The 57,671-nt window shown below is 32.3% G+C and carries 55 protein-coding genes and 2 tRNA genes (1 of these 57 only partly in view); 32 read left to right on the top strand and 25 right to left on the bottom strand.

From position 1 onward, the window contains the following. Positions 1-81 precede the first annotated feature (81 nt). From ACNG5D_RS11765 to ACNG5D_RS11755, 3 genes are read left to right on the top strand one after another with little or no spacing between them, the layout of a single operon-like run. The gene (locus ACNG5D_RS11765) at positions 82-2,436 is read left to right on the top strand and encodes a TonB-dependent receptor (protein WP_418183715.1); all 2,355 of its coding nucleotides are present in this window, start codon (positions 82-84) and stop codon (positions 2,434-2,436) included. 15 nt (positions 2,437-2,451) lie between these two features. Next, positions 2,452-3,462, top strand: coding sequence for a sensor histidine kinase (locus tag ACNG5D_RS11760; RefSeq protein WP_418183714.1), 1,011 nt, complete (start codon positions 2,452-2,454; stop codon positions 3,460-3,462). A 3-nt stretch (positions 3,463-3,465) separates the two neighbouring features. Further along, positions 3,466-4,230 carry a LytR/AlgR family response regulator transcription factor gene (locus ACNG5D_RS11755; protein WP_418183713.1) on the top strand — a complete coding sequence of 255 codons (765 nt, stop codon included), beginning with the start codon at positions 3,466-3,468 and terminating at the stop codon, positions 4,228-4,230. A gap of 119 nt (positions 4,231-4,349) precedes the next feature. On the opposite strand, the gene lepA is transcribed toward ACNG5D_RS11755, so the two are convergent. Continuing rightward, positions 4,350-6,146 (bottom strand): translation elongation factor 4, encoded by a 1,797-nt coding sequence (lepA, locus tag ACNG5D_RS11750; RefSeq protein WP_418183712.1) that lies wholly within the window; start codon positions 6,144-6,146, stop codon positions 4,350-4,352. A 264-nt stretch (positions 6,147-6,410) separates the two neighbouring features. Between lepA and dusB the strand changes: the two genes are divergently transcribed. Further along, the gene (gene dusB / locus ACNG5D_RS11745; RefSeq protein ID WP_418183711.1) at positions 6,411-7,406 is read left to right on the top strand and encodes a tRNA dihydrouridine synthase DusB; all 996 of its coding nucleotides are present in this window, start codon (positions 6,411-6,413) and stop codon (positions 7,404-7,406) included. An 82-nt stretch (positions 7,407-7,488) separates the two neighbouring features. Here dusB and ACNG5D_RS11740 read toward each other — a convergent pair whose 3' ends face one another. Genes ACNG5D_RS11740 through rbfA form a run of 3 tightly spaced genes read right to left on the bottom strand, consistent with a single transcriptional unit; the run spans position 7,489 to position 10,156 of the window. Beyond that, complete coding sequence (locus ACNG5D_RS11740; protein WP_418183710.1) at positions 7,489-8,538, bottom strand: endonuclease/exonuclease/phosphatase family protein; 1,050 nt, start codon at positions 8,536-8,538, stop codon at positions 7,489-7,491. Next, positions 8,538-9,743, bottom strand: coding sequence for an FtsX-like permease family protein (locus tag ACNG5D_RS11735; protein ID WP_418183709.1), 1,206 nt, complete (start codon positions 9,741-9,743; stop codon positions 8,538-8,540). Before ACNG5D_RS11735 ends, ACNG5D_RS11740 begins: the two co-directional genes overlap by 1 nt. An 8-nt stretch (positions 9,744-9,751) precedes the next feature. Next, complete coding sequence (rbfA, locus tag ACNG5D_RS11730; RefSeq protein ID WP_418183708.1) at positions 9,752-10,156, bottom strand: 30S ribosome-binding factor RbfA; 405 nt, start codon at positions 10,154-10,156, stop codon at positions 9,752-9,754. A gap of 154 nt (positions 10,157-10,310) precedes the next feature. On the opposite strand from rbfA, the gene mce reads away from it, so the two are divergent. Then, complete coding sequence (gene mce, locus ACNG5D_RS11725) at positions 10,311-10,715, top strand: methylmalonyl-CoA epimerase (protein WP_418183788.1); 405 nt, start codon at positions 10,311-10,313, stop codon at positions 10,713-10,715. Between the two features lie 49 nt (positions 10,716-10,764). Next, a tRNA-Ile gene (locus ACNG5D_RS11720) sits at positions 10,765-10,838 on the top strand. Between the two features lie 69 nt (positions 10,839-10,907). Here the strand turns inward: ACNG5D_RS11720 and ACNG5D_RS11715 are convergent. Genes ACNG5D_RS11715 through ACNG5D_RS11705 form a run of 3 tightly spaced genes read right to left on the bottom strand, consistent with a single transcriptional unit; the run spans position 10,908 to position 13,281 of the window. After that, positions 10,908-11,591 carry a phosphonatase-like hydrolase gene (locus ACNG5D_RS11715; RefSeq protein WP_418183707.1) on the bottom strand — a complete coding sequence of 228 codons (684 nt, stop codon included), beginning with the start codon at positions 11,589-11,591 and terminating at the stop codon, positions 10,908-10,910. A gap of 10 nt (positions 11,592-11,601) precedes the next feature. Beyond that, positions 11,602-12,690: a zinc-binding dehydrogenase gene (locus tag ACNG5D_RS11710; RefSeq protein ID WP_418183706.1), complete on the bottom strand. Its 1,089-nt coding sequence runs from the start codon at positions 12,688-12,690 to the stop codon at positions 11,602-11,604. A 9-nt stretch (positions 12,691-12,699) separates the two neighbouring features. Continuing rightward, positions 12,700-13,281 (bottom strand): helix-turn-helix domain-containing protein, encoded by a 582-nt coding sequence (locus ACNG5D_RS11705; RefSeq protein ID WP_418183705.1) that lies wholly within the window; start codon positions 13,279-13,281, stop codon positions 12,700-12,702. Positions 13,282-13,466: 185 nt separating this feature from the next. Between ACNG5D_RS11705 and ACNG5D_RS11700 the strand changes: the two genes are divergently transcribed. The 5 genes from ACNG5D_RS11700 (at position 13,467) to ACNG5D_RS11680 (ending at position 21,299) form a co-directional block, all read left to right on the top strand. Then, on the top strand, positions 13,467-14,759 hold the full coding sequence (locus tag ACNG5D_RS11700) for a DUF5690 family protein (protein ID WP_418183704.1): 1,293 nt from the start codon (positions 13,467-13,469) through the stop codon (positions 14,757-14,759). Beyond that, entirely contained in the window at positions 14,756-17,593 is a 2,838-nt protein-coding gene (locus ACNG5D_RS11695; RefSeq protein WP_418183703.1) for a TonB-dependent receptor, read from the top strand. Before ACNG5D_RS11700 ends, ACNG5D_RS11695 begins: the two co-directional genes overlap by 4 nt. 20 nt (positions 17,594-17,613) lie before the next feature. Continuing rightward, the gene (locus tag ACNG5D_RS11690) at positions 17,614-19,137 is read left to right on the top strand and encodes an alkaline phosphatase D family protein (RefSeq protein WP_418183702.1); all 1,524 of its coding nucleotides are present in this window, start codon (positions 17,614-17,616) and stop codon (positions 19,135-19,137) included. 12 nt (positions 19,138-19,149) lie between these two features. Continuing rightward, positions 19,150-20,796 carry a hypothetical protein gene (locus tag ACNG5D_RS11685; RefSeq protein ID WP_418183701.1) on the top strand — a complete coding sequence of 549 codons (1,647 nt, stop codon included), beginning with the start codon at positions 19,150-19,152 and terminating at the stop codon, positions 20,794-20,796. Between the two features lie 296 nt (positions 20,797-21,092). Beyond that, positions 21,093-21,299: a hypothetical protein gene (locus ACNG5D_RS11680; RefSeq protein WP_418183700.1), complete on the top strand. Its 207-nt coding sequence runs from the start codon at positions 21,093-21,095 to the stop codon at positions 21,297-21,299. Between the two features lies 1 nt (position 21,300). Here the strand turns inward: ACNG5D_RS11680 and ACNG5D_RS11675 are convergent, their stop codons facing one another. Beyond that, positions 21,301-21,891, bottom strand: coding sequence for a riboflavin synthase (locus ACNG5D_RS11675; RefSeq protein ID WP_418183699.1), 591 nt, complete (start codon positions 21,889-21,891; stop codon positions 21,301-21,303). Between the two features lie 77 nt (positions 21,892-21,968). Here ACNG5D_RS11675 and pdxA point away from each other — a divergent pair, with 77 nt between their 5' ends. From pdxA to ACNG5D_RS11635, 8 genes are all read left to right on the top strand, one after another. Continuing rightward, positions 21,969-23,021 (top strand): 4-hydroxythreonine-4-phosphate dehydrogenase PdxA, encoded by a 1,053-nt coding sequence (gene pdxA, locus ACNG5D_RS11670; protein ID WP_418183698.1) that lies wholly within the window; start codon positions 21,969-21,971, stop codon positions 23,019-23,021. Positions 23,022-23,146: 125 nt separating this feature from the next. Next, positions 23,147-23,686 carry a YceD family protein gene (locus tag ACNG5D_RS11665; RefSeq protein ID WP_418183697.1) on the top strand — a complete coding sequence of 180 codons (540 nt, stop codon included), beginning with the start codon at positions 23,147-23,149 and terminating at the stop codon, positions 23,684-23,686. Between the two features lie 9 nt (positions 23,687-23,695). Then, complete coding sequence (rpmF, locus tag ACNG5D_RS11660; protein WP_034042489.1) at positions 23,696-23,899, top strand: 50S ribosomal protein L32; 204 nt, start codon at positions 23,696-23,698, stop codon at positions 23,897-23,899. A 180-nt stretch (positions 23,900-24,079) separates the two neighbouring features. Then, the gene (locus ACNG5D_RS11655; protein WP_418183696.1) at positions 24,080-25,078 is read left to right on the top strand and encodes a beta-ketoacyl-ACP synthase III; all 999 of its coding nucleotides are present in this window, start codon (positions 24,080-24,082) and stop codon (positions 25,076-25,078) included. 26 nt (positions 25,079-25,104) lie between these two features. Next, positions 25,105-25,593, top strand: coding sequence for an acetyl-CoA carboxylase biotin carboxyl carrier protein (gene accB, locus ACNG5D_RS11650; RefSeq protein WP_418183695.1), 489 nt, complete (start codon positions 25,105-25,107; stop codon positions 25,591-25,593). A gap of 97 nt (positions 25,594-25,690) precedes the next feature. Then, positions 25,691-27,043: an acetyl-CoA carboxylase biotin carboxylase subunit gene (accC, locus tag ACNG5D_RS11645; RefSeq protein WP_418183694.1), complete on the top strand. Its 1,353-nt coding sequence runs from the start codon at positions 25,691-25,693 to the stop codon at positions 27,041-27,043. 179 nt (positions 27,044-27,222) lie between these two features. Next, positions 27,223-28,335, top strand: coding sequence for an NAD(P)/FAD-dependent oxidoreductase (locus ACNG5D_RS11640; RefSeq protein WP_418183693.1), 1,113 nt, complete (start codon positions 27,223-27,225; stop codon positions 28,333-28,335). Beyond that, on the top strand, positions 28,335-28,784 hold the full coding sequence (locus tag ACNG5D_RS11635; protein WP_418183692.1) for a 3-oxoacyl-ACP synthase: 450 nt from the start codon (positions 28,335-28,337) through the stop codon (positions 28,782-28,784). Before ACNG5D_RS11640 ends, ACNG5D_RS11635 begins: the two co-directional genes overlap by 1 nt. Here the strand turns inward: ACNG5D_RS11635 and ACNG5D_RS11630 are convergent. The 6 genes from ACNG5D_RS11630 to ACNG5D_RS11605 form a co-directional block, all read right to left on the bottom strand. Further along, positions 28,779-29,699, bottom strand: a complete 921-nt coding sequence (locus ACNG5D_RS11630) for an ABC transporter ATP-binding protein (protein WP_418183691.1) — start codon at positions 29,697-29,699, stop codon at positions 28,779-28,781. The genes ACNG5D_RS11635 and ACNG5D_RS11630 overlap by 6 nt on opposite strands. 69 nt (positions 29,700-29,768) lie before the next feature. Then, positions 29,769-31,934: a prolyl oligopeptidase family serine peptidase gene (locus tag ACNG5D_RS11625; protein WP_418183690.1), complete on the bottom strand. Its 2,166-nt coding sequence runs from the start codon at positions 31,932-31,934 to the stop codon at positions 29,769-29,771. Positions 31,935-32,018: 84 nt separating this feature from the next. After that, a complete protein-coding gene (locus ACNG5D_RS11620; RefSeq protein ID WP_418183689.1) occupies positions 32,019-33,008 on the bottom strand; it encodes an aspartate-semialdehyde dehydrogenase in 990 nt (329 codons plus the stop codon). Positions 33,009-33,143: 135 nt separating this feature from the next. Next, entirely contained in the window at positions 33,144-33,545 is a 402-nt protein-coding gene (gene mscL, locus ACNG5D_RS11615) for a large-conductance mechanosensitive channel protein MscL (RefSeq protein ID WP_418183688.1), read from the bottom strand. A 67-nt stretch (positions 33,546-33,612) separates the two neighbouring features. Further along, a complete protein-coding gene (gene alr, locus ACNG5D_RS11610) occupies positions 33,613-34,719 on the bottom strand; it encodes an alanine racemase (RefSeq protein WP_418183687.1) in 1,107 nt (368 codons plus the stop codon). Continuing rightward, the gene (locus ACNG5D_RS11605; protein WP_418183686.1) at positions 34,712-35,359 is read right to left on the bottom strand and encodes a thymidine kinase; all 648 of its coding nucleotides are present in this window, start codon (positions 35,357-35,359) and stop codon (positions 34,712-34,714) included. Before ACNG5D_RS11605 ends, alr begins: the two co-directional genes overlap by 8 nt. A 108-nt stretch (positions 35,360-35,467) precedes the next feature. On the opposite strand from ACNG5D_RS11605, the gene ACNG5D_RS11600 reads away from it, so the two are divergent. The 4 genes from ACNG5D_RS11600 to ACNG5D_RS11585 all read left to right on the top strand — a co-directional run bounded on the left by ACNG5D_RS11600 (position 35,468) and on the right by ACNG5D_RS11585 (position 37,998). Beyond that, positions 35,468-36,187, top strand: a complete 720-nt coding sequence (locus tag ACNG5D_RS11600) for a hypothetical protein (RefSeq protein WP_418183685.1) — start codon at positions 35,468-35,470, stop codon at positions 36,185-36,187. A gap of 157 nt (positions 36,188-36,344) precedes the next feature. Beyond that, positions 36,345-37,019 carry a 16S rRNA (cytidine(1402)-2'-O)-methyltransferase gene (rsmI, locus tag ACNG5D_RS11595; RefSeq protein ID WP_418183684.1) on the top strand — a complete coding sequence of 225 codons (675 nt, stop codon included), beginning with the start codon at positions 36,345-36,347 and terminating at the stop codon, positions 37,017-37,019. A 15-nt stretch (positions 37,020-37,034) separates the two neighbouring features. After that, positions 37,035-37,379, top strand: coding sequence for a HopJ type III effector protein (locus ACNG5D_RS11590; protein ID WP_418183683.1), 345 nt, complete (start codon positions 37,035-37,037; stop codon positions 37,377-37,379). 46 nt (positions 37,380-37,425) lie between these two features. Next, the gene (locus ACNG5D_RS11585; RefSeq protein WP_418183682.1) at positions 37,426-37,998 is read left to right on the top strand and encodes a uracil-DNA glycosylase family protein; all 573 of its coding nucleotides are present in this window, start codon (positions 37,426-37,428) and stop codon (positions 37,996-37,998) included. A gap of 82 nt (positions 37,999-38,080) precedes the next feature. Here ACNG5D_RS11585 and ACNG5D_RS11580 read toward each other — a convergent pair whose 3' ends face one another. Continuing rightward, positions 38,081-38,671, bottom strand: coding sequence for a carboxymuconolactone decarboxylase family protein (locus tag ACNG5D_RS11580; RefSeq protein WP_418183681.1), 591 nt, complete (start codon positions 38,669-38,671; stop codon positions 38,081-38,083). Positions 38,672-38,727: 56 nt separating this feature from the next. Here ACNG5D_RS11580 and ACNG5D_RS11575 point away from each other — a divergent pair, with 56 nt between their 5' ends. The 3 genes from ACNG5D_RS11575 to ACNG5D_RS11565 are packed head-to-tail and all read left to right on the top strand — an operon-like array spanning position 38,728 to position 42,188. Continuing rightward, positions 38,728-39,150, top strand: coding sequence for an OsmC family protein (locus tag ACNG5D_RS11575; protein ID WP_418183680.1), 423 nt, complete (start codon positions 38,728-38,730; stop codon positions 39,148-39,150). Positions 39,151-39,201: 51 nt separating this feature from the next. Beyond that, complete coding sequence (recJ, locus tag ACNG5D_RS11570) at positions 39,202-40,902, top strand: single-stranded-DNA-specific exonuclease RecJ (RefSeq protein ID WP_418183679.1); 1,701 nt, start codon at positions 39,202-39,204, stop codon at positions 40,900-40,902. 17 nt (positions 40,903-40,919) lie between these two features. After that, positions 40,920-42,188, top strand: a complete 1,269-nt coding sequence (locus ACNG5D_RS11565) for an MFS transporter (protein WP_418183678.1) — start codon at positions 40,920-40,922, stop codon at positions 42,186-42,188. On the opposite strand, the gene ACNG5D_RS11560 is transcribed toward ACNG5D_RS11565, so the two are convergent. After that, positions 42,185-42,937 carry a UDP-2,3-diacylglucosamine diphosphatase gene (locus ACNG5D_RS11560; RefSeq protein ID WP_418183677.1) on the bottom strand — a complete coding sequence of 251 codons (753 nt, stop codon included), beginning with the start codon at positions 42,935-42,937 and terminating at the stop codon, positions 42,185-42,187. The two genes, ACNG5D_RS11565 and ACNG5D_RS11560, sit on opposite strands and share 4 nt — an antisense overlap. Positions 42,938-43,063: 126 nt before the next feature. On the opposite strand from ACNG5D_RS11560, the gene ACNG5D_RS11555 reads away from it, so the two are divergent. The 4 genes from ACNG5D_RS11555 (at position 43,064) to ACNG5D_RS11540 (ending at position 45,557) form a co-directional block, all read left to right on the top strand. Beyond that, positions 43,064-43,663: a Crp/Fnr family transcriptional regulator gene (locus ACNG5D_RS11555; RefSeq protein ID WP_418183676.1), complete on the top strand. Its 600-nt coding sequence runs from the start codon at positions 43,064-43,066 to the stop codon at positions 43,661-43,663. Positions 43,664-43,735: 72 nt separating this feature from the next. Next, positions 43,736-44,365: an NAD(P)H-dependent oxidoreductase gene (locus tag ACNG5D_RS11550; RefSeq protein WP_418183675.1), complete on the top strand. Its 630-nt coding sequence runs from the start codon at positions 43,736-43,738 to the stop codon at positions 44,363-44,365. Between the two features lie 17 nt (positions 44,366-44,382). Next, positions 44,383-44,811 (top strand): DMT family transporter, encoded by a 429-nt coding sequence (locus ACNG5D_RS11545; RefSeq protein ID WP_418183674.1) that lies wholly within the window; start codon positions 44,383-44,385, stop codon positions 44,809-44,811. After that, positions 44,808-45,557, top strand: coding sequence for a GNAT family N-acetyltransferase (locus ACNG5D_RS11540; protein ID WP_418183673.1), 750 nt, complete (start codon positions 44,808-44,810; stop codon positions 45,555-45,557). The genes ACNG5D_RS11545 and ACNG5D_RS11540 overlap by 4 nt, the downstream gene beginning before the upstream one ends. Before the next feature lie 11 nt (positions 45,558-45,568). Here the strand turns inward: ACNG5D_RS11540 and ACNG5D_RS11535 are convergent, their stop codons facing one another. The 4 genes from ACNG5D_RS11535 to ACNG5D_RS11520 all read right to left on the bottom strand — a co-directional run bounded on the left by ACNG5D_RS11535 (position 45,569) and on the right by ACNG5D_RS11520 (position 48,159). Further along, positions 45,569-46,024 (bottom strand): 6-pyruvoyl trahydropterin synthase family protein, encoded by a 456-nt coding sequence (locus ACNG5D_RS11535; RefSeq protein ID WP_418183672.1) that lies wholly within the window; start codon positions 46,022-46,024, stop codon positions 45,569-45,571. A gap of 126 nt (positions 46,025-46,150) precedes the next feature. Continuing rightward, a complete protein-coding gene (locus ACNG5D_RS11530) occupies positions 46,151-46,300 on the bottom strand; it encodes a hypothetical protein (RefSeq protein ID WP_418183671.1) in 150 nt (49 codons plus the stop codon). A 36-nt stretch (positions 46,301-46,336) separates the two neighbouring features. After that, the gene (locus ACNG5D_RS11525; protein ID WP_418183670.1) at positions 46,337-47,665 is read right to left on the bottom strand and encodes an MATE family efflux transporter; all 1,329 of its coding nucleotides are present in this window, start codon (positions 47,663-47,665) and stop codon (positions 46,337-46,339) included. Further along, positions 47,659-48,159, bottom strand: a complete 501-nt coding sequence (locus ACNG5D_RS11520; RefSeq protein WP_418183669.1) for a GNAT family N-acetyltransferase — start codon at positions 48,157-48,159, stop codon at positions 47,659-47,661. The genes ACNG5D_RS11525 and ACNG5D_RS11520 overlap by 7 nt, the downstream gene beginning before the upstream one ends. Positions 48,160-48,219: 60 nt before the next feature. On the opposite strand from ACNG5D_RS11520, the gene ACNG5D_RS11515 reads away from it, so the two are divergent. Then, positions 48,220-49,014, top strand: a complete 795-nt coding sequence (locus tag ACNG5D_RS11515) for a universal stress protein (protein ID WP_418183668.1) — start codon at positions 48,220-48,222, stop codon at positions 49,012-49,014. Between the two features lie 6 nt (positions 49,015-49,020). After that, positions 49,021-49,094, top strand: a tRNA-Ala gene (locus ACNG5D_RS11510). Between the two features lie 48 nt (positions 49,095-49,142). Here the strand turns inward: ACNG5D_RS11510 and ACNG5D_RS11505 are convergent. The 5 genes in view from ACNG5D_RS11505 to nagB are tightly spaced (at most 27 nt apart) and all read right to left on the bottom strand, a layout consistent with a single transcriptional unit that may run on beyond the window. Then, complete coding sequence (locus ACNG5D_RS11505) at positions 49,143-52,430, bottom strand: VCBS repeat-containing protein (protein ID WP_418183667.1); 3,288 nt, start codon at positions 52,428-52,430, stop codon at positions 49,143-49,145. A 4-nt stretch (positions 52,431-52,434) separates the two neighbouring features. Beyond that, positions 52,435-53,283 (bottom strand): N-acetylglucosamine kinase, encoded by an 849-nt coding sequence (locus tag ACNG5D_RS11500; protein ID WP_418183666.1) that lies wholly within the window; start codon positions 53,281-53,283, stop codon positions 52,435-52,437. A 7-nt stretch (positions 53,284-53,290) separates the two neighbouring features. After that, positions 53,291-55,333, bottom strand: coding sequence for a beta-N-acetylhexosaminidase (locus ACNG5D_RS11495; RefSeq protein WP_418183665.1), 2,043 nt, complete (start codon positions 55,331-55,333; stop codon positions 53,291-53,293). Positions 55,334-55,360: 27 nt separating this feature from the next. Beyond that, positions 55,361-55,777, bottom strand: a complete 417-nt coding sequence (locus tag ACNG5D_RS11490) for a hypothetical protein (RefSeq protein WP_418183664.1) — start codon at positions 55,775-55,777, stop codon at positions 55,361-55,363. Positions 55,778-55,788: 11 nt separating this feature from the next. Further along, positions 55,789-57,671 carry the 3' portion of a glucosamine-6-phosphate deaminase gene (nagB, locus tag ACNG5D_RS11485; RefSeq protein ID WP_418183787.1) on the bottom strand. Its footprint extends 46 nt past the window's final position, so the window shows 1,883 of its 1,929 coding nt (coding positions 47-1,929); the start codon falls outside the window, past its right edge; it ends in the stop codon at positions 55,789-55,791.

Here is a 57,671-nt window from a genome sequence, read left to right as displayed (position 1 = left end):
TTAGCCTATTTGGGCAGAAAACGGTTTTAAAACCTTACTTCTAGAAATACATTTATACTATCAATTTAAAAACAGACAGTTATGAATGTGTTATTTAAAACTACTATAGTATTTCTTTTTAGCGTTATTACCATAAGCGCGCAAAATAAAATTTCAGGATTTATTACAGAAAATAATAGACCTTTAGAGTTTGCTAATGTTATTTTGTATAACAATGCGTCTAATGATATTGTAACGGGTGTAATATCAAACGCGCAAGGTTATTATACGTTTTCGGATATAGAAAACGGAAATTACTACATAACTGTTTCTATGTTAGGATTTAAACCTAAAAAATCTGAAATATTTAATCTTTTAGAAAATAAAAAATTAGATTTTATTCTGGTTGAAGAAAATCAGAATTTAGACGAGGTTATTATTAAAAGCAAACGTCCAGTAATTAGGCAAACTGCAGAAAAGCTTATTGTAGATTTAGAAAAATCTGAAATGATACACGCAAACCTTCAAGATGTTATGAAAGGTGTGCCCGGTATATTGGTTACTAATAATGGCATTAGTTACGCGGGGCAAAGTAATTTAAGAATTTTAATAAACGGAAAAACAACCGATTATATGGATATGGATACTTTACTTCGAGATATGCCAGCCGATAATATTGCAAAAGTAGAATTGGTTGAACAGCCAGGAGCAGAGTTTGATGCCGAAGGTTCTGGCCCTATTTTAAATATTATTTTAAAGAAAAATGTAAAATTAGGCACTCATGGTAATGCAACAAGTTGGTTTGGTGAAGATGAGGGTTTTGAGTATGGCACAAGCGCATCGATTGCCAGTTATAAAAACAAGCTAAATTGGCAGGCTAGCGCAGGATATTCTGCACCAACTTGGCGAGAAGATTTATTTATTAAAAGAACCGTAGGTAATACAACGTATAACCAGGCAACTATAGAGCCATATAACCCTAAAAGCATAAGGGCAAGTGTAAGTATAGATTATTATTTAAGCGACAACCATTCGGTAGGCATTGCTTTAAGAAAAAACACAACAAATTCTAATAGAGATTCTCGAAGCTCAAATAAAATAACTTCGCCAAATACTAACGATTTATTATTATCTAAAAATAGTTTTAATAGAGATCAAGAAGTATTTAATATAAATCCATATTACGAGTTTAAAACAAATACACATAAGTTTACTGCCGATTTTAATTTTGTAGATTATAAAAACAACAACATAAATACCATTTCGTCTTTACCAGAAAGCACAGTAGCTTATACCAACCAGCAATATATACAAGATGCTAAATACCAGATAAAAACATATAAAGTAGATTATACTAGAACATTTTCTGAAGCTTTTAAGCTTAGTTTAGGCTCCAAACATTCGCAAGTAAATACCAATAGCGACTTACAATCTTTTAATGAAAACGATAGTGGTGGTTTCGATTTTGATGAAAATACCAGCAATAGGTTTTTGGTAGACGAGTCTATTTTTGCACTCTATTCTAAAGTAAACATAACTCAAGGAAAATGGTCTTTTTCAGGAGGACTTAGGTTTGAAGATAGTAACACCCAAGGCACCTCAAGTAGTAATAACGAAACTAGGCAGCGTAAAATATCTAAATTATTCCCTAGCGCATCAATTAGCAGAAAAATAAACGAAAATTTAGGGGCAAGTATAGCATATAGTTACCGTATTCGTAGGCCTAACTATAACAGCTTAAACTCGTTTGTAACATATTACGACCCATTATCATCAGATGTAGGAAACGAAAATTTAAAACCTTCGTTTACAAACAGATATCAGTTTAATTTAACTTTCGATGGCCAACCGTTTTTTACCATAGGTTATAATGAAACTAAAAACGCCATGTTTCAATTTGTTTCGCAAGATGAAGCCACCGCGCAAATACAACGTACAACTATTAACTTAAATACCAGTAAAAACTGGAATTTTAGACTATTTGCACCATTAAGCTTTATAAAAAATGTTGAAGGTTATACCGGTTTTATTGTAAATCACAATAAATTTAAATCTAACCCAAACCAATTACATTTACAAAAATGGAGTCTTATGTGGTTTACTCAAGCCAATTACGAATTACCTTGGGAAATTAATGCAGAACTAAATGGAAACTATGGTACAGGAGCCTTAGAAGGTGGTATTGATGCCGAGTGGTTTGCAGGTTTAGGGTTTTCTTTCAGTAAAAAATTCTTAGACGAAAAACTAAAAGTAAACCTAGGGTTTAATAAAATGCTTAACAGAGGTTTTGTTGGGGTTATTAATTATAATAACCTGTATGCAGAGGTTGAAAGTAACCAATCCAGACAAAATATTCAATTAAGACTATCGTATAGTTTTGGCTCTAAATTTGGTAAGAAGAAAGCCAGAAAGAACGCCTCTCAAGACGAAGAGAATAGAATTGATGATAATAATTAATAAGTTTGTGTTATTATGAATACAAAACTCAATACATCAGATTTTTTAATTCTAGCAGTATACTTTGTGGTTTCCTTTGCCATACAAAGCAATCAATATTTTGAAAGAGGTGCTTTGTTAAGAGAATATTTAATAGATTTTCCTGTAGAAATTTTAACCGTTTGTACCATTATATTCATTTTTGTTTTTTGGCTAATTCCAAAATTTGTTAACGAAAAAAAGTATATACAATTTGTTATTTATGGCATATTAACACTTGTGGTTATTACAGGTATAGATTATACTATTGGTTTTTGGACAGGTAATAACAATTGGGAAAAATTTCCTAAAGGGCTAGATTTTGTATTAAGAATGATAAATCAAGGCTCGCAACAAGTAGCATTTCCTTTTGCACTTTTACTAACAAAAAAATTCTACGAAGGGCAAAATGCATTTTTAAAAATAGAAAAGCAACAAAAAGAAAACGAACTTAAATTATTACGCTCGCAAATAGACCCACATTTTTTATTTAATAACCTTAACACTTTAGACTCCTTAATAGATAGTAACACACAAAAAGCAAAAGAGTATATTAATAGGTTATCTTTAATTTACAGGTATTTAATTAAAACTAAAGATGCCGAGGTTATGGAACTGGTTGAAGAGTTACAGCTAGCCGAAAATTACATTTTTTTAATACAAACACGATTTGCAAACGATTACGATTTTAAGATAGATACCAAAACCACCTTAGACAATAAATTTATTCCCACAGGAGCGCTTCAAACCCTGTTAGAAAATGTTGTAAAGCATAACAAACCACTTAACAAAAATGCAATAAAAACAGTAATAACCATAGAAGAAAACATATTAAAGGTTACCAATACAAAATCTAACCTTCAAACTAAAAACGAATCGTTTGGTACAGGTTTAGAAAACTTAAAAACGCGCTACCAATTACTATCAGATAAAGATGTTGTAATTATAAACACCAGTCAAGAATTTAAAATCTCAATTCCAATTATTAAATTAATAGAAGAAAACTAAGCCATGAATATTTTAATTCTAGAAGACGAAATACCAGCATACCAAAAATTAGTATCGTTTTTAAACAATTATTTCGAAGACGAAGTACCACACCATTGGGCACGCTCAAATGCCGAAGGCAAAATATATCTAGAAAAGCACACATATAATTTTATCCTATCAGATATTCAATTACTAGACGGAATATCTTTCGATTTGTATAACGAGATTTCTATAAATGTACCTATTATTTTCTGTTCTGCACACGACGAGTATCTCTTTCAAGCCTTTAACACCAACGGTATAGCCTATATTTTAAAACCATACACTCAAGCCGATTTTAAAAAAGCCATGGAAAAATACCAATCTCTATTCCAAAAAGGCCATTATAACATGTTAAATAAAAACACCATAACAGAACTTAAATCGGCCTTACAAAACGAACACACCAATTACAAAAAGCGCTTTGTAATAAAAAAAGCCAAAGGCATTCAGCTTTTAAACGTATCTGAGATTAGTAAGATTGAAGCCTCAGGCGATTTTTGTATTGCCACAGATAACAAAGGCAAACGGCACACCATATCTCAAAACCTAGGCAGTATTAACCAACAATTACACCCCAATAAATTTTTTAAAATTAACCGCAGCGAAATAATCTGTATAGACGCCATACAACATATAGAAAGCCATTTTAAAAACCGTTTACTTATTACCATAACAGGATTAAAAGACAAAGCCATGACAAGCTCAACAACAACCTCCAGTTTTAGAAAATGGTTAGAACAATAGTTTTCTTTATGGCGTTACCACAAGGGTCGGGCTTTTTGTTGCAAGTCCTCGCACCTCCTACGTCGGGCTGTGGGCTTTCCACTTCAATCCCTAACGCAGTTATTTGCCAGAGTTATAGGTTAATCATTAAGCTTTAAAACCGCCATAAACGCTTGTTGAGGTATTTCTACATTACCCACTTGGCGCATACGTTTTTTACCCTTTTTTTGTTTTTCAAGCAGTTTACGTTTACGAGAAATATCACCACCATAACATTTGGCAGTAACATCTTTACGTAATGCTTTTACAGTTTCTCGAGAAATAATTTTAGCACCAATAGCCGCTTGAATAGGAATATCAAATTGTTGGCGAGGTATGAGTTCTTTTAGTTTTTCACACATTTTTCGCCCAATAGTTTGAGCATTTTCGGCATGTATTAAAGCCGAAAGCGCATCAACAGATTGCGCATTTAAAAGAATATCTAAACGCACTAATTTTGAAGGTTTCATACCAATAGGATGATAATCAAAAGAGGCATATCCTTTAGAAACGGTTTTTAAACGGTCATAAAAATCAAAAACAATTTCTGCCAAAGGCATTTCAAACGTTAATTCTACACGTTCTGTAGTCAAGTAAGTTTGATTAATAATAAGCCCACGTTTTTCAATACACAACGACATTACGTTACCTACAAAATCAGCTTTTGTAATAATGGTAGCTTTTATAAAAGGCTCCTCCACACGGTTTAAGGTAGATGGTTCAGGTAAATCCGACGGGTTGTTTACAATAATAACCTCATCAGGCTCCTTATTAGTAAATGCATGGTAAGATACGTTTGGTACGGTAGTAATTACCGTCATATCGAACTCACGTTCTAAACGCTCTTGAATAATTTCCATGTGTAACATGCCTAAAAACCCACAACGGAACCCAAAGCCTAAAGCGGCAGAACTTTCTGGAGCAAATACTAAAGAGGCATCATTAAGCTGTAATTTCTCCATAGAGGCACGAAGCTCTTCGTAATCTTCAGTATCTACAGGATAAATACCTGCAAATACCATAGGTTTTACATCTTCAAAACCTTCAATTATATTGGTTGTAGGTTTGGCAAAATCGGTAATAGTATCACCTACTTTTACTTCTTTAGCGGTTTTAATACCTGTAATTAGGTAACCAACATCGCCTGTTTTTACGGTTTGTTTAGCAACTTGATTTAGTTTAAGCGTTCCAATTTCATCAGCATAATAATCTTTATTAGTTGCTACAAATTTTATATGTTGTCCTTTTTTAATTTCGCCATTAAAAACTCTAAAATACGTTTCTATACCGCGAAAGGTATTATAAACCGAATCGAAAATTAAAGCTTGCAAAGGTGCATTTGGGTCGCCTTCTGGCGCAGGAACACGCTCAATAATAGCTTTTAAAATATTATCTACACCAAAGCCTGTTTTTCCGCTAGCATGAATCACTTCTTCGGGGTCGCAACCTAATAAATCAACAATATCGTCGGTTACTTCTTCTGGGTTGGCACTTGGCAAATCTACTTTGTTTAATACAGGAATAATTTCCAAATCGTTTTCTAAAGCCAGATATAAATTAGAAATGGTTTGCGCTTGTATACTTTGTGCAGCATCAACAATTAAAAGTGCGCCTTCGCAAGCGGCAATAGATCGTGATACTTCATAAGAAAAATCTACGTGACCTGGGGTATCTATAAGATTTAGCACATAAGATTCGCCTTCATATTCATAATCCATTTGTATGGCATGACTTTTTATGGTAATACCACGTTCGCGTTCTAAATCCATATTATCCAGTAACTGGTCTTGCTTTTCTCTAGCCGTTACAGAACCTGTATAGTCTAATAATCGATCAGCAAGTGTACTCTTTCCATGATCGATGTGTGCAATAATGCAAAAATTTCTAATGTGCTTCATAGTCAAATAACCTTTGTAAAAAGATTTCGCAAAGATATAGGTTTTTAGTTGAGTTTTATGGGTTAGGCTGCTTAGGTTTTTTAAACCTTAAAATGTCTTTTACTAATTTAATTTAAAATGAGTTAGAAATCCATAAAAAGTTAATAAAAATTATATGACTTATTTCTTATTAAGCTTTTAGTTTAAAGAGGAATAAGAATTTACAAAAACCATTTTTTTTATAAATTTAGATAAAAGATGTAGTTTTGCTAAAAATTTAAAGACTTGGTAAAAATAGATAACATTGAGCTCCCAGATTTTCCATTGCTTTTAGCACCAATGGAAGATGTAAGCGACCCGCCGTTTCGCGCGTTATGTAAAGAACAAGGTGCCGATGTGGTTTATACCGAGTTTGTATCTAGCGAAGGCTTAATACGTAATGCAGCAAAAAGCGTAATGAAGCTTGATATATACGAGAAAGAGCGCCCAGTAGGTATTCAAATTTTTGGAGCTAATTTAGATAGTATGTTGCAAACCATAGATATTGTAGCAGAGTCTAAACCAGATATTATTGATATTAATTTTGGTTGTCCCGTAAAAAAAGTAGTAAGCAAAGGTGCGGGTGCTGGAATCTTGAAAGATATTTGCTTAATGGAGCAACTTACTGCCGAAATGGTTAAGCGCACCAATTTACCAATTACGGTAAAAACCAGATTAGGTTGGGATCATGATTCTATTAGAATTGTTGAGGTTGCAGAACGTTTACAAGATGTTGGGTGTAAAGCTATTTCTATACATGGGCGTACGCGTGCGCAAATGTATAAAGGCGAGGCCGACTGGAAACCCATTGCTGCCGTTAAAAATAACCCGCGTATGAACATTCCTGTTTTTGGAAATGGCGATGTAGATACACCAGAAAAAGCTGCTTTAATGCGTGATGAGTTTGGGTTAGATGGCGCCATGATTGGTAGAGCATCAATTGGTAATCCTTGGTTTTTTAAACAAGTAAAACACTTTTTTGAAACAGGTAAACATTTAAAACCCATTTCTTTAGAAGAACGCGTAGAAGCTGCTCGCCGACATTTACAAATGTCTATAGATTGGAAAGGCGAGGTTTTAGGTGTTTTTGAAACCCGAAGACATTATACTAATTATTTTAAAGGCATTCCGCATTTTAAAGAATATAGAATGAAAATGGTAACCTCTGATCGTTCTGAAGATGTTTTTGCTGCCTTTGATGAGGTGTTAGAAAAGTTTGCAGGACATCAGTTTGCTCAATAAGGCAGTACACCTACTTTTTAGCATGGTATGGTTAAAATTTATAGCTTTTTTAGTAACACAATAACATCATAAGTTTTAATTCTTAATAGTTAAGAGTAAAGCTTGCTAAAACTGCTTTATGGTCTGTTGGCCATACATTAATAGGCTCGATAATGGCATCGTTTGTAGGCTGAAATATTCTTTGGTTTCTTATTATATCGCCTTTAGGACCAATAATTTTTACATCTTTAAGGTTTAACCTATTATTTGGGTAGTAAAAAATAAAATCAATACGATCTCTATCGTCTGCCTTTGGGCTCCAAGCTAATTTGTTTATAGGTACATGCTTGTTATTTGCAGGGTAAGTAAACCCAGGGTGTGTAATCGGGTTGGGATATTTTTTTCTGTAAGCATCTATAAACCCAAATTTTTCTAATTGGTATGTATTACGCCAGTTAATAACCACATTATTGTGGTCGTACAAATGTTTGTTTTCTGCTATCCAATCTAGATGGGAAGGCTCATTATTATCGCCTCCATATATAATAAGTCGCCCAAGTTTAATTTCGTTTTTGGCATCTCTAATAAAAGCATCAATAGCTTCATCTCTTTTTGATGCTAAATTAACTTTCTTTAAAGTATCTATGTTGGTAATTGGGGTGTTAAGTTTTTTCCAAGTAGAGCCATCATAACCTCTGGGTAAATATAATGCACAGTTTAAATAATCTAAATGAGCGCTATAAAGAGCAACCTCAATACCTTTAATGTTAATAATGGCCTTTGTTATAGAGCCATGGTCGTTAATAACAGGATATAAATCTGTTTGCGAAATTATAGGGTATCTAGATAACAGTCCGGAGTCTTGGCTTTTTTTGGCATAGAAAACATATCCTTTTGCCTTTAAGGCCTTAATTATTTTTTTATTAAAAAGCTTATTATCGTAGTTTCTAACCTCGCTAAATGTAATTAAATCGGCATCAGCTTTAATTATTTCGTCAATAATAGCATTAAATCCACCAGTAACTATGGTACCTTCTTGCCAAATATTAAATTGTAGTACATTAAGGTGTAATTGTTTTTCTTTATTGCAATTAAAAAGAAAACAACACATTATTAAAAATACAAACGGTTTTAAGTTTTTAACCAAGATCATTAGGATAATTTTATTAAATGTTTTGTAATTCTAGCTGAGGCAATTTTTGATGCAACAACACCTAAAATAGAAATAGTTAAAAACACGATAATGAAGTTTTCAAGCTTAATAGTTATTGGGTAAGCCAAGGTAGGAGTTATCATTACTAGGCTAAAAGCTTTTTGAAGCCCTGCAATTATTAATGCTAAAATTAGCCCTATAATTCCGCCAACAATACTCATTAAACTACCTTGGTAGAAAAATATTTTTCTAATATCTTTTACTGTTGCACCAATATTAAATAATGTGTTTAAGCTTTGTTTTTTATCTAGCATCATCATAATTAACGAGCCAATAACATTAAAAAAGGCAATTATTAGTACTAAAGTAAAAATAAGATAAACGGCTAAGTTTTCGGTATTTAACATTTTATAAAGTGCATCATTTAGTTGAACACGGTTTTTTAAAATTACTTTATTACCTAAAATGGATTGGATGTTTTTTTTGGCCTCAGCTTCGTTTACTCCAGCTTTAAGTTTAAATTCTATAGATGTAATTTGATTGGGTTTATAATTTAATAAGTTTTTAGCCAAATCAATTGGAGCATAAACATAGGTATCGTTTAAATCTTCATTTATAAAAAACACACCAACATTTATGGCATGAATACTATTAAATGCTTTTTTTGTTGATGTAATTTGCCCTTTTCCTGGTTTTGGAACGTATACATTTAAAGGTTTGGTGAAATTTAAAATGCCTAACGATAAACTATTAGAAATGCCCCAACCCACAACAAGCTGATTGGATTTTTGCTCAAGCCAATTACCATGGTCTAGTGTCGAGTCAATAGCTACAACGTTCTGGAAACTCTCATCAACTCCTTTTAAAATGGCAAGCGTATTTTTGTCTTCAGAAGCTATAAAAACACGTTCTTCTATAATTTTAGAATATTGAGCTATATCTTTTAAGTTGTTTAATTTTTCGGTTTCGTTATCAGTTAAAACAAACGATTTTCCTAAAGAGGTTATGGCTTTTAAATCGGGGTCGACTTGGCTTGAAAATTTTAATGTAAAATCTTTTAAGCCAGCAAAGCCAGAAAGTACAATAAATAAAGAGGCCGAGCCTAAAACAACACCAATTAAGGCAATGTTGGTAATAAAGTTAATAGCATTGTTAGAGCTTTTAGAGCGTAAATAACGTTTTGCTATGTGTAAAGGAAAATTCAAGAAAAGGGTTAAGATTTTTTTCTTTTATCTAAAATCGAAGGGTCTTTTATGGGGTTTTCTTCCCCTTTTAAAGATTTTTCAATCTGGTCAATATACTCAAGAGAGTCATCAATAAAAAACTCAAGGTTTGGCATTCTACGCAATTGGTTTTTAGTTCGTTGTGCTAATTCATGACGAATTAAAGGTGTATTAGATTTTATACCTTCAAGTAGTTCTTTACCTTTATTATTAGGGAAAATACTTAAATAAACTTTTGCAACACCTAAATCTACAGTAACTTTAACTTTGGTTACCGAAATTAAAATGCCACGCATACCACCTTGTGTGGCTGCGCTTTGTAAAACATCTGCTAAATCGGCTTGTAAAACAGATCCTATTTTTTTTTGTCTTTGACTTTCCTCTACGTTACTCATGTTTAATACCTAATTAATAAGGTTTAGAATGCAAAAATAACGGATATTTAAAGATTATGTTACTTTTAAGTGCGATTTTCGTATTTTGATTTGTAATTAGACTTAATAAGTAAGATGATTTCATTTTTTAAATGAAGAAAAAACAGAATAAATGATGAATAAAATAGAACATATAGGAATAGCTGTTAAAAATTTAAAAGAATCTAACCATTTGTTCGCTAAACTTTTTGGAGAACCTCATTATAAGGTCGAGAAAGTTAAAAGTGAAGGTGTAAATACATCATTTTTTAAAATAGGTGAAAATAAAATTGAATTATTAGAAGCTACAAAAGAAGATAGCCCAATTGCAAAATTTATTGATAAAAAAGGAGAAGGTATACATCATATTGCTTTTGATGTTGATGATATAGAGTCTGAAATTAAGCGACTTAAGCAAGAAGGTTTTAAGGTGTTAAACGAAAAGCCAAAGCAAGGAGCCGACAATAAATTGGTAGCTTTTTTACACCCCAAATCATCAAACGGAGTTTTAATTGAGCTTTGCCAAGAGATAAAGAAATAATTTTTCTTGTAGAGTTACAAAATAAGTAGTAATATTGCACTCCAATTTCGGTCCTATAGCTCAGTTGGTTAGAGCACCTGACTCATAATCAGGTGGTCCATGGTTCGAGTCCATGTGGGACCACTTCTAGAAATTGCAAAAGCCTTCAAGAAATTGAAGGCTTTTTTTGTTTTTTTTGCTTTTATATGTTGTTTAGGCTAAAATTTTTTTTAATTCTAAAATAGAATCAAAAATATAAGTTGGGTTAGCGGTTTTTAATTGATTTCTTGTGTGAGCTCCTGTAGTAACACCAATAGTAACACCACAAGATGCATTTTTACCTTCTTCTATATCGATAATTGAATCTCCAACTTTTAATACGTTTTCTGTATTTGCTATGTTTAAATCTTTCATTGCTTTATAAATCATATCTGGATGTGGCCTGCCTTTATCTACATCAGAGGCTGTAATTAGTGTGTCGTAATGATAGCCTTGTTTCCAATTTAATTTATTTAATAAAGTATTAGCTACTGCGCTATTGTAGCCAGTATTTAGAGCTATTTTAATTTCGGCTTTTTTTAGTAATGTAAAAAGTTGTTCTACGCCATGGCAAGGGGATACCTCTAAGTTTATGTATGCTAAATTTAAAAGAGTTTTAAAATCTTCAAAAATATTTATTGAAGAATAGTTTTTTTTATCTAAACTTTCTAAGTTGTTTAGGATATCTTTAATGGCTTGGTGTTTTTCTTTTCCAGCTCCATGCTTTAAAACAAAATCTAAGGAAACATTAGCGCCAGCATTATTTATGGCTTTTTGCAGTGTTTTGTACACTACATTGTTTTCGTTAACGGTTGTGCCTGCCATATCGAACACGACAAGTTTTATGCTTGTTTTCATTTTTATTATTTTAATTATTTGTTTGTATGCCGACTCTATATACAGGTTTATTGTCGGCGAAATTAAAAGCATTATCTAGCTCTTCTATTGTAAATTCTTTATTTACTAAACTTTCAAATGGATATTTATCTTTATTTTTTGATAAAAAGTTTATGGCTTGAGCTAAATCATTATGAGTGTAGTTGTGCAAGCCTTTAATAGTTAGTATGTTTCTAACTATATTTTCTGCATTAATAGATATGTTACGTTGCGAATATACAGATCCAACTAAAACACAAGTACCGCCTATATTTAGCATGTTAATACTGTTTTCTATAGCAGATGGTACTCCGCTAGTTTCGATAATAACATCTATACCTCCAAATTCTTTTTGTATTTTTATTAGCAAGTCTTGGTTTTCGTTTGCATTTAAGCTTAAATCTGCACCAAATAATTTACTTTTTTTAAGTCTGCTGTCATTAATGTCCATTGTAAAAACAGTATTTGCACCAGCTTCTTTTGCCATGGCACAAGCCGATAATCCAAGCATGCCGGCTCCACTTATCAATACGTTTTTGTTTTTTAGATTTTCTGCTAAACGTATTGCGCCAGCTATAGTTGCATGAGAGCAGTTTAAAGGTGCTGCTTCTTTTTGGGTTAGGTTGGTAGGTATTTTAAATAATGTAGATCCGTTTTTTAGGTGGCAGTGTGTTGCAAATCCGCCGCTTAGTTTGTGATTTTCATTTATTTCTTCATGTCCGTATTTAAAGAGGTCTTTTGATTTTTGAGGAATCCCTTGTTTGGCTAAAGGGTCATTACTGTCGTGAGCATATACAGACCAAGTAATTTGGTCTCCTATTTTTAAAGCTTCACCATAATAATCTCTTATTCCTTTTTCTGGAATCTCAACGACAGTACCAATTATTTCGTGACCTAATATGCTATGGTTATGTGAGCATCGTCTGCCGTAAAACGTGTGTAAATCGCTGGTACATATTGTTGCATAATCTACTTTAACAAGCGTTTCTCCAGATTTTAGTTTTGGTAAGTCAATAGGTGTTAAAGAAAAAGGTTTGCCTACTTTTTCAAAAACCATAGCTTTTGCTTTGTTGTGTAACATGTAGTGTTTTTATTGTTCGGTTATAAAATAGATAACTAGTAAAACAGATTCGGTATCTAAATTGTTTTCAGGCACATGAGGAATTCGTCCATCAAAATAAAGAGAATCGCCTTCTTTTAAGTTAAATGTTTTGTTCTCTAGCTTGTATTTAATATCGCCTTTTATTAAAAAAATATATTCGTAACCATCTGTAGTTACCATATTTCGTTTTGCATTTTTAGATAGTGTAAGCATAGACACTTCTAAAGAGACACCTTTTAGATTCTGGGTTAAAACGGTTTCGTATTTAAAGCCAATGGAGTCTTCTTTGGTTGTTTCTTGGTAATTTTCTCTTTTGTTAAATATATATCCTGGAAAATCTTCCTCTTTACCAATATCTTCAAAAAAGACATTTAAATCTACATCAAGAGGTTTAAGTATTTGAAGTAATGTGGGGAATGTTGGAAACACTCGGCCATTTTCAATTTTAGAAAGCATTGCTATGCTTACTTTTGTTTTTTCAGATAACTCGCCTAATTTCCAGCCTTTAAGAGATCTTAGTTCTCTTATTTTAGCTCCTATCCAAGCAACTTCGTATTTACCATCTGTCATAATTTTTAATTTTTTACAAAGATATATTTTCTTATAAAGAAAAAAAGCAAAAAACTATTTTTTTCTCAAAAGGAAATTTTTTTTACTCAATGGAAAATAATTAACGGTAAGTTTACATTAATTTAACTATTTGTGATGGTTGTGCATATATATTTGCCACGTTTAATTTTCTAATTAAGAAAAAAATGAAGTTTGGTTTACCTTTAATAAGTAATAAAAAATGGGCGCAGAGCTTTTGTCTTATGCTTGCGGCTTTTTTGTGTTACACAGGAATGTATGCTGTTAGAAAGTCTTTTTTGGCGGGTCAGTACAATAATTTAGATTTGGGCTTTAACTCGGACCCTAAAACGATTCTTGTGATAAGTCAAGTTTTAGGGTATATGATTTCAAAGTTTTTTGGTATTAAAATGGTGTCAGAAATGAACCGTAATACAAGAACAAAATGGTTAATAGCTTTAGTTTCTTTTGGTTTATTGATGCTTTTTGTGTTTTCTATTTTACCAGATAGGTTTAAAATAATAGCATTGTTTTTAAACGGCATGCCTTTAGGGATGGTTTTTGGTATTGTTCTTTCTTATTTGGAGGGCAGAAGAAATACAGAGTTGCTTGCTGCAGCTTTAAGCGCAACATTTATTTTTTCTACAGGTTTGGTTAAGACGGTAGGTATTGTTTTAATGCAAGAGTATGGGGTTACTGAAAATGCTATGCCTTTTGCTACTGGGCTTTTATTTTTTCCAATATTTATTTTCTCTGTTTGGGTATTAAATAAGTCTAAAAATCCCGATGCAGTAGATATTGCTGAAAGAGCAGAACGAATACCAATGGATGCTTGTAAAAGGAAAGATTTTCTTAGAAAGCATGGCTTAGGGTATGTTAGCTTGGTGTTAATTTATATTTTTTTAACAATAGTTAGAGATTTTCGAGACAATTTTATAGTCGATTTTTGGTCGGAATTAGGGTATTCAGAAAAACCAGAACTTATAACTTATACAGAGATACCTGTGGCTGTAATTGTACTTGTTGTAGCGGCCTTGGCTATACTTATTAGAAAAAATAAAGCTGCATTTAATTACGGAATGATTTTAACCTTGTGCGGAGCAGTTTTTATGCTTTTATCTACATTTTTATTTAAAAGAAGTTTGTTGTCTCCAGTAGTATGGATAATAAGCACAGGTGTTGGCGTTTATCTTCCGTATATATTATTTCATTGCTTGCTTTTTGAAAGGTTAATAGCCTTACTAAAATACACAGGAAATGTAGGTTTTTTATTTTACACAGCAGACGCTTTAGGGTATTTAGGTAGTGTTGTAGTACTTTTTTCAAAAGAGCTTATGAACTTTAAAGGTGCTTGGGTAAGCTTTTTTGTTTCACTTAATTTCATTTCGGCACTACTCATTATCATTTTCACACTACTAAGTATAATATATTTTAATAATAAAATTTCATCCATAAAATTAAAACAACCAATTACACAATGAAAACAAAATTAATTCTCTCGTTATTTTTGATAGCAATAATCAATTTTATTAACGCCCAAACTGGAGTAGTCAAGGGTGTTGTTCAAGATTCGTATGATGTGTTACCTTATGCAACAGTACATTTAAAAGAAACCGCAAGTCTAGGAAGCACAACAGATTTAAAAGGTTTTTTCGAAATCCTTAATGTTCCTAACGGTAAACATATTGTAGTGGTTTCTTATTTAGGTTACGAGTCTCAAGAAATTGAAGTAAGTATTGAAGAAAATAGTAGTATAGATTTAGGGAAAATTATACTAATTGCTTCTAGTGAGCAGTTAAATGAAGTGGTATTAAAATCGTCAATAAAACATGGTCAGCAGCGAGCTGTTAATATGAGAAAAGCAGCACCATCAATTATGGAGGTTGCTAGTAGTAATTTAATTGGAAAATTACCTGATTTTAATGCTGCTGAAGCTGTACAAAGAATGCCAGGGGTAAGTATAGAAAGAGATCAAGGTGAAGGTCGATATGTTACTGTTAGAGGTACGCCTACGCAATGGAGTTCAAACACTTTAAACGGCGACCGTTTGCCATCAGCTAAAACTTCTGGAGACCTTTTAGGAGATAGAACCGTTCCTTTAGATGTTTTTCCTTCAGATTTTATACAGTACTTACAGGTAGTTAAAGCAATTACTCCAGATTATGAGGGTGATGCTATTGGAGGAACAATTAATTTTATAACACGTACATCTCCTGAAAAAGAAACATTAAACCTAAATTTATCGGGAGCTTACAACGATAAATCGCAAAAATCTGGGTATGCAGCAACTGCTGTTTATGGTAATAGGCTTTTTAATAATAAATTTGGGTTTATGGCTATGGCTACTAGAAATCGTAGACCATATGGAACAGATAATTATGAGGTTGTTTACGGTAATGAATTTAACAACGTTAGAGAGTTAGATATAAGGCATTATGATGGTGTTAAAACAACTGATGGATTTAACATTGGTATGGATTATCGAATAGGAGATAATACAACAGTTTTTGCACGCGGGCTTTACAATCGTTTAGAAGATAATGAGCGCAATAGAAAGGTAGAGTACTTCTTTGATAAAACCTCAAATAATGCACAAATGCGTTGGAATGCGGTCGATTATCTTTTTAGAACTTACGGAGGAGAACTTGGCTTAGAGACTAAATTGTCAAGTAAATTAAAAGCCGATTTTAAATTGTCTGCATACAAAGCCTTTGCAGGTTATGACGGTCCTAATAGTGTTGCAGATTCATTATCTGGATATTACTACGCTAATTTTAGACAAACCGTAGAGTTTGATGGTTTAGAAGATGTAGTTGATGGCGATGGTAACACGCAACAATTAAAGTTTTTAAGAGGAGATGGGCCTAATCCATCTAGCGGCGATGCTTATGATAATATTCAGCCACATTTTGCAAATGGAGATTTAGATCCAGATCTTTTTAAATTACAGAGATATGTAGTGTCTATTAGAAACGTAGAAGATAAAGATTTTGTTGGTCAAACAAATTTTACGTACACACCTTCATCTAAATTAGAATTTAAGTTTGGAGCTAAATTAAGAAGTAAAAAGAGTTCGTATGATAGAGCTTATGCGACTTTTACTCCAGAAAACGACGCCTATTTTACCGATTTTGAAAGAGAAGCATTTCCAAACAACAGCGATTTTCTTTCAGAAATAGGATCGCCTTATTCGCAACCTGTTTTTTTATGGGACATTCCAACAGAAGAATCTATATCAGACCCATATGGAAATTCAGTTGCAGGAAACTCGATTGTTTTAGGTTATAGAAACAAAAACAATTCTGTTTATGCAACCAATAGTTATGAAGCTACAGAAAACCATATTGCAGGTTATGCAATGGGAACATGGAAGTTAAACTCAAAATGGACTATAATTCCAGGTATTCGATATGAAAATACATCGAGTGATATAAAATCAGGAACTTATAATAGAACTACAGGCGAAGTTGGTTCTATTTCGGCAAAAAAAGATTATCCTGCTATTTTGCCAATGTTGCATTTAAGTTATAAACCTTCTAACGATTTTGATATTAGAGCAGCCTTTACGCGTACTTTTGCTAGGCAGGCATTTAATCAAATTGCACCTTTTGAAGATATTAACGAAAATAGTCTTTCAATAACACGAGGCAACCCTAATCTTAATCCTACGTTTGCTACAAATTACGATCTTATGGCTTCCAAATATTTTGGAAAGGCCAATTATTTGTCGGCCGGTCTTTTTTATAAAGATATTAAAGATATTGTATACACGAGATCTTCAGAAGAGCAGCTTACTTTAAACGGAGCTCAAGAAACTTTTAGAGTAAATACTTTTGATAACTCTGAAACAGCATATCTTATGGGAGCAGAAATAACTTGGGCGCAACAGTTAGATTTTCTTCCCGGAGCTTTAAATGGTTTGGGGTATTCTTTAAATTACACCTATACAAAATCTGAAACATCATTAGAGGAGCGAGGCGAAAAAATTCCGTTAGTAAATCAATCTCCAAACATTTTAAATGCAGCAGTATTTTATGAGAAGTATGGCTTATCATTTAGATTGGCAGGTAATTATAGAGATGCTTTTCTTTGGCAGCTTAGAAACTCTAAAGAGCAAGATCGTTATCAAGGAAAAGATTTTCAGTTAGATTTAAACGCGTCTTATACATTTCCAAATAATCGCGTTACAATTTTTACACAAATGAATAACTTAACAAACCAAAAATTATTATACTATAGAGGCAACCCCGAAAGACCAGAGCAAACTGAATTCTTTTCTTTCAGAGCACGTTTAGGTGTTAGTTATAGTTTTTAATTTAATTAAAATAACAATTCATGAAAAGTAAAACGTTTTTCTTTGTTGTAGCTTGTTTGTTAATAATTTTATTTCAAATAGGATGTGGTAATAAAAATAGTTCAGAAAAAATAGAGTCTTTTCCTTTTGGAGTCGCTTCTGGAGCCCCAGAACCTAATAGTGTTTTAATTTGGACTAAAACAACATCAAATTATTCTAATAAAAAAGTACATTGGCAAGTAAGTAAGGATAGTCTTTTTAATAATGTGATTAAAGAGGGTTACCAAACATCTAATGCAGAAAACGATTTTACTATTAAAACTAAAGTGGACGGTTTAGAGCCGTCCACTTTTTATTATTATCGCTTTTTTATTGATAAGAAAGCATCATCAACATTGGGTAGGACAAAAACACTTCCTGGCGAAGAAGAGGATATAAAAAGTTTTAATATCGCTTTGGTTAACTGTAATAATTTTCAAGATGGTTATTTTAATGCATTTGAAGCGTTGAGTAGAAGAAATGACATAGATTTAGTTATTCATTTAGGAGATTATATTTATGAGTATCAAGCAGGAAGATATGCAGATACCACGCTTTTAGATAGGAAGCATAAGCCAGCACACGAAATAGTTTCTTTAAATGACTATAGAATGCGTTATGCCCAATATAGATCAGAAAAAGAATTTCAAAAAGTACATGCAAAATTTCCTTTCCTTTTTATATGGGATGATCATGAATTTGCAAATGATGCTTATGTAAAAGGAGCAAAAAACCACAATAATAATGAAGGTGTTTGGCAAGATAGGCAGGCCAATGCTATTAAAGCATATATGGAGTGGATGCCAATTTATAAATCACCAGAAAAAAATCCGCCACATCAAATTCAAATAGGTAAATTAATTGATTTGCTATTGTTAGAAGAAAGGGCAAGTGCACGTACTAAACAAATAAATCCATGCGAGTTAGATACTACTCAGGTTATTAACCATACGCTTCTAGGGAAAAAACAAATAAATACGCTAGTTAATGTTATAGAGAATAGTAGCAAAAAGTGGACAGTAATAGCAAACCAAGTGCCTTTTACAGGCTATAGTAAGGTGGACTCACTATTCTCATTAAAATACCAAGATTGGTGGTTGGGTTATCCTAAAGACAGAAACCAGGTTATTGAAGCTTTTAAGAAAGCTAAAAATAAGCCTATTATTCTAACAGGAGATCATCATCGGTCATTTATAATGTCGCTACATCAAGATAAGTTAAACCCTTGTAAGCCAAAATATATAACAGGATATAAAGAAAAACCGTTAGCTTGGGAGGTTATGGTGCCTAGTGTTACTTCTAAAAACCATGATGCTTATCCAGATAGTATTGTAAATAAGTATGTAAATAAGTTAGTAAATAGCAAGTATAATCCGCATATAAAATTTGCAGATTTAAACAGTCACGGCTTTACTATTATGCATTTTTATCAAGATAGAGCTCAGGCAGAATATGTTTTTATGGAAACCGTAAAAGAAAAAAACAAAGCTATAAAGCAAGTTGCAACTTTCGAATTAGAATATTAAAAAGTTAGAATTATGAATATTTTTAAAAACACATGCTTTTTTGTTATTATAATGATGTTTGTTGCTTGTAATAAAGATGACTTCTATTTTGAAGCAGAATCAAGCTTAAACACAAAAGAACAAATACATGCTAGTGCAGATACAGACGAAAGCAACTCAAAAATAATTAATTATAAAGAAGTTTCTGAAGCCAAAACTAAAGTTGCAAGTAGGGTTTCTAGCAGTAAAAGTATTGGATCTAGTCATGTAAAAATTTATTCAAGAAACATTGGCGATCAAGAGAACCATGTGGTATTTAAATATGGCGATTTAATTAATAGAGCTATTAGTTATAAAGAAAATAACCCAAATAAAAATGTTAATATAAAGTTTGCAGTCTATAAAATTGGAGAAAAATCTTATGTTGTGTTTGATCCAAATGATACTAAATACGGAGGTGTATATGGAAATGACGAGGCGGGTTCTGCTTCAGAGAAATTAATTTTCTCATTAGTTAAAGCAGCTAGAAGAAAGGTTAATGTTGATTTTATATATCATAAAGATAATCTAGATAATAGTAATGCATGTAAAGCAGATAGAAGTGATAATGTTTGGAATTATTTAACAAGTAGAATTGAGGCTACAGACTCAACCGATGTCGGTGTGGTTGGAGAAAGAGAGTTGGTAAGCGATTATCTTTCTGTAACTAGAATGGATTGGGAGTACGCAGCTCATGAGCAAATGCATAGCAAGTTTATGACTGTTAGTCATTATGATGATGGTGGTAGTGGAAAATTTAATACCGTTTATGTTTCTACAAGTAATGTAGGTGATCATGTTGGGGCTATTCCTTATAAGAAAGATTGGGTACATTCAGGAACTCTAATAAACGAAAACATAGGGCTTTATAATGCACATAATAATTATTTTGATATTATAAAAAATAATTACACATCTCATAGTTCTTTTGTAAACGCAGTTAGGGCAGAGCATGCCTCTAATGGCCTTAATTACCATGATAGTAATTTTAGTGCTTACTTCTTTCCAATTCCATTATCTCCCAACGGAAATTATAATCCGAATTTAGATGATTGGGATACCTCTAATGCTACAGGCTGGGATACTCAATTTAATCCTTTTGCAAGATATACAGATTCCTTAAGTAATTCAAGAAATGGAGGACGTTACATAAAAGGAAACATTTACCATATGAAATGGGATAATTTAACTAAAACCTTTAGAGATAAATTAAAGAACGAATATGATAATAGAAATACAGCGCACACAACAAGTTTTAAGTTTTTAGTTAGTATTAATAGTAATGCCGATGATGATACATCTAATAACACAACACAGCCAAGTAAATGTAAATCTTACTCAGATAGTTATGGTGAAGGTATACAAAAGTTGAAAAATGAGTTTGTTGGTACAAATGCAATAATAAGAAATCAAAATATCAATGAGGTAGATACTTTAAAATTAACAGGAGTAAAAACACATTCAAAAGATATGATTTTTGCTTTTAGTCAATATTCAAGATATGCTTCCATAACAGGTTCAACAAATTTTAAATTAGATGCTGTAACTTCAAAAGCTAATCACGCATTGGTTATTAAAGAGTATACAACTGCCCATCCTATTTATAATGAATTTAAGTATATTTTCGAGTATCAATTTTAAACTAAGAAAGCTTCTTTTTTTATAATTTATTTGTAAACAAAACGTTATAACAAATGTTTACTTATACATTTTTATTTCTCCTGTTATTCAGATTTATATATATTTGTTTTAATAAAATAAAAGTAAGTGGTTAATTTTTAAAAATAAGTTGATAAAGAGCCAATTTTAACAAATGTTTATCGAAATATGCTAAAATTGCATTTTGTCGATAGTTTTTAACGTTTCGTAGATGTTTTTTGTAGCAAAAAAGCATAATTATTTTGTTAACCCGCTTTTTTTTATACATTTGTGTACACATGACAATACAAAATAAAAGAATAATTGCCTCAATCTTATTTGTATTAATAAGTTTTGTATGTGCAGCTCAAACACTACCTGAGCCACCACCTCCAGGTCCACCACCACCACCAGGTTTCCCTATTGATGGAGGTATTTTAGCTGGAGTAATGTTTGCGTTGTTTTACGGCATTAAAAAACTTGTATTTTCTAAGCAAAACCGCTAAGCTATTTATTTAAATCTACAAGTTTAGCCACGTATTTTCCTAAAACATCAAATTCTAAATTAACTAGAGTGCCAATTTTAAAACTATTAAAATTAGTATGCTCGTAGGTATAAGGAATAATAGCTACACTAAAGCTGTCTTTTTTCGAGTTTACAACAGTTAAACTTGTTCCGTTTACAGTTATAGATCCTTTTTCAATGGTTATATTGTTTAAAGCACTATCATAACTAAAAGTAAATATCCAGCTACCATTTTCTTCTTTTATATTAATGCATTTAGCAGTTTGATCAACATGGCCTTGTACAATATGCCCGTCAAGCCTGTCTCCTAATTTCATGGCGCGTTCTAAATTTACTTTATCGTGCACTTGTAGCGAAGCAAGGTTTGTTTTGTTTAAAGTTTCTTTTATTGCTGTTACAGTATATTGGTCGTTATTTATTTTAACAACAGTTAAACATACACCATTATGAGATACACTTTGGTCTATTTTCAACTCAGAAGTTATCGAGCTTTTAATTGATATATGAAGATTATCTAATTCGGTTTCTAAGTTTGTAACTACTCCAATATCTTCAATAATTCCAGTAAACATAGTATTGTTTGTTTATTTGGTTAAATTTGCGGTTATATATAGAATTTCAAAATTACAAACAAAAGTTGTCATTTTTAATGAAGCAAGAAGAAAATATAATTGTAGGAATATCAATAGGAGATTTAAATGGAATAGGAAGCGAGATTGTTTTAAAAGTTTTTGAAGACAATAGGTTTTTAGATTTTTGTACGCCCGTAATTTTTGCATCGGCTAAATCTATGACTTTCTTTAAATCGCACTTTAAATCTCAAATTAATTTTCATGTTATAAATAACTTAAATCAAATTTCTCATAACAAAGTTAATGTGTTTAATTGCTGGAATGAACCAGTAAAGATAGAATTTGGTAAAGAAGACCCTAAAATTGGAAGTTTTGCTATAAAATCTTTAGAGTTTGCCACTAAAGCCCTAAAAGAAAATGCAATACACGCTTTAGTTACAGCGCCAATAAATAAGCATAATATTCAATCAGAAAAATTTAAATTTCCTGGTCATACAGATTATTTAGCAACAGAGTTAGAAGGAGAAAGTTTAATGTTTATGATAACCGATACGCTAAGAATAGGCTTATTTACAGACCATGTGCCAGTAAAAGACGTTTCAACACATATAACACCCGAATTAATAGAACAAAAAATTAATACAGTTTACAATTCGTTAAAAAAGGATTTTAAAATAGAACGCCCAAAAATAGCAGTACTAGGAATAAACCCACATACTGGCGATAATGGTGTAATTGGTAGTGAAGATGATGAGGTTTTAAGACCAACATTAAAAAAAATAAAAGAAACCGGTAAACTTGTATTTGGTCCTTACGCGGCCGATAGTTTTTTTGGATCTAATAATTATAAAAACTTCGACGCCATTATTGCATCATATCACGATCAAGGCTTAATACCTTTTAAAACCCTTTCATTTGGTCAAGGCGTTAACTATACTGCGGGTTTAAATAAAGTAAGAACCTCGCCAGATCATGGAACGGCCTATGAAATAGCAGGAAAGGGAATTGCAGACGAAAATTCTTTTAAAGAAGCCATTTTTAGCGCTATTAAAATATATAAAAACAGAATGAGTTATGAACAACTCACATCAAATCCTTTAAAAAAAGCACCTCGAAAAGCACATCGTTAATTGGTTGATTGTTAGTTAAAACATCAAGAAAAACAATGTTTAAAAAACAGAACAAAAAAAATGTTAATAACTTCTGTTAGGTAAATAAAAATTTATATATTTGCAGGCTCAAAATAGATGCGGTTATGAAGCTATTAAAAGAGTTTACAATCCCATTTGTAGGATTAAAAATAGGAAAACATCATTTTGAGTACGAAGTTAAGAAACCGTTCTTTGAACATTTTGAGTATGATGATTTTAATGATGTAAGTATAAATGTTAATCTTGAATTAGAAAAAAAGACAACATTTTTAGAATTACATTTTAAAATATCTGGATGGGTTAACATTAATTGCGATTTAACAAACGAACCCTATAATCAACCCATTGAAAATGAGTTTGATTTAGTAGTTAAGTTTGGTGACGAATATAACGATGAAAATATAGATATATTAATTATACCTCATGGCGAGTACGAAATTAATATTCAACAATATGTTTACGAATTAATAGTATTAGCAGTACCTATAAAAAGGGTGCATCCAGGAATTGAAGACGGCACATTAAACTCGGGAATACTTAAAAAATTAGAAGAATTAAGCCCAAAGCTTAAAGACAAAAAAGACAAAGAGGAGGATATAGACCCTCGTTGGAATACATTAAAGAAATTATTAACGGATAAATAAAAATATAAAATGGCACATCCTAAAAGAAAAATCTCGAAAACAAGAAGAGATAAGAGAAGAACACATTACAAAGCAACTGCGCCACAGATTGCTACATGCCCAACAACAGGAGAGGCTCATTTATACCACAGAGCTCACTGGCATGAAGGGAAGTTATATTACAGAGGTCAAGTATTAATTGACAACTCGGAAGAAGTAGAAAACGTAGCATAATTTATTATGCTAAAAAATATAAAACGCTCATTTATGAGCGTTTTTTTTTATGAAATACTTTTTCTAATTAACAAAATCACGTAATTTGTATATTATTAGACCAAAATTTAGTAGTTTTCCTAAAAAATTGAGCATTTTTGTTCTAAATTTTAGATTTTTGGTCAAACAAACTATAAAGGTATGAGTAAAATCTCAGCAGCCATTACAGCTGTAGGCGCATACGTGCCAGAATATGTATTAACCAATCAAATTCTTGAAACAATGGTTGATACAAATGACGAATGGATTACCACTAGAACAGGAATCAAAGAACGTCGAATCTTAAAAGAGGATGGAAAAGGCACATCTTATTTAGCCATAAAAGCAGCCCAAGATCTTATAAATAAAAAAGGCATAGACCCTAAAGATATCGAGTTAGTAATTGTAGCAACAGCAACACCAGACATGAAAGCAGCCTCAACAGCTTCTTATACAGCGTCTAAAATTGGTGCAACAAATGCTTTTTCTTTCGATATGGATGCCGCATGTTCAAGTTTTTTATTTGGCATGTCTGTAGCTTCAACCTATATAGAGTCTGGCCGATATAAAAATGTACTTCTTATTGGTGCAGATAAAATGTCGTCTATCATTAATTATAAAGATAGAGCAACATGTATTATTTTTGGTGACGGAGCCGGAGCTGTATTATTCGAACCAAATGAAGAAAATTTTGGGCTTCAAGACGAATACTTACGAAGTGATGGTACTGGTAGAGAATTTTTACAAGCTACTTACGGAGGTTCGGCACATGCAATGACGGCCGAAGCCTTAGCAAATGGAGGGCATTATGCCTTTCAAGAAGGACGAACAGTATTTAAAAACGCTGTTTTTAATATGGCCGATGCCGCTGTTAAAATATTAGAACGAAATAATCTAACAAAAGATACCGTTAATTGGTTAGCTGCACATCAAGCAAACAAACGTATTATTGATGCAACAGCACAACGTATAGAGTTAGACGAAAATAAGGTAATGATGAATATTCATAAATACGGAAACACAACATCTGCCACATTACCATTGCTTTTAAATGATTACGAAAAGCAACTTAAAAAAGGAGATAATATCATATTTGCCGCTTTTGGTGGCGGATTTAATTGGGGAGCCTCATATTTAAAATGGGCATATAATTCAAAATAACTAACCACTAACTAATTAGTAATATTATGGACGTAAAAGAGATTCAAAACTTAATTAAGTTTGTAGCCAAATCTGGCGCAAGCGAGGTTAAATTAGAAATGGACGATATAAAAATCACCATTAAAACAGGATCAGATTCAGATACAACAATTGTACATCAAGTTCCTGCCACTCAAATACCACAACAAGTTATGGCAGCAGCACCCGCTGTTGAAGTAGCAGCACCCGCTGCAACACCAGCCGCTCCTGCAGCACCAGCATCAGACGATTCAAAATATATCACAATAAAATCGCCAATAATTGGTACATTTTATAGAAAACCATCACCAGATAAACCTTTATTTGTTGAAGTAGGACAAACTATTGCCGAAGGTGATGTACTTTGTATTATTGAAGCCATGAAACTATTTAACGAAATAGAATCAGAAGTTTCAGGAAAAATAGTAAAAATATTAGTTGACGATTCTTCTCCTGTAGAGTTCGACCAACCATTATTTTTAGTAGACCCATCTTAATTTTAGATTATTAGAGGCGTTGGTTATTAGGTGTTTATATATCTAATAATTCAATAATCAAAATAATCCAATTTTCTAATTTTCTAATACAAGAAAGATGTTTAAAAAAATATTAATAGCCAACAGAGGAGAAATAGCACTACGTGTTATTAGAACCTGTAAAGAAATGGGCATTAAAACGGTTGCAGTATATTCAACTGCAGATGCAGAAAGCCTACATGTTAAGTTTGCAGACGAAGCCGTTTGTATAGGACCAGCTGCAAGTAGCGAGTCCTATTTAAAAATGTCTAATATCATATCGGCAGCAGAAATTACTAATTCTGATGCCATTCATCCAGGATATGGATTTTTATCAGAAAACGCAAAATTTTCAAAAATTTGTGAAGAACACGGTATTAAATTTATAGGTGCTTCTCCAGAAATGATTGACAAAATGGGTGATAAAGCCAATGCAAAAGAAACCATGAAAGCCGCAGGCGTACCATGTGTTCCAGGAAGCGATGGTGTTATTAAAGATTTTGAAGAGTGCGAAAAATTAGCCATAGAAACAGGTTACCCTGTAATGCTAAAAGCATCTGCCGGAGGTGGAGGTAAAGGTATGCGTGGTGTTTTTAAACCCGAAGACCTTAAAGCCGCTTGGGATTCTGCAAGACAAGAATCTAAAGCCGCATTTGGTAATGACGATATGTATATGGAAAAACTTATTGAAGAGCCAAGACATATCGAAATTCAAATTGTAGGCGATTCAAATGGAAAAGCCTGTCACCTATCAGAAAGAGATTGCTCGGTTCAGCGTCGCCACCAAAAACTTACCGAAGAAGTGCCATCACCATTTATGACAAGCGCACTACGTAAAAAAATGGGCGAAGCTGCTGTAAAAGCTGCAGAATATATAAAGTACGAAGGTGCAGGAACTGTAGAGTTTCTAGTAGATAAACACCGTAATTTCTACTTCATGGAAATGAATACACGTATTCAAGTAGAGCACCCAATAACAGAACAAGTTATAGATTTCGACTTAATACGAGAGCAAATTCTTGTAGCCGCAGGCGTGCCAATTTCAGGTAAAAACTACATACCAAAATTACACTCTATAGAATGTAGAATTAATGCCGAAGACCCATACAATGGATTTAGGCCATCACCAGGAGTAATAACCACATTACACGCTCCAGGAGGCCATGGTGTACGTTTAGATACGCATGTTTATGCAGGTTATGCCATTCCGCCTAACTACGATTCTATGATTGCAAAGTTAATAACAACAGCGCAAACCAGAGAAGAAGCCATAAATAAAATGAAACGAGCCCTAGACGAGTTTGTAATAGAAGGCATAAAAACCACTATTCCGTTCCACAGGCAACTTATGGATCATCCAGACTATTTAACAGGTAATTATACCACTAAATTTATGGAAGACTTTGTTATGCAAAAACAAGTTGAAGAATAAAAAATTAAAACTCCGGAAATTATTTTCGGAGTTTTTTTTATGGCGTTACCACAAGGGTCGGGCTTTTCGCTAGTCGCTTTTTTGTGTTGCATAAGCGCAACAACACAAAAAGAGCTTCAACAATAGCTACAATCCCTAACGCAAGCCAAAACATTAATTAAAAACCCTAACTTAGCTTCATGAATTTTTCGTATTGGGAAATAAAATCATGGCTATCAAATGTAGATTTTTGCATTGTTGGTAGCGGCATTGTAGGGCTTAATTGCGCGCTTCAATTAAAAGAAAAACACCCAAAATCTAAAATATTAATACTCGAAAAAGGAACCTTACCACAAGGTGCAAGTACAAAAAATGCAGGATTTGCATGTTTTGGAAGCCTAAGCGAAATACTACAAGATCTTAAAACACATTCTGAAAATGACGTTCTTCAGCTCATAAAAAAACGAGTTAATGGCTTACAATTATTAAGAAACAACTTAGGAGACAAACAAATTAATTACCAGCAATTAGGAGGCTACGAGCTGTTTTTAAAGAATGATAACCATTTGTTTGAAAACTGTATTTCACAAAAAGAAAAAATAAACACCTTACTAAAACCTATTTTTTTAGAGCATGTATTTAGTATAAAAAACAATAGTTTCAATTTTAAAAAAGTTAATCAAAAGTATATATTTAATCAATTTGAAGGACAGATTGATACAGGTAAAATGATGGAAGCCTTACTCAAAAAAGCATATTCAAAAGACATAAAAATATTAAATAATATAAAAGTTGAAAGTTTTATAGACGATGCAGCCTCAGTTAAAATTAAAACAAATCAATTCGAGTTTTCAGCGTCAAAACTATGTATTGCAACCAACGGTTTTGCATCTCAACTTATTAACGAAAAAGTAAAACCAGCCAGAGCCCAAGTTTTAATAACAAAACCAATTAAGGATTTACAAGTTAAAGGCACATTTCATTTAGATAAAGGCTATTATTATTTTAGAAATATAGATAACAGAATTTTATTTGGAGGCGGCAGAAACCTAGATTTTAAAGGCGAAGAAACCACAGTATTTAACCAAACAGAACTAATACAAAACAAACTAGAAAACCTTTTAAAAACAACTATTTTACCAAACACACCTTTTGAAATTGATTATAAATGGAGTGGTATTATGGGAGTGGGCAACCAAAAAAAGGCCATTGTTAAGCCACTAAGTAATCGTGTATACTGTGGAGTTCGTCTTGGCGGTATGGGAGTAGCCATTGGAAGTTTAGTAGGAAAAGAACTGGCAGATTTAATATAATGTATATAAAAGAAGAGTTATATAACCAATGTTTAAAGTTTATAGAAAATCGAACCTTAACGGTTAAAAACACTATTGCCGAAATACAAGTATCCCTTCAGTCTGAAACTAAAAGTACTGCTGGCGATAAGCACGAAACTGGACGTGCTATGTTGCAATTGGAAAGAGAAAAAGCAGGAAATCAACTAGCCGAAATAGAAAAAACAAGAGCTTTATTGTGTAAGGTTAACCCAAAAAACAAATCGAATATTATAGGTTTGGGTAGTGTAGTTTATACTACTAAATTAAACTATTTTATAGCTATTTCTGCAGGCGAAATTCGTATAGAAAAAGATGTTTTTTATGCTATTTCTGCAAGTACACCAATAGGGCAATTGTTAATAGGTAAGGCTGTAGGTAACACCATTAGTTTTAGAGAGCAAGAGTTTACAATTAAAAAAGTATTATAAGTTATTTTTATCTAGATAAAGAGAAACTATGGTGTCTTTTTTTAAAGCATGTTTATGTTCAAAAAATATATAATTACCATTTAAATTAGCTTCAATTAAATAATAGTGACCTTTAAAGAATGATGTTTTAACAATGGCCTTTAAATTTGATTGTTCAACCACTTTTAATTCGTGCGCATACACCATATTGCCATTAATATTATTAAACTCGCCAAAAAAAGATGCAATTAAAGGGGTTTTAGGGTTTTTATAAAGGGTTTCGGGTAAATTGTTAGCTACAATTTTATTGTTGCTTAAAACAAGCATACGATCTGCAAAACCCAAAACATCTTCTTTGTCGTGAGTGGCAACAATACATGTAATTTGGTGCTCTTTTAAATATTTAAAAACGCTACGTCTTAAGCTTTGTTTTTTAAAATTATCTATATGGCTAAACGGCTCGTCTAATAAAATTATTTCTGGTTGTTTTGCTAAGGCTCGTGCTAGTGCAACACGTTGTTTTTGGCCGCCGCTAAGTGTTTTTACTTTGGTTTTTGCAAATTTAGTAAGCTCTACCACTTCTATTAATTCTGCAGTACGTTTTGCTTTTTCTTCTGGGTAAAAACGAGATAAAAATTTACCTATGTTTTCTTCAACAGTAATAAAAGGCATTAAGTCAAACTCTTGGGCTACATATTTCATAAAATCGTAGCCAACAACTAAGTTGTATTTTGGACCTAAAATAGCTTCATTTTTCCAAAAAATATGGCCTTCATCTAAATCGTATTCACCATATAGAACTTTTAATAAAGTACTTTTTCCAGAACCACTCTCGCCAATTATAGCAACATGTTCACCTAATTGTGCCTTAAAAGAAATATCTTTTAAAACGGGTGTTTTATTATAAGAAAAACTAAGGTTTTTAATGTTTAACATAAGTTACAAAAATACTATAAAAAAACACGCTTCTATTTAGAAGCGTGCTATTAAAATATAAGTAGAATATTATCCTTTTATTTTTTCGTTAAGCTTACTTGGTAAAACTTTAAAGCCCATGTTGTAAAGCGTAAACCCATAAATATCGGCATATTGTTCAATGGTTTTGCTTACAGGTGTTCCTGCACCATGGCCAGCATCGGTTTCAATACGTATTAATGTTGGGTTGTTTCCTGTTTGTTTACTTTGTAATTCGGCAGCAAATTTAAAGCTATGTGCCGGCACAACACGATCGTCATGATCGCCAGTTGTAATTAAAGTTGCTGGATACTCAACATTGCTTTTCACATTATGTAAAGGCGAGTAACCTTTTAAATACTCAAACATATCTTTACTGTCTTCGGCCGTTCCGTAATCATAAGCCCAGCCAGCTCCTGCTGTAAATGTATGGTAGCGTAGCATATCTAAAACGCCAACAGCTGGTAAAGCTACTTTGGCTAAATCTGGGCGTTGCGTCATGGTTGCTCCAACCAATAAACCACCGTTTGATCCTCCTCGAATTGCTAAATAGTTAGGCGATGTATAATTTTTGGTAAATAAATATTCAGCAGCTGTAATAAAATCATCAAAAACATTTTGTTTTTGCATTTTTGTTCCAGCATTGTGCCAAGCCTTACCATATTCGCCACCGCCACGTAAATTTGGAACGGCTAATATGCCTCCTTGCTCCATCCAAACAGCATTTGCAATACTAAAACTTGGTGTTAAACTTACATTGAAACCTCCATATCCATAAAGTATTGTTGGGTTTTTGCCATTCATTTCTAACCCGATCTTGTGTGTAATAATCATTGGGACTTTGGTACCATCTTTTGATGTGTAAAATACTTGATTACTTACATAGTTTTCTGGGTTAAAATCGATTTTTGGTTTACTATATAATTCTGAAGTGCCATTTTTTATGTTGTATTTGTAGATATTGCCTGGTGTTTTATAGTTTGTAAACGAATAATATAATTCTGTTTCTTCTTTTTTAGTTCCGAAGCCACCAGCGCTTCCAACACCAGGTAGTTTTACTTCTCTTATGTGTTTACCATTATAGTCGTATTGTAAAACTTTTGATACGGCATCTATCATATATTCTGCAAAAAAGTAGCCACCTCCTTTTGATGGGCTTAGTACATGTTTGGTTTCTGGAATAAAGTCTATCCAATTTTTTGGTTCTGGGTTTGATGCGTTTACAGTAACTATTTTTTTATTAGGTGCATTTAAATTGGTAACTAAAAACAGTTTGCTACCTTGGTTTTCGATAATGTAAGTATCGCTATTGGTATGATTTAAAATAGTAGCGAATTTGCTATTAGGTTTTGTAAGATCTTTAATTAATAATTTATTTCCAGAGGTTGATGTTTTAGGCGAAATTATTAGGTAATTATTATCTTCTGTAACTGTAGCGTAAATATAACGGTGTTTTTCGTTGGGAGTTGCGCCATAAATTACTTGGTCTTCGTTTTGTGGGGTTCCTAGTTTATGGTAGTAAACTTTGTGTTGGTCGGTTTTAGCAGAAAGCTCGCTGCCTTTAGGCTTATCATAACTAGAATAATAAAAACCTTCATTTTTATACCAAGACATACCACTAAATTTAATGTCTACAAGTGTGTCTTCAATTATTTTTTTTGTTTCGGTATTCATGATTAAAATTTTTCTCCAATCACTTCCTCCTTCAGAAATTGAATATGCTAAAATGCTTCCGTCTTTAGAAAAACTTATACCGCCAAGAGATATCGTACCATCTTCTTTAAATGTATTAGGGTCTAGAAATACAGTTGCTGTATTAGGGTTTTCTCCTGTTTTGTATCTATAAATAACATATTGATTTTGTAGTCCATTATTTTTATAAAAATAAGTGTAATTTCCTTCTTTAAATGGCGCGCCTACTTTTTCGTAATTCCATATTTCAGATAAGCGTTTTTTAAGTTCATTTCTGTAAGGAATGTTATCTAGATACCCGAAAGTGGTTTTGTTTTGTGCTTTAACCCAAGATTCTGTGTCTTTACTTCTGTCGTCTTCTAACCATCGATAAGGGTCTTTTACTTCAACATTAAAATAAGTGTCTATCGTATCTACGGTTTTTGTTTCTGGATAATTCACAGTAATAATTTTAGATTTTTCTATGTCTTGTTTACAAGATAAGAATAGGGTTAGCCCAAGAATGGCACAAGATATTTTTTTCATGATTAGTGTTTTTAGGAAGTTATCAAAAATAAAAAAAAAGCCTCTGATTAACAGAGGCTTTAAGATATCTTTAGTAAAATAAATTTAAACTAATTTGTGCTCGATTAAATATTCTGCTATTTGTATGGTGTTTGTTGCAGCGCCTTTACGAAGGTTATCTGCAACAATCCACATGTTTAATGTATTTGGTTGGGTTTCATCTCTACGAATACGCCCAACAAATACCTCGTCTTTTTCGTGTGCAAAAATAGGCATTGGGTAGGTGTTTGTATCTGTATTATCTTGTACAACAACACCAGGAGTATCGTTTAATAAATTACGAACATCGGCTAGATTAAAATCGTTTTCAAACTCTACGTTTACAGATTCTGAGTGCCCGCCAGCTGTTGGGATTCTAACTGCTGTTGCCGAGACAGAAAATGTTCTGTCGTTCATTATTTTTTGTGGCTCTCTGGCAAGTTTCATTTCTTCTTTAGTATACCCATTTTCTTCAAACACATCGCAATGTGGCAATGCGTTTCTTCCAATTGGGTAGGGGTAAGCCATTTCGCCTTCAACACCAGCAATTTCGTTTTCTAATTGTTTAACTGCTTTAACACCAGTACCAGAAACCGATTGGTATGTTGAAACCACAACACGTTTCATTTTGTATTTTTTATGAAGCGGGTTTAAAGCCATTACTAATTGAATTGTAGAACAATTAGGGTTTGCAATAATTTTATCGGCTTTGGTTAATTCGCTAGCATTTATTTCTGGAACTACTAATTTTTTTGATGGATCCATTCGCCATGCCGAAGAATTATCGACAACAGTAGTGCCGGCTTCTGCAAATTTAGGTGCCCATTCTAATGAAGTGCTTCCTCCAGCAGAAAACAAAGCGATATCTGGTTTCATTGAAACAGCAGTTTCTAAACCAACTACTTTATAATCGTTTCCTTTGTATGTTAATGTTTTACCAACAGAGCGTTCTGAGGCAACAGGAATTAATTCTGTTACAGGAAAATTACGTTCTGCAAGAACTTTTAACATGACTTCGCCAACCATTCCAGTTGCACCAACTACAGCTACTTTCATTTTTCTAACTTTTAAGTTTTTGTGAAAACAAAATTAAGTATTTATTCCATTTTAAAATTAAAAAAAAGCCCTCGTTTTCATAAAACAAGGGCTTTTTAACAACAAATAACAGGTTGTTATATAATTAACGTTTTGTTATTTTTTAAGTAAATCTCTAATTTCTGCAAGTAAATCTTCTTGAGATGGTCCTGCAGGAGCTTCTGGAGCTGGCTCTTCTTTCTTTTTCATTTTATTAACTCCTTTTACTACCATAAACATTACAAATGCTACAATAATAAAGTCTATAACGTTTGTTAAAAATGTTCCATATTCTAAAAATACTTCTCCTACCATTTCTCCAGCGTCGTTTAGTGCGCCATCTTTTAATTTATATCTTAACGCTTTAAAGTCTGAATCGAATATTAAACCTACTAAAGGTGAAACAATGCCTCCTGTAAAAGCAGTTACAACTTCTTTAAAGGCTGCACCCATTACAAAACCTACTGCAATGTCTACAAGGTTGCCCTTCATTGCAAATTCTTTAAACTCTTTTAACATAATAAATAAAATTTTTAGTTAGTGAATTCCAAAAATAGGGAAAAAACTTTAACATTTGTTAAGTTTCTTATTTTAGGTAAATTCTTTTAACACGTTGAGATATAGATGTTATAAGCTCGTAAGATATTGTATTGGCTGTAGAGGCTAAATTCTCGGCGGTAGAGTGTTTGTCAAAAATAATAACTTGGTCGCCTTCATTACAATCTATATTGGTAATATTAACCATAATCATATCCATACAAACATTGCCTATTATTTGGGCTTTTTTTCCGTTAATGGTTACAAATCCTTTTTCGTTGCCGTATGGTCTGCCTATGCCATCGGCATGACCAATGGGTAATGTTGCTGTTTTTAATATAGTATGACTTTTGTAGGCACGATTATAACCAACAGAGTCGCCTTCTTGTATGGTATGAATTTGAGAAATAACGGTTTTTAACGTCGCAATGGGCTTTAAGTGTTTGTTTTCTTTATTAGAATTACCAAAACCGTATAAGCCAATACCGCTTCTTACCATATTAAAATGGGCTTCTGGGTAGTTTAAAATACCCGAAGTATTACACATGTGCATTAAAGGGTTGTAATCTATTTGTTTTTTGAAGTTATTGGCAATGGCTTTAAAGCTTTTAATTTGGTTTAATGTAAATTCTTTTTCATTTAAATCTTCGCTTGCTGCTAAATGCGAAAAAATAGATTTTACTTTTACCGTTTCGGTTTGTTTTAATTTAGAAATTACAGAATCGACATCATGTTTTGAAAACCCTAACCGGTTTAAACCTGTATTAAATTTTATATGAATAGGGTAATTATTAAGTTTTTTAACCGAAGCAATTTCAATAAATTCATTTAATATTTTAGTATTGTAAATACTAGGTTCTAAATTATACTGTATTAACTGTTTAAAGTTTACCGTTAGCGGATGCAAAACTAGAATAGGCTTTGAAATTCCTGCTTCTCTAAGCGCAATACCTTCGTTAATATAGGCTACAGCAAAATAGTCTGCATTTAATTGTTCAAGATAATTGGCAACAGTACAAGCATCACTACCATAAGCAAAAGCTTTTACTACAGCCAAAAACATCGTGCTGGGTTGCACCTTAGATTTAAGGTGCTCAAAATTATGTTTAAGTGCTTTTAAGTCTATTTCAAGCACAGTTTCTTGTGCTTTAGGCATTAGGGTTTTGTGGTTTTGGGTTTACTTCTTGTGCTTCGGTAACTTTCATGTGTTTCACTTTATCTCTAAGCATGGCTTTGTAGTAAGCAGCGCGGCTTAAAGGTTCGTACTCATTAACTTCGCCAAGTAAAACAAGGTTGTCGTTTTGGTTTTTGCGGTAGCTGTATTGAGCCAAATTTCCTGTTTTGGTACAAACAGCATGAACTTTTGTTACATACTCGGCAGTTGCCATAAGGTTTGGCATGGGGCCAAAAGGATTGCCTTTAAAATCCATATCTAAACCAGCAACAATTACCCGAATACCCTTGTTTGCTAAATCGTTACAAACACGTACAATTTCATCATCAAAAAACTGAGCTTCATCAATACCAACAACATCGCATCCGTCTGCCAAAATAGGAATATTAGCTGCAGCAGGAACTGGTGTAGATCGTATTTCATTAGCATCATGCGATACCACCATGTCTTCATCATAGCGCACATCAATAGCAGGTTTAAAAATTTCAACTTTTTGTTTTGCAAATTGCGCACGCTTAAGCCTACGTATAAGCTCTTCGGTTTTTCCAGAAAACATGGAGCCACAGATAACTTCTATCCATCCAAATTGTTCTTTATGATTTACTGTATTTTCAAGAAACATTTCGTAATTTTAACACTAAAATGAGGTAATTTATCGTTTGCATAAAGGTGACGTAAATTTATTAAAAAACAAAAGTCTTATAGCGCAATAATTTAAAATTTATAAACAATGAAGAAGAAACTAGAATCCGAATTGGTTAGCATAGCACATAGAATTCTAAAATTAAAAGGAAAAGAGGATGTTATTAAAATGCATACCGAGGTTTCTGCGCTTTACGAAAAGCTATCTGTATTAAAATTTGCTCACGAAAATTTTGAAAGCGATATCCCTACAATTGGTAACGACTCTTCGTTTTTTGATATGCTAGATAGTGCTTTTAATAATAAAGTTAGCGATAATATTGAAGTTGAAGATAAGATATATATTAATCTAGATGAGGTTGAAGAAGATGATATTATGGAACCTGTAATGAATAAGATTAAAGATATGGTGGCGCATATGCCCGAAGAAACAGAAGGCATTCCTAAAGAACCTGTAAAAAAACATAATTTAGAAGATATAACTGCAGGTTTTGAAGACATACCAGTTTTCGAGCCTGTTTCCAAATCGCAAAATGATATTTCTAATGGAAAAAAATCGTTGAACGACCAACTTAAAATAGGTGGATTAAAAATAGGATTAAACGATAAAATAGCCTTTATTAAACATTTATTTGATGGAAAAAGCGAAGATTACGACCGTGTATTGTCGCAGCTAAACACCTTAGAATCATTAACCGATGCCCAAAATTTTATTCAGAATATGGTAAAACCAGATTATAATAACTGGGAAGGTAAAGAAGCCTTTGAAGAGCGCTTTATGGAAATTATTGAAGCTAAGTTTAATTAAAATTAGGGTGTTTACAAGCTAAAAAAGGCAAGATTGTACTTTTTTGTTTATAGTTTTGGCTCTATACTCGCCTTACTAAAAGCTAACTATTACAAATACGAAGTATTCGCGTTTTTATAAATTTGAAATAAAAATCAATGCGTAACCACTAACATAAATGAGTAAATTATATATAGTTCCTACACCAATAGGAAACTTAAAAGACATTACTTTTAGAGCTTTGGAAGTGCTAAAAGAAGTCGATTTAATACTTGCTGAAGACACCAGAACATCGGGTAAACTATTAAAACATTTCGAAATTTCAACACACATGCAGTCGCACCACATGCATAACGAGCATAAAACGGTTGAAAGTGTTATTCAAAAATTAAAAAGCGGAATATCTGTAGCCTTAATAAGCGATGCAGGAACACCAGCCATATCAGACCCAGGTTTTTTATTATCGCGCGCATGTATAGAAAACCATATAGAGGTTGATTGTTTGCCGGGTGCAACCGCCTTTGTGCCAGCATTAGTAAATTCTGGTTTGCCTAACGATAAATTTGTTTTTGAAGGTTTTTTACCTGTTAAAAAAGGGCGCCAAACACGGTTATTACTTTTAGCCGAAGAAACCAGAACCATGATTTTTTATGAAAGCCCACATAAATTAGTAAAAACTCTAGGGCATTTTTGTGAGTATTTTGGAGAAGACAGACCTGTTTCGGTTTCTAGAGAATTAACTAAAATGTTTGAAGAAACCATACGTGGTACAGCCAAAGAAGTATTAACTTATTATACTAACAAACCACCAAAAGGCGAAATAGTTGTTGTGGTTGGCGGAAAAAATAAATAGCATAAAAATATAAAAATGGAAATAGAAGCTTTTAAAAATAAATTAAAAGAAAACCCAACTCTAATTGATTTTTCTGAAACCATGAGCGTTATAGAAAACAATTACAACTTTATACCAACAGCGTTTACAAACGGTAGTTTAGAAAATGCCGAAGGACAAAATTCTGGCTCATGCAAACTATTTGCTTTTGCCAAACAACAAGGGTTTTCTAAAGACGAAACTTTAGCCTGTTTTGGGCAATATTATTTTAATGATGTTCTTAAAAATCCAAACGACACAGGGCACCAAAACATTAGAAATTTTATGAATACGGGTTTTGATGGATTGAGTTTTAAAAAAAATCCGCTAACCAAAAAGTAAAATACAGGTATCTTGTTATGGGCTTATTTTTAAAATTTAATTATAAATGCAAAATTTACTTGGCAATATAAAACAATGCACTATTTGTGCAGCGCATTTGGCATTAGGCCCAAGGCCAGTAGTATCTGCACACCCAGAATCTAAAATAGTTATTGTTGGTCAGGCTCCTGGTACTAAAGTTCATGCTTCTGGTATTCCTTGGGACGATGCCAGCGGTAAACAATTACGTAAATGGCTTAATGTTTCTGTTGAAGATTTTTACGATGTTACTAAATTTGCCATAATACCTATGGGGTTTTGCTATCCAGGAAAAGGAAAAACAGGCGATTTACCACCACGTCCAGAATGCGCACCACAATGGCACAAACCATTGTTTAACAAACTAAAACATGTAGAACTTGTTATTTTAATTGGTATGTATGCTCAAAAATATTACTTAGGAAAAAGTGCCAAAAAAACATTAACAGAAACAGTAGATAATTTTCAAGAATATCTACCCAAGTTTTTACCATTGCCACATCCATCGCCACGAAACAGGTTTTGGTTAACTAAAAACCCTTGGTTTGAAGTTGAGGTGTTACCTGTGTTAAGAAATCGGGTAAACAAACTTATTCAATAAAAAAACCTCCCCAAATCCAGAAAGGTTTTAATCTAATATATCTAAAAGCAAAGCGCTCTAAAAATCGAATAATCTAAGAAATCTAAACATGCTTCCCCTTTTCCCAACCATGTTTTCCTAAATATTGTTCGCCACTTTCAATAGCGCCATCTTCAATAGACGTTCCCATGCTGTCGTTCCATCTATTTAAATAACCAAAAAGCGAAATAACACCAAGCATTTCTACAATTTCACCTTCATCCCAATATTCGTACAAACGTTTTTTTATGTTTTCATCTACACCATTAGGCACTTGACTTGCCGCCAAACTAAAATCTAACGCAGCACGTTCGGCCTCGCTAAAAGCAGGATGTGTTTGGTATTCCCAAATATTATCCAATTGTTCTTGCTCGGCGCCATAACGTTCGGCAGCACGAATAGCATGAGCTTGGCAATATCGGCAACCAGTACTATTACTAGACACCCAAGCAATCATACGTTTTAAAGCCGATGTTACTCTACCTTCATTGGCCATAACAGCTTTGTTTAAATTAATAAAAGCTTTACTTATGGCAGGCCTACGTTGCATGGTTAAAACCGAGTTTGGACAAAACCCTAAGGTTTCGTTAAAAAACTCAGCAAGTTCTTTGGTTTCTAAATCATGATTTGCAGATAAAGGAGTAACTAAAGGCATATTTTCTTTTTTTGTAGTATTTTTGATACTCACAAGAAACAAAAAAAAGTTTAAAAATGGCAGTAAAGGTTAGCACAAAATGGTTAGGAAATATGAGGTTTGAAAGTACAAACCCATCGGGTCATAATTTATTTATTGATGCAAGCGAAGAAAACGGTGGTAATAGCGAGGGGTATAGACCTAAAGCTTTAATGTTATCTGGCTTAGCTGGTTGCTCGGGGTTAGATGTAGCTGCTTTAATAAAAAAAATGAAGCTTAATGTAGATTCGTTTCATATTGAAACCGAAGCTAACTTAACAGAAGAACACCCAAAATATTACGATAAAGTAGCTATGCATTTTCACTTTTATGGATCAAATTTAAATGAAAAAAAATTACAACGAGCTGTAGATTTATCTATTGAAAAATATTGTGGTGTTATGGAAATGTTTCGTAAATTTTCAGATTTAACCATCGAAACCCATTTTCATGAAAAATAAAGGGCAACAATATACGTTGAACTTTTATTAAAAAATCTCACACTTCTCTCAATGCGTTGGACCTTAAAACCTAAACCTCAAGAAGATAAAGTTAAAACTTTACAAAAAGCACTTCAGGTAGATTATACCATAGCTAGTTTATTAGTACAAAGAGGTATTGAGTCGTTTAATGATGCTAAAGCTTTTTTCAGGCCAAGCCTAAACGAATTACACGACCCTTTCTTGATGAAAGATATGGACAAGGCCGTTGCACGTATAGAGCAAGCTATAAAAAACAAAGAAAATATTCTTGTTTATGGAGATTATGATGTTGATGGTACAACAGCTGTAGCACTAATGTCATCTTACCTTAAAACAAAACACAACTTAGTTTATACTTACATTCCTAATAGGTACGACGAGGGTTATGGCATTTCTTATAAAGGTATAAACTTTGCTTTAGAGAATGAGTTTACACTTATTATAGCTCTAGATTGCGGAATTAAATCTGTTGAAAAAGTTGCCCATGCAAAAACATTAGGTATCGATTTTATTATTTGCGACCACCATAGACCCGCCAAAGAGATACCTAAAGCAGCAGCCGTTTTAGACCCCAAACGAGAAGATTGCCAATACCCATTTAAAGAGTTATGTGGTTGTGGTGTAGGTTTTAAACTTATACAAGCCTTAGCTTCTAAAGAAGGAAAAACTGCCGAAGATTTAACCGAATATCTAGATTTAGTAGCCACAGCTATTGGCGCCGATATTGTACCCATAAATGGAGAAAATAGAGTGTTAGCTTATTATGGTTTAATGGTTATAAATACAAATCCAAGATCTGGAATAAAAGCTATTTTAGATCAGGTTGAAAAAACCGAGTTAACCATAACCGATGTTGTATTTATTGTAGCACCAAGAATTAATGCAGCAGGACGGATGAAACATGGTAACTATGCTGTTACTTTATTAACCGAAGAAGAGCCAGATATGGCTGAAAAATATGCCGCAGAAATTAACGAATATAACTTAGATAGACGTGAAACCGATAAACGCATTACAGAAGAAGCTCTTAAACAAATTGAAGACCAAGAAGAACAGAACCGCCTTACTACTGTTGTTTTTCATAAAGACTGGCATAAAGGCGTTATTGGTATTGTGGCTTCTAGACTAACCGAAACGTATTACAGACCAACTTTGGTGTTTACAAAAAGTGGTAATAAATTGGCTGCTTCGGCACGATCGGTTAGAGATTTTGATATTTATAATGCTTTAGAAAACTGTAAAGAACATATAGAACAATTTGGAGGGCATAAATATGCAGCAGGCTTAACACTAGAGCCCGAAAATTACGAAGCCTTTAAACAAGCTTTTGAAGACCAAGTTTCTAAAACCATAGATAGAAGCTTGCTAACTCCAGAAATTAAGATTGATGCCCAGATCGATTTAAAGGACATTACTCCAAAATTTTATAGAATTTTAAAACAGTTTGCTCCTTATGGCCCAAATAATATGACACCTGTTTTTTTAACAGAAAATTTAATAGATACTGGATATGGTAAATGTGTAGGTGAAGATAAAACACATTTAAGGCTAACAGCTACACAACCAGAATCTAAAAACAGAATAGTTGGTATAGGTTTTGGAATGGGAAATAAATTTAAAAAGATTTCTGAAGGAAAACCCTTTAGAGCAGTTTATTCTATTGACGAGAATGAATGGCGCGGTAATGTAAGTTTGCAATTAAAACTTAGAGATATTAAAAAACAAAAATAGACCAGAATATATAGATTATGGCAAAAATGGACCCTTACGCAGCATTACGTATTAAGGAATTCAATATATTTTTATTATTACGTTTGTTTTTAGTTTTTGGCTGGTCTATGCAATTTATTGTTATAGAGTGGCAAGTTTATAGTATAACTAAAGATCCGCTTTCTTTAGGTATTATTGGACTTATGGAAATTATTCCAGCCTTTAGTATGGCGCTTTTTGCTGGCCATATTGTAGATCAAAAAGAAAAACGAAACCTTTTAGCGCTTTGTATTGCTGCTTTCTCTTTAATTAGTTTAGGGTTGTTTTTGTTAACCACAGATCAGGTTTTGGCTAGTTGGTCAACACAATCTATTTTATATTCTATTTATGCACTTGTATTTTTTGGCGGATTTTTACGCTCGTTTTTTGGACCTATTATTTTTTCTTTAGTGGCATTGTTAGTTCCTAAAAAGGTATATCCAAATGCGGCAACGTGGAGCACAAGTACTTGGAAAACAGCAGCTGTTTTAGGTGCTCTTTTTGGTGGGTTTTTTATAAGCTGGATTGGTGTAGATAAAACCTTATGTGTTGTTTTTGTATTGGTTGTTATTGCTTTTTTTCTAACTTTTTTAATTAAAAAGAAACCTATTTTAAACAAAAAAATAGGCGAGCCTGTTAAGCAAAGTTTAAAGGTAGGAATTCGTTTTGTGTTTCAAAACAAAGCTATTTTAGGGGCGTTGTCTTTAGATATGATTGCTGTTTTATTTGGCGGAACTGTTGCTATACTTTCGGTTTTTGCTCAAGATGTTTTAAAAGTAGGTAGTGAAGGTTTTGGTATTTTAAATGCTTCAATTTCTTTAGGAAGCATTATTACTATGTTTATAACAACATATATTCCTATTAGTAAAAATACAGGAAAAAAATTACTTATAGCTGTTTTTATATTTGGTGTTAGTATTATTGGTTTTGGACTTTCAAATATATTTTGGCTAAGCGTTTTAATGCTTTTTATAAGCGGGGCTGCCGATGGTATTTCAATGATAATTCGTCAAACTATTTTACAGTTAAAAACACCAGACGATATGCGTGGTCGAGTATCTTCTGTAAACTCGATGTTTGTAGGCTCATCTAACGAGCTTGGAGCTTTCGAGAGTGGTTTGGCTGCAAAATTAGTAGGGCCTGTAGCAGCGGTGGTTTTTGGCGGAACCATGACTTTAATTACCGTTTTTACTATTGGAGTTAAAAACCCTGTGCTAAGAGATTTAGATTTAAGGGACGATATGGAGGCTAATGAAGTTGAAGCTTAGTATGTTTTCAATTCCATAGTTTCACCATCAAAAACACCGTATGTATAATACTTAATCCAATCGCCTAGATTAATGTATTTCGAGTTTTTATTTAAATCTATGTTTAATGGTAAATGCCTGTGCCCAAACACAAAAAAATCGCGATGTTTGTTTTCTAGCTTTCGTTTACAATATAGTATAAGCCATTCGTTGTCTTCACCAAGAAATTTTGCATCATCATCACCAGAAATAAGCTTGTTTTTTACCGATAAGTGTTGCGCCATACGCACACCTAAATCTGGGTGCAACCAACGGAATAACCATTTGCAAAAAGGGTTTGTAAACACTTTTTTCATGCGTTTATAGCCTTTGTCTCCAGGACCTAAGCCATCGCCATGCCCTATAAAAAATGTTTTATTGTTAAAGGTGAATTCTTTAGGCTTGTGGTAAACAGGTATATTAAGCTCTTCTTCAAAATAGCCATTCATCCAAAGATCATGATTGCCAACAAAGTAATAAATAGGGATTCCAGAATCCGATATTTCGGCAAGTTTACCAAGCGTTCTAGTAAAACCTTTTGGGATAACGGTTTTGTATTCCATCCAAAAATCGAATAAATCGCCTAAAAGAAAAATAGCAGCGGCATCGTGTTTTATTTCGTCAAGCCAGGCAACAAACTTTTTTTCGCGCGGTTTAGAGGCTTCCATAGTTGGCGCACCTAAGTGATTATCTGAAGCGAAATATATTTTTTTTCCTTTTGGAATTTGCATGCGTAAATATACTAATTCTTGTTAATGCAAAGGTTTTGGTTTTAATATTTATGCGGTTTGATTTTAATACAAAATTAGCGAACTTCGTTTAACTCTTAATATCTAACTTAAAATATTAAAAAACATTTGATAGAAGAAAATTACATTTCTGAATTAAGATTGAAATTTGAAAGTTATTCTCCCATTTCAAACGAATCGTGGCTGTTAATTAAATCTATAATACAATTTAAAACATTACAAAAAGACGAGGTTTTACTTCAAAACGGGCAGGTAGCTAGAAATGTTTATTTTGTGTGTCATGGTGCTTTAAGAGCTTACGTAACAGATACTGATGGTAATATTTATAATAAAAATATTTTTCTAGAAACCGATTTTGCAGGCTCAACGGTTTCTTATCTTTTAAACAAACCTTCAAATTTTACTCTAGAAGCTTTAGAAAACACAACTCTTATTAGTCTTAATTATAAAAAATATAGGCAATTAATTAATAATAATAACGACCTTAAAAATTTCTACATTGCTTATTTAGAAAAAAATTGGGTTATAGATAAAGAAGAAAGAGAGGTGTCTATAGTTATGGAAAATGCAACCAAAAGATATTTAGCATTACGCTCTAAATACCCTAATATAGATAAAAGAATACAACAATTGCAACTTGCTTCTCATTTAGGTATAACACCAACTCAGCTTAGTAGAATTAGAAAAGATTTAAAAAAAAGCAACTAAATCAACATATGTAAATGCCAAAGGTTTACCATTCAAATACTTTTGTCTTAATAAATATTAAACAAGATTATTATGAGTTATATAGACAACCTAAAATGGCGTTATGCAACTAAAAAATTTAATCCTTCAAAAAAAATCTCGCATGAAAATTTAGAACAATTAAAAGAGGCCATTCAGTTATCTGTATCGGCTTACGGGTTGCAATTGTATAAAGTGTTAATTATAGAAAATGAAGTTTTAAAAGAACAATTAAAATGGGCTTCTTATGGGCAAGAACAGTTAACTCAAGCCTCGCACGTTGTTGTTTTTTGTAATTATACTAGTGTAGAGTACAGCCATGTTGATGATTTTATAAATAGAACAGCCAAAGCGCAACGTGTTAATTTAGATAGCCTTATGGGGTATAGCAGCCATATAAAAGGAGCTATTAGTAATATGACAGCAACACAATCGTTTAATTGGACTTCTAGGCAAACATATTTAGCGCTTGGAAATTTACTTAATGCTTGTGCAGAGTTAAAAATAGACTCTTGCCCAATGGAAGGTTTTGAACCTGAAAAGTATAATGATATTTTAGGGCTTACCAATAAAGGTTTAAATGCAGCAGTAATAGCAACTATTGGGTATCGCTCAAAAGAAGACCATGCCCAAAATAGACCAAAAGTAAGAAAGCCATTAAATGAATTGTTTGAGGTATTATGAATCAAGCTTCGTTAATCATGTTAGCTATATTGGGTGGTGTTTTTTTAGCAGCACAAGGCGGCTTAAACGCTAACTTGGGCGTGTTATTAAAAAACCCTTTGTTGGCATCGGTTGTTGCTTTTTTTAGTAGTAGTGTTTTTGCAATAATCCTTGTGCTGCTAAGTACAAAAAGCTTTCCTAATTGGGCAGATGTAAAACAAATACCCACTTACCTTTGGTTTACTGGTGGTTTATTTAGTGTGTTAGGTATTAGTTTATACTACTATACTATTCCTAGAATAGGCATATCTACTATGATATCTTTGGGGCTATTTGGTCAAATAGCATTCTCTATAATTGCAGGTCATTTTGGGTGGCTAAACTTACCAACAGAACCCATAACTTTAAAAAGGGGATTAGGCTTTATTACAATGATATTTGGAATTATTTTAATTAATATAAAATGAAAGAAAAAACAGATTTAATACAGAATAATATAAAGAATTTAACTTCGCTTTGGGCAACAGTTGGTGCTTCCTTTAAAGCTTATTATAAAACACCAGATTTTGAATATTGCCAAATTAAAGACTCAGAATGGCCAAATAGATTATGGTTACATAAACCCATAACGCAAGAGGGCGTTGGTTTAATAAAAGAGAAATTAGCAACGTTTTCAACGAATATAACGTTACCAATTTGGAATGTATATAACCATAAAAAAGATGTTGTTTTAGAAGATTATGGGTTTACTTTAAAATTTGAGCAAGTTGGCATGTTTTTAAAACCAGACAAATATTTTAATGTAAAAGATGATGTAAAAATTAAGCGTGTTACAGGTAGTATTGAAGCAAAAACATGGTCGAAGATATTTATGGAATCTTTTGGGTATCTTATAAGTTTTGAAACTGTTATAAAAACGCTAAAAAATGTGAATTACTATTTAGCCTACCATGATGGCGTAGCAATAGGTACGGCAATATTGCATAAAACAGGAAATACAATTGGTGTACACTCTGTAGGTATACCGCCAGAAGATAGAAGAAGAGGCTATGCAGAGCAAATTATGAGACTACTTATAAATATAGCTATTGAAAACCAAAATGAATATATAGTCTTGCAAGCATCAAATATGGGGAAAGGATTATATTTAAAACTAGGTTTTAAAGAACAGTTTGTTATAAAAAATTATGTTTTAAACAGTTGTATTAAGTAAAAGAATTTTTATTAATTATTTTCAGAAGCAAACCACTCTGCGAAAGAAGTATCGGTTTCTTGAAGTTTTAATGAGTGTAAATTAATGTGTTTTGGTAAACGTTGTTTAATTTTTTTAGCAAAGTCTATAATCATCATTTCGCTTGTAGGTTGGTAATCTACCAGTATAACGTTGTGCCCACGGTTTTGTAGCTCTTTTGCTAGTTCTAAATGCGGTGTATTTTTATTAAATACTGTAGCATGATCAAAAACATCTACAATTTCTTCTTTTACAATTTTTTTAAGGTCGCCAAAATCGATAACCATACCAAATTTTACATGGGTGTTATCAGAAATAGGTTGCCCAATAACAGTAACCGATAGTTTGTAACTGTGCCCGTGTACGTTTTTACATTTTCCGTCGTAGCCGTAAAGGGCATGGCCGGTTTCAAAAGAGAATTGTTTGGTTATGCGAATATTGTTTTCCATTATCTTCTTTTTCTTTTGTTTACAAAGTAAACAATAATTAAAACTAAGCCCAGTATTAAAAACAATCCGTTGCCGCTAAGAAATGACATGATATCCATAATGTTTTTTTATTGTTGTCTTTTTTTTTTATATAAACATGAAATAAGCAAGTACAACAAGAATTACAAAAGGTAGCATGGAGCCTATAAATACTCCTATTTCGTAACCTTTATCGGGTGCGTTTTTAATTTTCTCATCAATATTTATTTGCCTAAGTAATGCAATAAATAAATTCATAAAAGTGTATTGTACTTAATTGCAAAGTTAAGTGTTTTACGCTAGTGGCATAAACATTTTTCTAAATTTTATAATAAGAGGAATGCCTCGGGCAATAATCCAAAATGTAATGGCTATAAATATGGCATATAGTTTATAACCTAAGCTGTCTAGCCAAAATAAAATAGGTATAAAAATAAGGAATGTAGAAAATAGAAGTACATTTCTTAAATATTTCATTTTACCAAGGCCTTTAAAAATACCATCAAAAATAAAGGCAAGTGTACAAAGTGGTTGCATAACAAGTATAATCCAAAAAACACTATAAAAAGCATTTAATACTTCTGGCTCTTTAGTAAAAACACGACCAATTGGGTAATAAAATAGCGCACCAATTATGCCTAATGCAATACCAATTAAAACACCATATTTTATAAGTTTGTTACTTAAATCTATTAGTGTTGTATATGCTTTTGCGCCATATAATTTCCCCGATAAAATATTTCCAGCACTAGCATAGCCATCAACTATAAAAGCACCTAAAAACCATAAATTTATTGTTATAGTGTAAGCGGCAATGTATTGTGCACCATAACTAGTAGCAAAGGCACTAGCATAATATAATGTTACGTTTAAAGCTATGGTTCTTATAAATAAGTTAAGAATCATTAAAGTAAAACGTTTTATTTCAGGGTTAAAAGGAAAGCACGGTTTTAAAGGGATATTTGTTTTTTTAAGCAGAAAGTAAGCAGAAAGTACTGCCATTAAAATTTGTGCAATAACACTTGCATAAGCTGCACCTTCTATATTTAAAGGGGCTATATAGTTTTTAATACCATATACTAAAACAAAGTCTAGAGCAATGTTTGTAACAGCGCCAATAATGGCAATAACCATAGGGTAATAGGTGTTTTGTAAGCCGCGAAAAGCACCAAAAACAGCAATAGTAAATAACGTAAAAGGAAAGCCTAAAACACGTGTTTTATAATAAATTACCGTATAATCTAAAATTAAACCCGATGCGTTATAAAGTTTAAAAATTTGATTAGCAAAAGGGTAAGTGCTAAATATAATAAGAATGCTTAGCGATGTTATTATAAAAATAGCTTGAGCAGGTAGGTTTTTAATTTCATTTAATTTGTTAGCTCCTACGTATTGAGATACAATAGACGAAATAGCACTTCTAGTTTGCCCTAACACCCAAATAAGCATAGAAATAAAAGTTGTAACTATACCAACAGCAGCTAAAGATTCGGTAGCATTAAAATTAATATTTCCTACAATAGCAGCATCTGTTAAAGATAAAATAGGCTCTGAAACTCCAGATATTAATGCAGGAATAGCTAATTTGTTAATATGTTTTAAGCTAATGTTTGTGTTTACCATACAAGTTCATAACAATGAAAAGGGTGTTTACTTTGTTTAGGGAAAAATATATCGCCTAATTTTTGGTACCCGCGGAGTTCATAAAATTTTTGATTTCTTTTGTTTTGCGAAAACGTATCTAATCTAACCGATGTAAATTGGTTGTCTTTTGCGTAAGCTTCTGCAAATGTTATTAATTGTTGTGCATAGCCTTTACCTTGAAAATCTGGATGAACAGCTAATCTATGAATGTAAATATTATTTTCATTTGGTGTTAACCAATTAATTGGGATATACTCTTTATCCATAAATGTAGATATAGTAATACAACCTATAATTTTATTTTCAATAATTAAAACGTATAACGCTTCGCTTTCTGCATCTTTTAAAAAAGCCTGTTTATTAGGGTAAAATTCATTCCATTGGAAAATATTTTTACCAATCATGTAAGCAGCACATGCTTTAGTAATTTCTAAAATACTATCTATATCGTTACTTGTTCCTTTTCGAATCATATAAATGTTTTACTTTTGCTTCAAATTTATTGTAAATTTACTTTTTAAACTTAATTAGTTATGAAGAATATTTTAGTACCAGTAGGATCGTCAAGAAATGCACTAAGCCATTTGCAGTATGCTGTAGATTTTGCTGAAGCTTTTGGGGCTAAACTTTTTGTTGTACAAGTGTATAACGTTTACACTAAAGCTGGTACTATGATAAAAGTAGACCAAATTATAGAAAGAGAAAGTAAAGCTTTTTTAGACGATTTAGTTTCGCAATTAAACACAAAAAATGTTGAAGTAATTGTAAAAACCTTTAAAGGTAAACTAATTGATACTTTAGAGTTGGCTTGTAAAGCTGCAGATGTTGATTTGGTTTTAATTGAGCCAAGAACAAACTCTATTAAAGATGAAGTGTATTTAGGCAAAACATCAGGTAAAATTATTAAGCAAATGGATGTGCCTGCACTTATTGTTCCTGAAGGTTTAAAATTTTCTAAACCATCGAGTATTTTAATGGCAATAAAATCGGCAGTTATTAAAAAGGAAAAGGTTTTAAACCCACTTAAATCCATCATAGAAAAATTTAATGCTACGGCAAGCTTGCTATTAGTAAAAACACCTTTTTATAAAGTGGATGATTTTGATGTAGATAGCGAGCTTAAATCGCTTGTAGATAATATAACAAAAACCGAAAACGCTACTACTTTTCAAGGTGTACTTTTACATTTCGAATCTCATAATCCAGATATGCTTTGTGTTGTTAGACGTAAACGAGGATTTTTTGCTAAAAAATGGGAGAAAAACACTATTTTGAAAAAAGATTTTCATAGTAATGTACCTGTTTTAGTTTTAAGTGGTTTAAAATAAGAAAAAGGGGATGTAGCTCAGTTGGCTAGAGTGCTTGACTGGCAGTCAAGAGGTCACGGGTTCGAATCCCGTCTTCTCCACTAAAACAAGGTTTTAAAAAGGAATTCTCTTTTTAAAACCTTGTTTTATTATATATTATACTTTAATATTTTAAGCTCGCTGTTTTTGTTTAAAATAATAAAATGTAGCTGGTTATTAATTATAATTTTTTTAATAGCTTTTGCTTCTTCATTATTAAAATAGCTAGAATCGTTTTTATACTGAAGTACTCCAGCTTTATTACCTAGTAAAATGTAACCCGTAGCGGCATCGTAACGAATGGTTTCTACTTCTGCATCATAAACATTTCCAACGCCAAAAACATCTAAATAGCCATCGTTATTAAAATCGTACGTTTCAAAGCTTAATGTTGGGCTAAACTGTGCTTGTTTTGGTAAGTTTTCTACACTAAAATTACCATTGCCTTTATTTTTTAACACAAAAGAAGTAAAGTTATGTGCTTGAAAATGATATGCTTTTTCTAGATTTTCTTTTCCATATATATCTGGTAATGTAGATAAAGCAAAATCTTTATATGTTTTTAATTTATCATTAATAAAAGGGGTTTGTTGAGACGAACATTCTTTACCTCGTACCGGAATTAAATCGCCAGTTTTAGATACTTTACTTAATACAATATCAAATGTTTTGTTATTATCAAAATAATTAGCATAAATATGAAGAGGCTTGGCTTTTGTTGGATGAAATTTATTGTTTTCGCCCCAATTTCCTATTATATAATCTGGTAAACTATCGTTATTAATATCGGTTTCTTTAATGGTTTGATACCAGCCATTATTTGTTAATCCTAAAATTTCCTTTTTATAAAAAGTATTGTTTTCGTTTTCAAAAAATAGTACAGACATCCACTCGCCAACAAGAATTAAATCTAGGTCGCCATCTTGGTCGTAATCTGTAAAAACAGCATCGTTAATTATAGCTGTGTATGCTAAGTCTTTAATTTTTAACGTTGTTACATCTTTAAAATAACCATTATTGTTTTCTAAAAGAAACGATTGTTGTGCTAATGGGTATTTACCATGTTTTACCCCTCCAGCAATAAAGACATCTTGATCGCCATCGTTATCAAAATCTGAAAATATTACTTTTTTTGTGTGGTTTAAATTTTCAAAAAGTTTTGTTTTTTTTAGTTTGCCTTCACCATTGTTTATATACAGTCTGTCTTGAAGTAGTTTGTTGCCATTGTTAATTTCGTACCCTCCTGATGCTACATATAAATCTAAATCGTTATCATTATCAATATCAACAAACTGGGCATCGGTATCTTCAAAAATGCGCTCAGTATTAAATAAACTTTGGTTGGTTTTTGTAAAGGTGCCGTTTGTGTTTTGAATGTATAAAGCAGCCGTTTCATCTTTAGCATTTCCAACAAAAAAATCGTCTAATCCATCATTATTAATATCGCCAATTGCTAAAGCCGAACTTTTTTCAGATTGTTTTTGTGGTAATAAGAGTTGTAAGTTAAAATCGTTATAATTATTTTCTTTTTGTTGAAAATGAATACCAATTTCTTCTGGAGGGATAGTTTTAAATAACGGTTTTGTTACAGGTTTTAAGTGTGTTTTTTTATGCGAGTTTTTAAAAGAAATAGTTACTGTTTTATTTACATTCAGGTCTTTTATAATTTGTTGATTGTGGTTTGGCCAATACACTATAAGGCTATCTATTGTTTTTATGTTTCCTAAGCCAAAATGTAAATTAGTTGTAACCGAAGATTGATAGCCCCTGCTTAAAAAAAGTGTTTTAGATTGCTGTAAATTTTTAGCAAATACTTGTACGGTGCTACCAATACCATTTATGTTTTTTTGAGGGCCTTTTAGTTTTATTGTAATAAAATTATTTGTTGAGTTATTTTTATAAATTGAAGCTTCTTCACTTTGGTTGTTTAATATAATATCTAAATCGCCATCGTTATCTAAATCGGCATACACAGCTCCGCTAGAATTTATTTTTTTATTAAAGCCCCAGTTTTTTGTTGTGTTTTTAAAGGTTAGGTTTTTATTATTTTGAAAGCTGTAATTGCTTAATTTAGCCGATGGCATCATGTTTATGGCTTCATTTAGCGATACTTTTTTTCGGTTTTGAATGTTGGTTTTCATTTGATGTCTAAAATCTTGATTAGAAAGATCATGCTCAATACCATTGGTTACAAATACATCATTAAAACCATCGTTATTAAAATCGGCCAATAAAGGCGCCCAACTCCAATCTGTTTTGGCTATACCAGATAATTGTCCAATTTCATTAAAAGTACCATTACCATTGTTAAGCTGAAGCATGTTAGACATGTATTGATAATGATAGCCGCTATTTACCAATAAGTTAAAATTACTTGTGCTCATGGTTGCCATGTTTTGCTTACTACGAATATGATCTTCGGCTAGCATATCAAGCACTAATAAGTCTGGTTTTAAGTCGTTATTAATATCAACATAGTCGGATCCCATACTATTGGCAGATAGGTGTTTAAATCTAGTTAAAGCTTCGTCTTTAAACGTGCCATTGCCTTGATTTATGTACAAAAAGTCGGGTTCTAAAAAATCGTTAGCTACAAATATATCTGGTAGAGTGTCATTATTAAAATCGCCTATAGAAGCACTTAATCCCCAAGCTTTATTTTCTATACCTGCTTGTACGGTTACATTAGTAAATTTGCCGTTGTCGTTTCTAAATAATTGATCGGAATTATAGGGTTCTTTATGGTTTTGAACTAAAGGGTTTATGGTTGTGTTGTTTTGAAAATCTTGACGATGATTTACCAAATACATATCTAAATCTTCATCATTATCATAATCAAAAAAATAGGCTTGAGTAGAAAAACCAAAATGGTCTAGCCCATAATTTGCGGCTTCTTCTTTAAACGTGTTATTTTTTTGGTTAATAAATAGCTTGTTTTTTCTATGGTTATGGTTTTTTAACGATCCAGATTTGCAAACGTAAATATCTAACCAACCATCGTTATTTATATCTACCATTGTTGTTCCTGTGGTCCAACCAATACTATCGGTAGTGTTAGATTTTATGGTAATATCTTCAAACTTAAAATCTCCTTTGTTAAGGTATAGTTTATTAGAGTTTTGGTTGGATGTAAAGTATAAATCTTCTAATCCATCATTATTAATATCGCCAACAGCTACACCTGCACCGTTATAAATATAAGCGTAGTTTATAAAGTTAAAGTATAAATTTTCTTTTACTGTATTTAAAAAATGAATATTAGTTTGGTTATTATTAACTAAGCTAAATAAGGTTTTTGGTTTTGTTTGTTTAGATTCTTTGCATGCATTTAATACAAAAGAAGCAATAACTAAATAGATTTTGAATGTTAAGTTTAAATGTTTAATAAACGTTTTCAAAGTTTTAATAATTTGTGCTTTGTTGTTTAATTATATTTTCGATTGGGCTTTTAATAAAACTAGAGGCTTTTAATCCTTTTTTACTAAGCGCTAATTGTATATAATCTTGTGCATAATAAGCTATTGAACCAACAAAATGTAAAGGTACCGTTTTTAATTCTTGACTATATAAAGCAATATGGTTGTTTACAAACGTAGACATGCCGTTTATTATTACTTGTTTTATAAAAGGGTGATCTTCATTTTTAAACAAAAAGCGTGCAAAATTGGCCAAATATTTATTTGGTGTATCCGATTTGTAAAGCCTTTTTATAATTTCTTTTTCTTTTAAGTTATAATCTTTCTCAAATAAAAGACGTAACTCTTTGGGCATTTGTTTGTAATAGTAGGCTTTTAAAAGCGCTTTGCCAAAATAGTTACCGCTTCCTTCGTCCATTAAAATATAACCTAATGCGGGCGATTTTAAATGTACTGTTTTTCCATCATAATAACAACAATTAGATCCTGTTCCTAAAATACACACTACAGCAGGATCCTTTGTAGTAGCCATTACTGCAGCCATTGTGTCTTCGTTGGTATTGGTTTTAGCGTTTTTAAAAAACGACTTTAATATGGCATTAACTTTATTTTGATTTTTTTTTGTACCACATCCTGCTCCAAAAAAATGAATATCGGTTACTTGATTTCTGTACAGGTTTAGTTCGGTACAATTTTCAATAACGTTATAAAACTTTTTTTTAGTTAAAAGCGCAGGGTTTAAACCTTTAGTTTTTACTTTAATAGGCTGTGTTTCTTTGTCTTTACAAAGTATCCAGTCGCATTTTGTTGAGCCGCTATCTGCTATTAAAACCATATCGATATTATTCGGTTAAATGATTTTCGGTATAATTTACTAAGGCATTTAGGGCGTTTATAATTACGACTTCAGTATCAACAAATGGTTGTTTTAATATTTCAATATTGCTTTTTAGTATTTGTAGGTTTTTGGTTGAAATATTTTTGCTCTGTATAGCTGTAGAAAGTATTGATGCAGTTTCAGATATATGTTTAGATAATTTTTCTAAAGGATTTATTTTCGGATTTTTTTCAAGTTTAGAAAAGTTATTGTAGTTATTAGACCATTTATTTAAATATGATAAAACTAAAGATGCATTATCTTGATTTTTTATATAACTAAAAGCACTTTGGTTAAAGTTTGAAGCATCTTGGGCATTAACTACACAGGCATCGGCAAAAAGGTTAAATGGCGAATATGTTTTGTATTCAATGCCATCTTTATTGCGTTTATATATTTTTAAAGGTTCGCAAATTTTAGATAAATCGATAAGTGATGAAACATCTTGATTGTTGGTCATGCTTCTTAAAATAACATCTCTGTTTTTAATATGAGTAAGCCCTAATTCTTCTAGTTTAAAAGAAACATCGTTAAGACGTTTTTTCATGTTAATAATGTTATTAATTTCTTTAGGCGACCAAAAACGTTCTGCAATGGCGGCCGTTCGTGGCCAAATTCTTGAATCTATAGTTTGTGGAGTAACTAGTTCGCTCCACATGGTAACTTCGCCACCTAACACCCTTAATCGTTCTTCTGGTGTTAATTTTACATTACCAATAGGATCTACTACATAGTGTTGTTCTACAGGTTGCATTCTGTCTATATAATACCCATTAGATAGAACGGTTTGGTATCCTTTTTTAGCAGCTTCAATTAAGGTGCCTCCTTTTGGGAGTCCTTCGTTTTCGCCTCGCCACGAATGAATTACAGAGCTGGTGGGCATATTGGGTGTCATAATTTCATCCCAACCCATTAATTTTTTGCCTAATTTATTTAGAATTTTTTCAAGTTTTATATTAAAATAAGTTTGCAAATCGTGGTTGGTTTTTAAACCATGTTGTTTTTTAAATTCTTGAATTTCTAAATTTTCATCCCAATGTTTACCTTCGTTTTCATCGCCTCCAATATGAAAATAATCATCTGGAAAAAGCACAACCATTTCTGTAAAAAGTTGTTCTAAAAAGTGGTAAGTAATATCTTTTGTTGGGTTTAAAGTGGGGTCGAAAACACCAGAATATCGTTCTATAGCATATTTGTAACCCTCTTTACTACCTAATTTTGGGTAAGCAGTTAATATAGCAGAAGCATGGCCTGGTACATCAAATTCTGGAATAACACGAATACCTAAATTATTAGCATAGGCTACAATATCTTTAACTTGCTCTTGGGTGTAGTATAAACCATCTGATGCTAGTTTGTGTAATTTTGGATACACTTTCGATTCTACACGAAACCCTTGGTCGTCTGTTAAATGCCAATGAAAAACATTCATTTTTACAGAGGCCATAGCGTCTAAATTACGTTTTATAACATTAATAGGGTGGAAATGGCGCGATACATCAATCATTAATCCACGCCAAACAAAACGAGGTGCATCAGAAATATTTACACCAGGAAAGTAATAATGAGATTCGTTGTTTTTTGTAAGTTGTAAAAGTGTTTCTAACGCTCTAACGGCTCCTACATCTGTTTGGGCATTTATGTTAATAGATTGGTTGGTAATATCTAGAGTGTAATATTCGTTAGTTTTAATATTAAGTTTCGATATTTCATTAAACGTAATATTTATGTTTCCTTTTTTGTTAGTAATAGGGAAACCTTCATTTAAAAACACACCAGTTCTGTTACTTAAACGTCTTAAAAAATTAACAGCGGCATTGCTAACCCGTCCTTTATTTTTAGGATGAATTGAGATTGTAATGTTACTATCAATTATAAACTTATTATTGTTTTCTTTAATTTCTTTTGGCCAAGGCATTAAATTATATGTTTCAGATAACATATTTTGAGAGTTAACGCTTGTGTTAAAAAAAGCAAGAAGTATGAGAGTTAATATAATTTTGTTCATATAAGTTTAAGTTTTAGAAAAGGTGTGTTAGTTTATTTTAACATACTTTTCTATAATTTTACGTTTTATTCCTGCGGCTTTAATTTCTTCTGTACCAGATTGAATTAAGGTGTCGCCTTTAAACATAATAGTAAAAGGGAACTTGTGATTTTTAATGGCTTTAACAGATGTAAAACTTAAGGTTTCTGTATAGCTATTACCTTTTAAAGTGTATGTGCCAGCTCCGCCATAAAAATTTTTAGAGTTGTTGTTATCTTGGTTAAAAAATGAAAAATGATTATCGTTAATAATTTTTATAAATGTTGTATTTGTTAAATCTTTTATTTTTAGCGAGTCGTTTTCTATGGTTTGTGCGTAAACCATTTTCCATGATCCGATTAACTTGTTTTTGTTAGAACAGTTAAATAAAATAGAAACACAAAAAAGCAGTAATAGGTTTTTCAATACTTTATTTTTTAAAAATGATAACGTTTAAAAGCTTCAATAGCAGCATAATCGGCTAAGCCTAAGTCGTTATATTTTTTTGCTGTTAATCTGTTTCTGTCTTCAACGCGCACCCAAAACTCTCTAGAATCGTCGCCTTGAAACATAACGCCATCTTTTTGAGATTGATGATAAAAAATAGCATGTCTTTTTTTAAGTACTTGGTCTGGGCTCATTGGCACAGCCATTTCTATTTGATGCGATTCCCATTCGTGCCATGCACCACGATATAACCATACCCAGCAATCATCCATATACGTATTATGTTTTAACTGCTCTAAAGATGTAAATAAAGCATCTAAGCATACTTTGTGAGTGCCGTGAGGATCTGCTAAATCTCCTGCAGCATAAATTTGATGCGGTTTTATAGCTTCTATTAGGCTATTTATAATAGTAATATCATCATTAGAGATATTATTCTTTTTTATGGTGCCTGTTTCGTAAAATGGTAAATCAAGAAAATGAACATTTTCGTCGTTTAATCCTAAATATCTTGTTGCAGCTAAAGACTCGCTTCGCCTTATTAAACCTTTTAATTGGCGCACTTCTTTAGAATCAATATCATTATCTGTTTTTAATTTTAAAAAGTTAATAATGCTATGAGTGTCTTGGCAATTAGGGCATAAAGTTTGCGTGATTTCGGCAAATTTTAATGCTTCTTCGTCTGAAACCGCAATGTTTCCTGATGTTTGGTAAGCTATATGCACATCGTGCCCTTGTTCTACCAATCTATCAAAAGTGCCGCCCATAGAGATTACATCATCATCTGGGTGAGGACTAAAAATAATAACTCTCTTTTTAGGAATATTAGCGCGTTCGGGTCTGTTAGAATCGTCGGCATTAGGTTTACCTCCAGGCCAACCTGTAATGGTGTGCTGGAGTTTGTTAAACATTTTTATATTTAAATCGTAAGCTGTGCCTTCTTCAGTAAGTAGGCCAGACATACCGTTATTATTATAATCTTTATCTGTTAATTTTAAAATGGGTTTGTTTAAAAGTTCTGAAAGCCAAACAACAGCTTTTAGTTTTAAGTCTTCATCCCAAACACAAGATGTTACTAACCAAGGTGTTTTTACACGAGTTAATTCGGATGATGCGCCCTGGTCAATAATAAACGTAGTGTTATTGTGGTTTTGCAAATAGGTTGCAGGAACATTAGATGTTATATCGCTTTCAATAGTTTTTTTTAGAATTTCTGCTTTATTGGCTCCCCAACCTAAAAGTACAATACGTTTAGCACTAAGTACGGTGCCAATACCCATAGTAATGGCTTTTCTTGGTACATTATCAATGCCTAAAAAAGCGGGTGCGGCATCAACCCTTGTAATGTGATCTAGGGTTATACTTCTTGTTCCTGAATTTTGGTGTGATCCAGGTTCGTTAAAACCTATGTGCCCCGTTCTGCCTATACCTAGAAGTTGAAAATCTAAGCCTCCAACAGCTTTTATTTTCATTTCGTAATCAACACAAGATTGGTATAGATTTTCTGTACTAACTTTACCGTCTGGTATGTTAATGTTTTCGGGTAGAATATCTATGTGATTAAAAAGGTGCTCGTGCATAAAATAAAAATAACTTTGAATGTTATTTTTATCCATTGGGTAGTATTCATCTAAGTTAAAAGTAATAACATTGGCAAAACTTAACCCTTCTTCTTTGTGTATTCTAATAAGTTCTTCGTAAACTTTTATAGGAGATGAGCCTGTGGCTAAACCTAAAACGCAAGGCTTATTTTGGCGTTCTTTTTCTTTAATTAAGCTGGCTATTTCTTGGGCAACTAGTATAGAAGCTTCTGTAGAGTCTTTGAAAATTATATTGTGTATTTTTTCAAAACGTGTTTCTTCAAATTTTCCAG

This window comes from Algibacter ulvanivorans (assembly GCF_048381495.1).
GTDB classification, from domain to species: Bacteria; Bacteroidota; Bacteroidia; order Flavobacteriales; family Flavobacteriaceae; genus Algibacter_B; species Algibacter_B ulvanivorans.
Note: the sequence above shows the minus strand (reverse complement) of the source record. Positions and strands in the feature narration are given on the sequence as shown.

What these genes read in the sequence shown, in the direction of transcription:
- ACNG5D_RS11765 (WP_418183715.1), top strand. Translation starts at nt 82, where the DNA reads ATGAATGTGTTATTTAAAACTACTATAGTATTTCTTTTTAGCGTTATT.
- ACNG5D_RS11760 (WP_418183714.1), top strand. Translation starts at nt 2,452, where the DNA reads ATGAATACAAAACTCAATACATCAGATTTTTTAATTCTAGCAGTATAC.
- ACNG5D_RS11755 (WP_418183713.1), top strand. Translation starts at nt 3,466, where the DNA reads ATGAATATTTTAATTCTAGAAGACGAAATACCAGCATACCAAAAATTA.
- lepA (WP_418183712.1), bottom strand. Translation starts at nt 6,146, where the DNA reads ATGAAGCACATTAGAAATTTTTGCATTATTGCACACATCGATCATGGA.
- ACNG5D_RS11740 (WP_418183710.1), bottom strand. Translation starts at nt 8,538, where the DNA reads ATGATCTTGGTTAAAAACTTAAAACCGTTTGTATTTTTAATAATGTGT.
- rbfA (WP_418183708.1), bottom strand. Translation starts at nt 10,156, where the DNA reads ATGAGTAACGTAGAGGAAAGTCAAAGACAAAAAAAAATAGGATCTGTT.
- mce (WP_418183788.1), top strand. Translation starts at nt 10,311, where the DNA reads ATGAATAAAATAGAACATATAGGAATAGCTGTTAAAAATTTAAAAGAA.
- ACNG5D_RS11715 (WP_418183707.1), bottom strand. Translation starts at nt 11,591, where the DNA reads ATGAAAACAAGCATAAAACTTGTCGTGTTCGATATGGCAGGCACAACC.
- ACNG5D_RS11710 (WP_418183706.1), bottom strand. Translation starts at nt 12,690, where the DNA reads ATGTTACACAACAAAGCAAAAGCTATGGTTTTTGAAAAAGTAGGCAAA.
- ACNG5D_RS11705 (WP_418183705.1), bottom strand. Translation starts at nt 13,281, where the DNA reads ATGACAGATGGTAAATACGAAGTTGCTTGGATAGGAGCTAAAATAAGA.
- ACNG5D_RS11700 (WP_418183704.1), top strand. Translation starts at nt 13,467, where the DNA reads ATGAAGTTTGGTTTACCTTTAATAAGTAATAAAAAATGGGCGCAGAGC.
- ACNG5D_RS11695 (WP_418183703.1), top strand. Translation starts at nt 14,756, where the DNA reads ATGAAAACAAAATTAATTCTCTCGTTATTTTTGATAGCAATAATCAAT.
- ACNG5D_RS11690 (WP_418183702.1), top strand. Translation starts at nt 17,614, where the DNA reads ATGAAAAGTAAAACGTTTTTCTTTGTTGTAGCTTGTTTGTTAATAATT.
- ACNG5D_RS11685 (WP_418183701.1), top strand. Translation starts at nt 19,150, where the DNA reads ATGAATATTTTTAAAAACACATGCTTTTTTGTTATTATAATGATGTTT.
- ACNG5D_RS11680 (WP_418183700.1), top strand. Translation starts at nt 21,093, where the DNA reads ATGACAATACAAAATAAAAGAATAATTGCCTCAATCTTATTTGTATTA.
- ACNG5D_RS11675 (WP_418183699.1), bottom strand. Translation starts at nt 21,891, where the DNA reads ATGTTTACTGGAATTATTGAAGATATTGGAGTAGTTACAAACTTAGAA.
- pdxA (WP_418183698.1), top strand. Translation starts at nt 21,969, where the DNA reads ATGAAGCAAGAAGAAAATATAATTGTAGGAATATCAATAGGAGATTTA.
- ACNG5D_RS11665 (WP_418183697.1), top strand. Translation starts at nt 23,147, where the DNA reads ATGAAGCTATTAAAAGAGTTTACAATCCCATTTGTAGGATTAAAAATA.
- rpmF (WP_034042489.1), top strand. Translation starts at nt 23,696, where the DNA reads ATGGCACATCCTAAAAGAAAAATCTCGAAAACAAGAAGAGATAAGAGA.
- ACNG5D_RS11655 (WP_418183696.1), top strand. Translation starts at nt 24,080, where the DNA reads ATGAGTAAAATCTCAGCAGCCATTACAGCTGTAGGCGCATACGTGCCA.
- accB (WP_418183695.1), top strand. Translation starts at nt 25,105, where the DNA reads ATGGACGTAAAAGAGATTCAAAACTTAATTAAGTTTGTAGCCAAATCT.
- accC (WP_418183694.1), top strand. Translation starts at nt 25,691, where the DNA reads ATGTTTAAAAAAATATTAATAGCCAACAGAGGAGAAATAGCACTACGT.
- ACNG5D_RS11640 (WP_418183693.1), top strand. Translation starts at nt 27,223, where the DNA reads ATGAATTTTTCGTATTGGGAAATAAAATCATGGCTATCAAATGTAGAT.
- ACNG5D_RS11635 (WP_418183692.1), top strand. Translation starts at nt 28,335, where the DNA reads ATGTATATAAAAGAAGAGTTATATAACCAATGTTTAAAGTTTATAGAA.
- ACNG5D_RS11630 (WP_418183691.1), bottom strand. Translation starts at nt 29,699, where the DNA reads ATGTTAAACATTAAAAACCTTAGTTTTTCTTATAATAAAACACCCGTT.
- ACNG5D_RS11625 (WP_418183690.1), bottom strand. Translation starts at nt 31,934, where the DNA reads ATGAAAAAAATATCTTGTGCCATTCTTGGGCTAACCCTATTCTTATCT.
- ACNG5D_RS11620 (WP_418183689.1), bottom strand. Translation starts at nt 33,008, where the DNA reads ATGAAAGTAGCTGTAGTTGGTGCAACTGGAATGGTTGGCGAAGTCATG.
- mscL (WP_418183688.1), bottom strand. Translation starts at nt 33,545, where the DNA reads ATGTTAAAAGAGTTTAAAGAATTTGCAATGAAGGGCAACCTTGTAGAC.
- alr (WP_418183687.1), bottom strand. Translation starts at nt 34,719, where the DNA reads ATGCCTAAAGCACAAGAAACTGTGCTTGAAATAGACTTAAAAGCACTT.
- ACNG5D_RS11605 (WP_418183686.1), bottom strand. Translation starts at nt 35,359, where the DNA reads ATGTTTCTTGAAAATACAGTAAATCATAAAGAACAATTTGGATGGATA.
- ACNG5D_RS11600 (WP_418183685.1), top strand. Translation starts at nt 35,468, where the DNA reads ATGAAGAAGAAACTAGAATCCGAATTGGTTAGCATAGCACATAGAATT.
- rsmI (WP_418183684.1), top strand. Translation starts at nt 36,345, where the DNA reads ATGAGTAAATTATATATAGTTCCTACACCAATAGGAAACTTAAAAGAC.
- ACNG5D_RS11590 (WP_418183683.1), top strand. Translation starts at nt 37,035, where the DNA reads ATGGAAATAGAAGCTTTTAAAAATAAATTAAAAGAAAACCCAACTCTA.
- ACNG5D_RS11585 (WP_418183682.1), top strand. Translation starts at nt 37,426, where the DNA reads ATGCAAAATTTACTTGGCAATATAAAACAATGCACTATTTGTGCAGCG.
- ACNG5D_RS11580 (WP_418183681.1), bottom strand. Translation starts at nt 38,671, where the DNA reads ATGCCTTTAGTTACTCCTTTATCTGCAAATCATGATTTAGAAACCAAA.
- ACNG5D_RS11575 (WP_418183680.1), top strand. Translation starts at nt 38,728, where the DNA reads ATGGCAGTAAAGGTTAGCACAAAATGGTTAGGAAATATGAGGTTTGAA.
- recJ (WP_418183679.1), top strand. Translation starts at nt 39,202, where the DNA reads ATGCGTTGGACCTTAAAACCTAAACCTCAAGAAGATAAAGTTAAAACT.
- ACNG5D_RS11565 (WP_418183678.1), top strand. Translation starts at nt 40,920, where the DNA reads ATGGCAAAAATGGACCCTTACGCAGCATTACGTATTAAGGAATTCAAT.
- ACNG5D_RS11560 (WP_418183677.1), bottom strand. Translation starts at nt 42,937, where the DNA reads ATGCAAATTCCAAAAGGAAAAAAAATATATTTCGCTTCAGATAATCAC.
- ACNG5D_RS11550 (WP_418183675.1), top strand. Translation starts at nt 43,736, where the DNA reads ATGAGTTATATAGACAACCTAAAATGGCGTTATGCAACTAAAAAATTT.
- ACNG5D_RS11545 (WP_418183674.1), top strand. Translation starts at nt 44,383, where the DNA reads ATGTTAGCTATATTGGGTGGTGTTTTTTTAGCAGCACAAGGCGGCTTA.
- ACNG5D_RS11540 (WP_418183673.1), top strand. Translation starts at nt 44,808, where the DNA reads ATGAAAGAAAAAACAGATTTAATACAGAATAATATAAAGAATTTAACT.
- ACNG5D_RS11535 (WP_418183672.1), bottom strand. Translation starts at nt 46,024, where the DNA reads ATGGAAAACAATATTCGCATAACCAAACAATTCTCTTTTGAAACCGGC.
- ACNG5D_RS11530 (WP_418183671.1), bottom strand. Translation starts at nt 46,300, where the DNA reads ATGAATTTATTTATTGCATTACTTAGGCAAATAAATATTGATGAGAAA.
- ACNG5D_RS11525 (WP_418183670.1), bottom strand. Translation starts at nt 47,665, where the DNA reads ATGGTAAACACAAACATTAGCTTAAAACATATTAACAAATTAGCTATT.
- ACNG5D_RS11520 (WP_418183669.1), bottom strand. Translation starts at nt 48,159, where the DNA reads ATGATTCGAAAAGGAACAAGTAACGATATAGATAGTATTTTAGAAATT.
- ACNG5D_RS11515 (WP_418183668.1), top strand. Translation starts at nt 48,220, where the DNA reads ATGAAGAATATTTTAGTACCAGTAGGATCGTCAAGAAATGCACTAAGC.
- ACNG5D_RS11500 (WP_418183666.1), bottom strand. Translation starts at nt 53,283, where the DNA reads ATGGTTTTAATAGCAGATAGCGGCTCAACAAAATGCGACTGGATACTT.
- ACNG5D_RS11495 (WP_418183665.1), bottom strand. Translation starts at nt 55,333, where the DNA reads ATGAACAAAATTATATTAACTCTCATACTTCTTGCTTTTTTTAACACA.